We start from the raw sequence: 42,703 nt of genomic DNA, 5'->3' as shown, positions 1-42,703 counted from the left end.
CCACATCTTTTTTATCAATTGTACATTGAATATTTTGAGCTGGCCATTGATTTTTAGGAAACCCGATAGAAAGATTATATGTACCATCTACCAATTTAGGAATAATTACATAGCCAGATGATGCTGAACTAAAGACCTTCTTATCTAACTTAACATAAAAAGGTTGTTTGTTTTCTGTTTGAATATAAATAAAACGATTTTGCTGAGAGAAGGCTATTTGACTAAAGATTAAAAGCAATAACGAGTATAGTAATTTTTGCATCCTCTATATTTTATTCACAAAAATACTTATTAAAATTTTTCTTTTACCATTTATACAAAAATTCGTTTTGCGTTAACAAGAGTACCCCTATTTTTACAACTCTAAAAACAGAAATATGAAGAAATTTTTCGCAATTGCAATCTGCATAATGATTGTAACTAGTGCATTTGCTCAGCAGGAAGAAGTAGCTGCTGACACCTCGTGGATGAATATATACAGAGCCTCTGCTACAAAAATCAACGATCTGGTTCACACTAAATTAGATGTGAAGTTTGATTACGACAAGTCTTACCTATATGGCAAAGCCTGGATAACCTTAAAACCTCATTTTTATGCGACAGATTCATTGACTTTGGACACTAAGGGGATGGATATTAAGGAAGTTGCCATTATGAAAGGCCTGATAAAATCTCCCTTAAAATACAGATATGATAGTCTACAACTCTTTATTCAGCTTGACAGAACCTACAAAGGAGGTGAAAATTATACCGTTTATATAAATTATACGGCCAAACCTAATGACTTAAAAGTAAAGGGAAGTGCTGCCATTACCGATGCTAAAGGGCTTTATTTTATAAACCCAAAAGGGGAAGATAAAAACAAGCCTATTCAAATCTGGACACAAGGTGAAACAGAAAGCAATAGTGTTTGGATGCCTACTATTGATAAACCCAACCAAAAAAGTACGGAAGAAATTTATATGACTGTTCCTTCAAAATATGTTACACTAAGCAACGGCTTACTGATCAGTCAGAAGAAAAATACCGACGGCACAAGAACAGATTACTGGAAAATGGATCTGCCGCATGCCCCTTATTTGTTTTTCATGGGTGTTGGCGATTTTGCAATTATAAAGGACAATTATAAAGGAAAAGAAGTTAGCTATTATGTAGAGAAAAAACAAGCCCCCTATGCAAGAGGTGTATTTGGTAATACTCCGGAAATGATAAAATTATACTCAGAAAAATTAGGTATTGATTATCCCTGGGCCAAATATGCTCAGATCGTAGGCAGAGATTACGTGAGTGGCGCAATGGAAAATACTACAGCAACTTTACACCAGGAAAGCGCTTACCAAAACAGCCGACAATTGACTGATGGTAATAGCTGGGAAGAAACCATTGCTCATGAATTATTTCATCAATGGTTTGGGGACCTGGTTACAGCAGAAAGCTGGAGTAACATTACCGTAAATGAAAGTTTCGCTAATTATAGTGAATGTATCTGGGACGAATATAAATATGGTAAGGACTTTGCTGATGCACATAAAATGGAAGATATGCAAGGATATCTCTTAAGTGGAAGTGAAGGAAAAGATCTTGTTCGTTTTATTTATCCTGATAAGGAAGCCATGTTTGACGCTGTTAGTTATAATAAAGGAGGACATATCTTACATATGCTTAGGAATTATGTTGGTGACGATGCTTTTTTCAAATCTTTAAATAATTATCTAACTACTAATAAATTTAAATCAGGTGAAGCCGGACAATTGCGTCTTGCTTTTGAAGAAGTAACCGGACAAGACATGAACTGGTTCTGGAATCAATGGTACTACGGTAGCGGACACCCGAAATTGGATATATCTTACAAATACGATGCCCCTACCGAAAAAGCATACGTATTTGTAAAGCAAACACAGGAAGGCAAAGCATTCAGGCTTCCTATAGCTATTGATGTGTATATTGGTAAAGATAAAGCCAGGCACAAGGTTTGGATTGAAAACAAAGCTGACACTTTTGTCTTTAGCTATGGCAGCAAACCAGATCTGATCAATGTTGATGCTGATAAAGTTTTGCTTTGCGAAAAAACGGACAACAAATCAGCCGAAGAGTTCATTGTTCAGTATGAGAGAGCTCCTAACTATTTAGATAGAAAAGAAGCACTGGATTATTTTGAAAAAAACGAAATGAAAGAATTGGCACTGGGATTACATGACAAGTTCAGTGGTTTAAGAAGATGGACAATCAATGCATTGGCAAAATCTAAAATAGCCGGCAACAAAGAAATTCTAGATGAGGTAGAAAAAATCGCATTAACTGAGAAAGACAAAAAAACTAAAGCTGCGGCAATCAGTTTCTTAGCTCAAACTGAAGACAAAAAATATGAATCTATTTACAGCAGTAATGTAAATGACTCTTCTTATTCCGTATCTGGTGCTGCATTAGATGGATTAAGTAAATTACAACCGAGTAAAGCTTATGAATTGGCAAAAAAATACACGAATGATGCCAAAGGGAATCTTGGAAAGATTGTTGGGGAAATCATGATGACAAATGGCACTGAAGCTGACTTTGATTTTGTAGCCAGTAACTATAATGACTCTCCTCCTAATCAGGATAAGTTAGGTGCAACCGGTGTATTTGCAAAATATTTGTTGAAAATTAATGATGTTGCAAAAGTTAAAAGAGGAATAGACCATATTATTACCTTTAGAAAAGCAATACCAGAACAATACTGGATCTATACTGACCCATTATTTAAAGGAAGCCTGGATAAAATAAGTAAAGCTAAAGGCGGTGAAATTGCAGAATATATCAAGACCGTTTTTAAATAGAGTTAGAACCATGCAACTTTTTTTGATGTTTGACAGTCTTAAGCAGAGTTGAGTACAGATGGACTTTTAACCAATAAGTGAAAAATTTAACCTATCACATTTAGAATGTTTTCGGTTAACTTCGTATTCAATCAACAAAAAACAAACACATTATAAACGAAAATTAAAACAAATGAAAAAAATTGGAATCCTGGTATTATCTCTAACATTAGTGGTTGCAGCTGCAAATGCTCAAAACAGAACTGCCAAAAGTTTATCTTACAAAACCGCTGCAGGTATCAAGATATGGAATGGTGCAGGTTTAACACTTAAAACATTCCTGGATACCAAAAATGCACTTGAGTTCATCGGCTTTTTTAACAGCGCAGGTACACGTATTTCAGGATTATATGAAATACACGGAGACCTAAATACAGAGTCTAACCTGAAATGGTATATTGGACCTGGTGCTCACGTAGGACTTTACAAAGGCAATAATACTGTTGTTGGTATTGATGGCGTTATTGGTATCGATTATAAATTTAAGGATCTGCCGCTTAATCTTTCTCTTGACTGGCAGCCTACTTTTGAATTCGGAAGTGGATATGGATTTGGTGGAAACTTAGGCGGATTAGGTGTTAGATATACTTTTTAACTGATCTACAATATGTATAAAAAAAGCTAACTCATTTTGAGTTAGCTTTTTTTATACGATTTTATTAAACAATAATCATAATTATCTACCTTAGAAAAATGAATTCATTACTACATAAAAATATTTTAATTACAGGTGCAAGCAAGGGCATTGGCAAAGCCACTGCACTTTTATTTGCCTCTTATAAAGTAAATATTGGATTGATCGCAAGAAGTGAGGCTGAATTACTTGCTGTACAATCTGAGATAATTGCGAAAGGTAGTAACTGCAGTATCTATGTTGGCAATATTGGAGATGAAGCATTTGTAAATAGTACCGTGCAGTCTTTTATACAAGCTTTTGGAAGTGTCGATATAATGATCAACAATGCAGGCTTTGGCATTTTTAAACCTGCTGAAGAGATCACCGTACAAGACTGGGATGATGTATTTGCAACCAATACAAAAGGCACATTTCTTTTTTGCAAAGCAGTTATTCCTATCATGAAAGAGAACAAAAAAGGACATATCATTAATCTTGCCAGTGATGTTGCCAAAAGAACCTTTGCCAATGGTTCATTATACTGTGCTAGTAAATATGCTCAGGATGCTTTCAGCATGGCAATCAGAAAAGAGTTACGCCCTCATGCAATCAAAGTGACTGTTGTATACAGCGGATTAGTAGATTCTTACTTTCATGCAGAACCTGAAGGTGACACCTCTCATAAAAACTGGCTAAAAAATGAAGATATGGCGAATGCAATCGTTTATATTGCATCGCAACCAAAGCATGTGGTGATTGATGAATTAATGATTCATCCATTAGAGCAGGAGTATTAAACCTGGTAGTTACCAGTTTCCGCTTGCACCGCCACCACCAAAACTACCGCCGCCGAAACCACCAAAACCGCCGGAACTACCGCCACTACTACTTCCACCACCACCCCAGCCGCCGGGAAAAAATACAGGACCATTAAAGCCTCTGTACCCTCTTCTGCTCATAAAGGAGCCTCCGCTACCTCCTCCTACAGAAGATAACAACACCAAGATGATGATAATAATAAGTATAATTTTGAATGGAGAGATTCCTTTAGATCTGTGATAACCTTCCGGTGCAGCATATTCGCCCTTTACGGCACGTATGATAGCATCAGTCCCTTGATTGATACCTCCATAAAAATCATTGCCTTTGAAATTTGGAACGATGACCTCATCAATAATATGTTTACAGGTAACATCCGGTAAAGCCCCTTCTACCCCATAACCGGTAGCTATATTCAGTTTTCTGTCTTCTTTGGAAATCAATAAAACAACTCCATTATTGAATTCTTTACCGCCAACACCCCAGGCTCTTCCTAATTGTACATTATAATCAGCTACATCATATCCATCCAGATTCGGAACAATTACTACAGCAATTTGTGTAGAAGTGCTATCATCAAAAGCAACCAATTTATTTTCAAGTGCCTGCTGCTGATCGGCAGTAAGTATCCCGGCAAAATCATTTACCAACTGTTGTTTGCCTGTACGTGGCTGCAGTAAAGCTTTTGCATCAAATTTTGTTTGCGCAAAAATTGTTACGGACACGAACAAAAAAAATATGGATAGAAGTTTTTTCATGTTTATCTCCCACAGGAGAAATTAAATCTTTTATTTACCGAAAACAATATCATCTGGCAATTCATTTTTATCGGCAGAGGCTTCGTAGGGAAATTTTTCTTTTAAGGTTTCGCCAATTTGTTTGATGCACTGTTCAATTCCATTGCTAATATTTTCTTTTGTAAAAGCTGCAATCATATTTTTTACGGCATTATCCCAATATTCTGCTCCAACTTTTTGATAAATCCCTTCATCGGCAAATAACGCCAATTGTTTATGCCCCATGGCAATATATAAGAGCACCGCATTGCGATGCTCTGTTTCCTGCATTTTTAATTCAAAAAAGATCTCCGCTGCTCTATCTATCGGATCCATAAAAGGATTTTTGCTTTCAACATATACCCTTATTTCACCGCTTGTTTGCTTCTCAGATAAGCGTATAGCTTCCACTATCTGCTCTTTGTCCTGAGCAGAAAAAAAATCTTTTTTCTTAAATAATGGAAATAGTCCCAAAATATTTTGTTGATTATTTTGATTCGAAATCTACTTTGGCATCTTTAGCGCCTTCATCAGCTTTGTAATTAGCTTTTTGTGTATATCCAAATAAGCCGGCTACCAGATTAGCAGGAAACCTTACCAATTTGGTGTTATAATCTGTTATAGCCTGGTTCCAATCCCTGATAGCAACAGCCACTCTGTTTTCAGTACCTTCAATTTGCGTTTGAAAATCACGAAAAGCCTGTGTGGTTTGAATAGTAGGATATGCTTCTACGCTGATGTTAATAGCAGAGCGCATCTGATCTAACTGACGATTGGCATCAGTTAATGTTTGTGGATTATTGGGATCAAGTGTTGGGATTTTGGCCCTCATCTGGGTGATCTTGATCAATGTAGTATCTTCATTTTTTGCAGAACCTTTGATTGTTGCAACTACATTTTCATACAATTTCATTTTGCGTTGAAATTGAGTTTCTACTTCCCCCCATTTACCATTAATACCGGTAGAAGCTGTAGCTAAACCATTTCGTACACTAATTGCCCATAATATTAATACGGCAACAACACCTAAAATTATAAGACCTGAACGTTTCATGTTATTTTGTTTTTATTATTAAGTAGATAAAAATAATATTTTCTTTCTGTTTTAAAAGATTAATTACACAAATGGCAAAACGTAATCCTAAGAAACTGTTAAGGATTTAATATAGCAGAAGGTTAAAAATGAAAGTTAGTCAATTATTTTATAACGCAAAACAGAAAATGAAACATCTTTTCATTATACTAAATCAAAAAAAATCCCTCTTTAAAAGAGGGATTGAATATTGTATTATTTAATGGCTGCTATACCGGGCAATACCTTTCCTTCGAAATATTCTAACATTGCACCGCCACCGGTACTTACATAACTAACCTGATCGGCTAGGTTAAATTTATTCACTGCAGCAACGCTATCACCACCACCTACTAAACTAAATGCCCCATTTTTAGTAGATGCGGCAACGGCCAACGCCACTGATTTTGTTCCATTCTGGAATTTTTCCATTTCAAAAACACCCATTGGCCCATTCCATAAAATGGTTTTTGATTTGCCTATTATTTCGCTAAAGATACCTACCGCTTTCGGACCAATGTCTAATCCCATCCACCCATCAGGAATTGCATCACTTGGAGCTGTTTGAGTATTTGCATTTGCATCAAATTTATCTGCCAATACAGAATCTTCCGGCAAATGAATGCTTACATTTTTCTGTTTAGCTTTTTCTAAAATATCCAGCGCTGTTTGTAAACGATCATCTTCACAAAGAGAATTACCGATCTTTCCGCCTCTGGCCTTAATAAAGGTATATGCCATACCGCCGCCAATGATTATATCTGTTGCTCTTTCTAATAAATTTTCGATGATCAAAATTTTATCAGACACTTTTGCGCCACCAATGATTGCAACAAAAGGTTTTTCGGAATGATGTAACACCTTTTCTGCACTAATCACTTCTCCTTCCATCAACAAACCAAATAATTTTTTATCCGCAGCAAAATATTTTGCAATAACCGCAGTACTTGCGTGTGCTCTGTGGGCTGTACCAAAAGCATCATTCACATATACATCACCCAGCTTGCTCAATTTTTCTGCAAAAGCCTCATCTCCTTTTTCTTCTTCTTTATAAAAACGAAGATTTTCCAGTAGCAATACTTCGCCTGGTTTCAACATACTTGCAGTCAATGCAGCCTGCTCGCCAATACAATCATCAGCAAAAAATACACGAACGATCGGTGCTGTGGTACTGTTTTTAGACTCGGTATTCAACAGATCCGATAAATGTTTTACCAAATGTTTTAAAGAATATTTATCTGTAGGCCCATCTTTCGGACGACCGAAATGGCTCATTAAAATTGCACTACCGCCATCTGCCAATATTTTTTTTATTGTCGGAATGGTTGCAGTCATTCTTGTATCATCAGTAATATTGAACTCAGCATCTAATGGCACGTTGAAATCTACACGAACCAATGCTTTTAATCCTTTAAAATTGTAAGAAGAAAATTTAGACATGACATTAATATTTTATAATAAAAAATGCCGGATCAGCGTCCGGCATTTTTTGATTGAAATTATTTTATTAAACCGGCAAAGTGATGAACGGTACGTACCAGTTGAGATACATAGCTCATTTCATTATCATACCAGCTAACTGTTTTTACTAATTGTTTATCACCTACAGTCATTACTTTAGTTTGAGTTGCATCAAACAAAGAACCGAATGTAGTACCGATGATATCGCTACTAACAATTTCATCTTCATTGTAACCAAAACTTTCGTTAGATGCAGCTTTCATTGCAGCATTGATCTCTTCTGCAGTTACTTTTTTACTTAAGATAGTGTTCAGTTCAGTCAAAGAACCAGTGATTACCGGAACTCTTTGTGCACCACCATCTAATTTACCTTTTAATTCAGGCAACACTAAACCAATCGCTTTTGCAGCACCTGTACTGTTAGGCACAATATTTTGAGCTGCAGCTCTTGCACGGCGAAGATCACCTTTTGCATGAGGAGCATCCAAAGTATTCTGATCGTTCGTATAAGCATGGATGGTTGTCATGAAACCAGCTTCGATACCATAATTATCGCTTAATACTTTAGCCATTGGAGCTAAACAGTTTGTTGTACAACTTGCACAGCTGATGATCGTTTCGCTACCATCCAAGATTGCATGGTTAACGTTAAAAACAACAGTTTTCAAATCGCCTGTTGCCGGAGCAGAGATAACTACTCTTTTTGCACCTGCAGTAATGTGTGCTTCTGCTTTTGCTTTATCTGTAAAGAAACCTGTGCTTTCGATCACCACATCAACCCCGTGGCTACCCCAAGGAATTTGAGCAGGATCTTTTTGAGCATAAATCTTTACTTCGTGACCATCAACTATTATTGAATTTTCTGTAGAAGTTACTTTTTGATCGAAACGACCTTGTGCACTATCATATTTTAATAAATGTGCCAACACTGCAGGACTTGTTAAATCATTGATGGCTACTACATCAATACCTTGCATGTTATAAATCTGACGAAATACCAAACGGCCAATACGTCCGAAACCATTAATAGCTACTTTAACTGTACTCATTTCTGTATATTTTGAATGATTAATTTTTTGAATTCGTGTGCGAATGTACGAAGATTACAGCAGAAAAAAGGTGATTTTTGTCTTAATAAATCAAATTGCGTAAAAAATACACGAAAATTGACTATTTCAACCGATACAGGTTAGGTGTAATTGGCTACTTTGGTTTGTGTTTATAAAAAAAAATTTGCATTGTCGAATTTAATGCCTCTGTCAGTTCAATATACTTCTATAGTTAATGTAAACGGAAGAGCCTCATCAACAAAACGATAATTTTTATATTGAATATATCTTCCGTATCAAATTAAGCCAACTCATTTTTTACGGTATATATCCTAATGCTTCGGCTAATATCAGATTCTTCTCTGCTTCCTTTTTCGATATATTTAATGACCTCATCAGCAGGTTGGGGTTTTGAAAAATAATCAAAAAGGATAGTTCATAAAAGCAGTACTGTTTGAAATATTTTTTTCGTTTTCATTTTTGGGCTATCTTGAATGATTGATCCTTTAAAGTTTAAAATAAATTAATATGTTTAAAGTAAGCGGAAACATTGTGGATATTTTCAATAAAGAAATTTTTTACGGTGAAGTTGTAATTGAAGACGGAAAAATACAATCAATAGACAATAAACAAAAAGCGATAGACAATGAGCCCTTCATTCTTCCGGGTTTTGTGGATAGTCATGTTCATGTGGAAAGCAGCATGTTGGTGCCGAGCGAATTTGCTAAACTCGCTGTGGTACATGGCACGGTAGGCACTATCAGTGATCCACATGAAATAGCCAATGTATGTGGTATGGAGGGTGTTGAATATATGATCGAGAACGGAAAGACGGTGCCCTTTAAATTCCATTTTGGCGCCCCGAGTTGTGTGCCTGCCACTATTTTTGAAACGGCCGGTGCTACACTTACTTCAGAGGATGTAGACAAACTATTGCAAAAAGATGAAATCGTTTATTTGAGTGAGATGATGAATTTTCCTGGTGTATTATTTAATGATGAAGAAGTGATGAAGAAAATTGCTTCCGCTAAAAAATATAATAAACCAGTGGATGGGCATGCACCGGGATTGAGAGGTGCAGATGCAAAAAAATATATTGATGCTGGTATCAGTACCGATCATGAATGTTTTACTGCAGAAGAAGCGTTAGATAAATTAGGATATGGCATGAAAATTCTGATCAGGGAAGGAAGTGCCGCTAAAAATTTTGAGGCCCTAATCGACCTGATGAATGACCACCATGAAATGATGATGTTTTGCAGTGATGACAAGCATCCTGATAGCCTGGTAGAAAATCATATCAATAAATTGTGCGCAAGAGCTGTGGCAAAAGGAATTGATATTTTTAAAATATTACAAGCTGCTTGTATTAACCCTGTGCTACATTATAAAATGAATGTAGGTTTATTAAGAGTGGGTGATGCGGCAGATTTTATTGTTGCAGAAGACCTGACAAATTTTAAAATTTCTCAAACATATATCGACGGTAATTTAGTTGCAGAAAACGGGCAATCAAAGATCACGACAAAAAAAGGTGGTATTATCAATCAATTCAATTGTAAAGAAACCAAACCTGCCGATTTTATCATTGTTTATAATAATGAAAGAGAAATTCCTGTAATAGAGGCATTGGAAGGGCAATTGATCACCAATAAATTATTGGTTTCGCCCAAGGTTGCTGAAGGTGCCATTGTTAGCGATGTTGACAATGATATTTTAAAGATCGTTGTGGTTAACCGTTATAAACAAGCGATCGTTGCAAAATCATTCGTGAAAAATTTCGGTTTAAAGGAAGGTGCCATTGCTTCTACGGTGGCACATGATAGCCATAATATTATTGCCGTAGGTGTGGATGATACAAGCATCTGCAAAGCAGTTAATTTAGTAATTAAAGAACAAGGAGGTGTGAGTAGCGTAAGTGATGAAAACGCAATGGTATTAGGCTTACCTGTTGCAGGATTGATGAGCAATGAAGATGGCTTCAAAGTGGCAGATGCGTATACTGCTATTGACAAAATGGTTAAAGAAGAATTAGGCAGTCATTTGAATGCTGCATTTATGACCTTATCATTTATGGCATTATTGGTGATACCTCATTTGAAATTGAGTGATAAGGGGTTGTTTGATGGGGATACATTTAGTTTTGTATAATTTATTTCATTCTTATTTACTTTTTTGTCTTGAAACAAGAGAGTAACAAAAAAATCAAGGCAGAAACGATTAGATCTCGTTTCTGCCATACAGCTATGTGCATCTTTTATGCTACTGTAGCTCGACATTAATTCTCTGTTCTTAATTTCAATGCAGTTCAATGAATAGATTAGCTACTATAAAATCATTTAAACAAAAAACTCTAATTCGTTTTTGCACTCACAATTTTCACTCCAACACTATCGGTTCCTTTAGGGGCAAAATATTTTGTTTTGAAATTGGCCGAGTTTCCAGGCGCAATTTCATCATACACCGTTTCATTATCTTTTTCGAGCAAAGTGCCTGTCTTGCTAAAAAAAGACAATTCTAATTCCACATCTTTATAAGTACATACTTTAGCGTTATTGGTAACTGTGCCTTTTATAACCGTTTGTCCGATAAGATTTCTCTTGTCATGAGCACTTGCTTTTAAAAAAGCTGTTGGATTTTTCTTTTCTTTTTCTTCTAATGTTTCTTTTGTTTTTTCGTAACTGTCCTTTTCTGCTTTTGCATCTGCATTTTTATTAGTGCAAGACGCTAATACAAGTGAAGCTGCGATTAATATGTTCAATACTTTTTTCATTCGATAAATTTTTACACAAGAAAATAATTAAAAAGAAAATAGTTTGTTAAAGTGACGACAGTTAACTGTCTAATCTGTATTCCCTATCCACAAAGCCCCGCCAATACTATTTTGCGAAGCGCCTGTTACAGAAGACAACACATTCACTTCTTCTCTCCAACGCAACACTCCTATCAAAGCCATAATCAGCGCTTCCTTATATTCAACTATCTTTTTTTCGGGTACAACAATTTCAACATGATCCAACATATAACTCAATCTTTCAATTAAAAAACTATTGAATGCACCACCGCCTGTTACAAGCAGTTTTAAGTTGGATGTTGAGTGTTGGATGTTTTGGAATGATCTACTAATTTGAATGGCTATATGTTCCACATAAGTTCTTAAAGCATCTTCGGTGCTGAGCGATGCATTTCTTATCATTGGTAAGATGATATCCATTCCAAAGCTATTCGGTAATGATTTGGGAAATGGTTGCATATAATATTCCAACTCATTTAATTGTTGCAATAATTTTTCATTCACATTTCCCATTGCTGCTATTTTTCCTTCATCATCGTACAACAATCCTTTTTCTGCTACTAACATATTTAATACCCTGTTTGCAGGACAAATATCGAAGGCGATATTTTTTTCATCTTGCTTTAAAGAAATATTAGCTATGCCCCCGATATTTAAAAAGCAATCGTATTCATTGAATAATAATTTATGCCCTATCGGAACTATCGGTGCCCCCTGTCCGCCGAAAGCAACATCTAAACTTCTCAGATCACTTATAACAGGTAATTGAGTTACTGCTGCAATTGCTGCGCCATCACCTAACTGCGCCGACATCTTTTTTTGTGGCAGATGAAAAGTAGTATGCCCGTGAGAGGCGATCAAATGTACTTTGTGTGCTAAATTATTTGCAGCGATAAACCTATTAATATTTTCACCAATATAATGACCATATTCTGTGTGCAATAACTGATAATCCAACGCAGAAAGTGCTGTAGCTCTGTACAGCTTTTCTGCCCAATCGGCTGAATAGGAGGCACATTCAGCCGTTATTATCTCATAATTCCACCTGCCTCCTGTTTCCTCAAAAACAACATACGCAATGTCTAAGCCATCTAATGAACTACCGCTCATGATACCAATTGCCCTGTAAATCATAATTAAATTTTAGTTTTTGGCTTGCAAAATATAGATTTGTAAATATAGATTGACGAAAACTACAAATTTTATGGTAATTAATCTCAGTAAAGAGCATTCTTTGGTAAGTAATTGGGTAAGCGAATTAAGAAATGTAGATATACAATCTGACAGAATGCGTTTCAGAAGAAACCTTGAACGTATTGGAGAAGTGGCTGCTTATGAAATAAGCAAGACGATGGAATGGGAAGAAAAAGAGATCCAAACGCCGCTTGGCACTGCCAATTGTAAAATGATCAAAACACAACCCATTCTTGCTACGATCCTGAGAGCCGGATTAGGAATGCATACCGGCCTGTTAAATTATTTTGACAAAGGAGAGAATGCATTTATCAGTGCATATAGAAAACATAAGCCCGATGGCAGTTTTGAGATCAATATTGAATATATGAGTTGCCCCGACGTTGAAGGCAAAATGATCATCATCAGTGACCCTATGATCGCCACAGGGGCATCTTTGGTAAAAGCGATTCAGTATTTAAAAGAGGAAGGAGATATTAAACAAATACATATTGTATGTGCTATTGCTTGTACGGTGGGTATAGAGTATGTTTTAAGAGCAGAGCCTAAAGCAACCATCTGGTGCGGTGATATTGATGATGAATTAACAGCCAAGGGGTATATCGTACCGGGCCTGGGTGATGCCGGAGACCTGGCTTTTGGAAGTAAAATGCAGAATTAACAAATTCAGTGCTGCGTTTTGCAACAAAATGTTATCTTTAAAATTCAGAATTTTTTTTCATGATACGGAAAAATACAATCTTAGCCTTATGTGCCCTTTTGTTTAGCGGACTTGTTAGTGCCCAAGACCCTCATTTTTCGCAGTTTTTTGCATCGCCGCTAACACTTAACCCTGCCTTTACCGGAAAATTTGATGGAATATTTCGTTTAGCTGCTAACCATAGAGACCAATGGCCTTCTATTCCAAAAGCATACGTAACAACCAGTGGTTCTGTTGATTTCAGTATCCTGAAAAATAAGATCAGTGAATATGATGTGCTGGGGATTGGTTTTTCAGGACTGAGTGACCAAAGTGCTGACAATGCATTAAAATTAAATTATGGTTCTGTTTCTTTAAGTTTTCATAAAGCAATGGACGAAGAAGGCTTTAATACGCTAGGAGCCGGACTTCAAGCCACATACAGCAGTATGAGTCTTGATATTACTAAGTTAAGATTTGAAGATCAGTTAACAGCTAATGGTTTTACCGGTGCTACTAATGAAGTCTTGACAAATGGCAAAACTCAGAATTATCTTGATCTGAATGCCGGATTATTATTTTCCGGTTCCAGTAACGGCGATAACAATTATTATCTGGGTGCATCTATGTATCATATCAATAAGCCAGCAGTTGGTTTTATTGATCAATTGTGGTTATTAACTCCACGTTTCACAATACATGGAGGATACTCTACTCCGCTTAGCGACAGGTTATCGGTGCATACATCAGCTATTTATCAAATGCAAAATCAGGCCAGCGAAATGGTTGCCGGTGCTGCTGTTTCATCGAACATTAACGGCTCTTTGGAAAACCCGACCAATGTTTATGCTGGCGCTTGGATCCGTCTTAATGACGCTATTATTCCATATGTTGGCTTAGAATTTAACAGCTTGAGAATTGGAGTGAGTTATGACGTAAATACATCTTCTTTAAAAGCAGCTACAGCAAGCAGAGGTGGCAGTGAAATTTCTCTGATATATATCCAACAAAAAGCAGAAAGAGGAAAAGGGATTCCTTGTCCGAGATTTTAATGATTATAATTTTTTAAGGTCTACATGCTGCAACTCGTTTAGTTGAAACAGCACTTCATCCAATCTGTTTACAGGTATTCCCATTTTTACTGAACAAAACAATTGCAATTCCTGACTGATGATCGTACAATTAAATTTTTTCAGGATCATCATTACTTCGTTCATTTGGGTATAATCAAACTGAAGAGAATAGGTTATTTCTATTTGTTTCTGCGTAACCGGCACTACTTGTAAAACCAACGATGCGGCTGTTTTATACGCATTGATCAATCCCGGCACTCCCAGCAAGGTTCCTCCCCAATAGCGTACTACAATAATTGCCACATTGGTTATTTCTTTGCTATCAATTTGTCCTAAGATAGGTTTCCCCGCTGTACCAGAAGGCTCGCCATCGTCACTACTTCTGAAAGTATTTCCATCTGTACCTATACGATAGGCAAAACAATGATGCACCGCTTTTGCATGTTCCTTTTTTAAATTTTGCAGATGCACTTTAAAATCTTCCACAGTCTCTATCGGAAAAGCGTAAGCAATAAATTTACTGCCTCTATCCTTAAATTCAGCAACAGAAGGTTTATCTATAGTAAAATAAAATGTTTTATCGTTGGTGCCTGTTATCAATTTGTTGGAGGATTGGGATTAAGATAAATATCGACATTATCAGTTGAGATCTGTTGAGTTGATAATAAATGATCTCCCAAAAAAACAGGAGCATTTATTCCATCACCAATCGTTAATTCTGTATTGGTAATTATTCTTCCTTCATCCCAGAAGTTTTGATCTATGAATGACTGCAACAATTTTGCGCCGCCTTCCACAATTACACTCTGGATCTTTAATTGATACAATGCTTGCAGTATCTGAGGAATGATGTTTTCCTTTTCTGAAATTTTTATATAAGATAGTAAACCAGCCTCTTCGTTTTTAATTGTATTAAATACGATCGTTTTTACTGTACCGTCAAACAAATGCAAGGATTTCGGCAGTTTCAACGCTTTGTCAATAACAATCCTCACAGGATTTTTTCCCGACCAATGTCTTGTAGTTAAAGAAGGATCGTCGTGCAAAGCAGTGTTAGTACCAACCATAATAGCCATTTCTTCACTGCGCCATTTGTGCACCAGTTTATTGGTTTGGGCATTGCTGATAGCCACACTTGAAAAATCAGCCAAAGCAATTTTCTTATCCTTACTCTGTGCCCATTTTAAAATAATATATGGTCGATGCTGGGCATGAAAAGTAAAAAAACGTTTGTTCAACGTTATTGCCTCTTTTTCTAAAATACCCACCTTTACATTTATCCCTGCGTTCATTAATTTTTGTATCCCTTTACCATCCACTTGAGCAAAGCTATCTCTACACGCAATCACCACATTCGGTATTTTTTTATCGACAATCAAATCAGCACAGGGAGGTGTTTTTCCAAAATGTGCACATGGCTCCAAAGAAACATACAACGTGCTTTTTCCAATCAATTTTTTATTTTCATCCGCAACACTGTTGATACAATTTACCTCGGCATGCGCTTCTCCGTACCGCTGATGATATCCTTCACCTATAAGGGTATCATTATACACCAATACCGCACCCACCATTGGATTGGGCGCCACATTCCCGAAGCCGAGTTTAGCCAGCTCCAGACAACGATGCATATATTTTTCGTGTACAGTCAAGCCTCAAAATTAAGCATACCGCAGCAATCAGCTAAAAAATAAACTAAGTTTGCCTGAATGACGACACAGGAACTGTATAAAAAACTTTTAAACAAGCTTCAAATTATTTACAATTTGAATGAAGCTGCTACATTGACTGATTGGCTTTTTGAAAGTATTGCCGGTGCTAAACGTGCGGATATAACCCTTCATCCTGACAAAGAATTGGAACCTGCTGTAACAAAAAGAATAACCAATTGCCTGGAAGAGTTATTGCAACACAAACCTATACAGTATGTGCTGGGAGAAGCATGGTTTTATAAAATGAAATTTAATGTGAACGAACATGTACTGATACCGAGGCCTGAGACGGAAGAATTAGTTCAGTTAATTACGAATGATGAAATACGAATTACGAATAATAAATCGTTGCGGATTGTAGATATTGGTACCGGCAGCGGTTGTATCGCTATAGCATTGAAAAAAGAAATACCCGGTGCTACTGTTACGGCAATAGATATAAGTGACAATGCTTTAGCTGTTGCCAAAGAGAATGCATTGATGAATAACACTGTTGTTAATTTCCAACAACTTAATTTTATAGATGAAAATTTATGGGGAGATATTCCCTCGTTTGATATAATTGTAAGTAATCCCCCCTACATACCAGTAACGGAAAAAGAACAATTAGACAAAAATGTAACCGGTTACGAACCTCATCTGGCCTTATTTGTGCCCGATAACACGCCTTTATTATTTTACGAAAAAATAGCTTTGTTTGGAAAAAGCCACTTACATAATAACGGAAAAATATTTGTAGAAACACACGAAAATTTTGCAAAAGAAACAGCCGCAATGTTTGCCCAATCGTATCAACAGGTTGAAATAATTAAAGATATTTTTGGCAAACAAAGAATGGTAACTGCTACTCAGTCCCGGTAACTGTTGCAGATGTAGTGGCACCTAAATGTCGGGCTACTTTCATTACTCTTACAATTTCACCCCAGGCAGAAGCAGAATCAGCATTGATAACAACAGCAGGTTTTATACTATCGCCTTCGTTGATATATTTTCTCAGCGCAGATTCTAAAGAGTCCATTACAATTCTTTTAGAACCAACATATACATTTTTATCTTTATCAACACTTACCACTACACTTTGCTTTGTCTTGGTGTCGCTCTTAGCTTTAGGCACACTCATCTTTATCACATTAGGATTAGCCAATGTAGATATCATTAAGAAAAACATTAATAGAATAAATAAGATATCATTCAGCGGACCTGCGTCTACTTCACTGTGATTGTCTCTTAGCTTGTTCTTCCGAAGACTCATTTTAATTAATTAAGAATTGCGAATTACGAATTAAAACCTTTATGCTTGAAAGAATTTTTAATTACTAATTATCTTGTTGGCTCCTGCAAAATATCTATAAACTCACTGCTTGCCGCTTCCATTCTGTTGGCAGTTCTGTTGATCTGTGTATCTAAATAACTATAGCCTAAATATGCCAACATACCAATGATCAATCCACTGGCAGAAGTAATTAATTTAATATACATCGCATCAGCAATCTGACTAACAGAAGGATTGCTGATCGTTGCAAATTCTTTCAACAATAATACCAGCCCTACAATAGTTCCTACGAAGCCAAACAATGGCGCTATACGGGAGATCACAGACAATATAGAAAGATTCTTTTCCATTTTATACATTTCCAGCTTACCCACATTATCCATACTTTTTTCAATCGCATCAATTGGTTTGCCAATTCTCTGTAACCCTTTATCGATCATTCTTGCAACAGGATTGTCTGTATTTTTAGCCAGGCTTCTTGCAGCTGTCACATTTCCGTTAATAATATTATCACGGATGATACTCATAAAACTATCTTCGATCTTACTCGCCTTCCTGATCGCTATCAGCCTTTCTATAAAAACAAAAACGGCCAGTGCAAATAAAATACCCAACGGTATCATCAACGGACCACCCTTGGTTAACAAACTCCAAACAGATTCAGTTTTTCCGGCTGTTGAAGCGGCTGTACTTAATGTATCTACTTGTAAAAATATATCGAACATGTATTAACTGATTTTGTGCAAATGTAATTGTTTCTGTTTTTGGTTGTACGATAATTGTGCCAACCGGTGTGTAATATGACTACACTAATCGTAAAGAGATACAATTTACTCTATAAAAAAATGTTAAAGAATATCACCCTACAAAAAAGCCCCGATAAATCGGGGCTTTAAGATATTATAAAAATTATTTTTTATTGTCTCCCATCTGCTGCATGGCCATTATCTGACGCATAGTTTTCTCCATTCCTTCACTGCTGCCATCTAAGAAGATCACATTGCCTTTGCCATATTCTGCAAAATTTTTGATGGCTTCTGTCCACATACTAAACAAAATTACATTAGTATCTAAATTAGCCTGTTTCATTTGCTCAGCAGCCTGACTCATACCTTTGGCCACCTCTTCTCTGAATAACGCAACACCTTGTCCACGTAACTGTGCCGCTTGTTTTTCAGCTTCTGCAGAAATTTTGATTGAGTTACCTTCCGCTTCCGCTGCTTTTGTTTTAGTGATCAATAAAGCCTGCCCTTCATTTTCAGCAGCAGCTTTTAAATTATTACTTGCCACCACTTTACTCATACTTTGTATGATCGCTTCATCAAAAGTGATATCATTGATCTGCAGATCCTGCAAATGATAGCCCCAACTTTCTAAAGTAATATCTACCTGTTCTTTTACATTCTCTACAATATCACGACGAACATTTAAAACTTCCGCCTGTTTTTTTGTAGATACAAATGCCCGGATACTTCCTTCAACAGTACGTATCAATGCCTGCATCAGATCTTTATCACTGATAAATTTGAAGGCAACATTCTTGATCGTTTCTTCATCCACATTTACAACAGAATACAACAACATCGATTTAAAATAAACATTCGCCTGATCGATGGTTACAGCCTGAAACTCCAACTCAACCGAACGGTTTTGAATGCTTACTCTTTTGTATATCTGTTCTAAAAAAGGGATCTTGAAGTTTAATCCCGGACGCATGATACGACGGTATTTACCAAACATGGTAACCACCCCGATCGTTCCCTGATTAATGGTTACAAAACATCCCAAGAAGGCAAAGATGACCAATGCCACCGGCAAGTACTTTATTAATTCCATGGTTTATTAATTTGTGATGAAGATAATATTTTTTTATGTACCGGTCATTAAATCTTTGTGATACTTCAGTGGCGTCGCACTCTTGTGCTGCATATCTTTATTGGGCTTTGATAAAAGTTCCACAACGGTATGCCGTACAAGTGAGTGACACAACGATGATGCCATGAAAAATAATGCCGGTTACAAAATCTTAACTTTTTTCTTCCCAGATCATAGAAAGATGTACAATTGTTTCGGCAGCTTTAGCCATATCTTTTGTACCGATCCACTCTAATTTGCTGTGCAGGTTTTGCATACCCGTAAAAATATTAGGACTTGGCAAACCCATAAAACTCAGTCTGCTACCATCTGTACCACCACGTATACTTTCTGTTTGCACTTTAAGTCCGGCTCTTTCAATGGCTTCCTTTGCATACGCAACTACCTGCGGATTTTTATCCAGCACTTCTTTCATATTGCGATATTGTTCTTTAGCCACATAGCTTATTGTTGCTCCGGGATATTTTGCCACTACCTCTTCTGCAATTTTTTTCAGCCTGTTATGATGCTGTTGCAAAGTAGCTGTATCAAAATCTCTTACAATAAATTCAATGGTAGCTTTTTCAGCGATACCATTTACTGCCACAGGATGCACAAAACCTTCTTTCTTCTCGGTGGTTTCAGGGCTCCACTCGTTTTTAGGTAATGCGTCTAAAATAGCCCCTGCTATTTTTAATGCGTTCACCAGTTTGTTTTTTGCTGCTCCGGGATGTACAATAATTCCTTCAACAGTAATGACGGCAGCATCTGCACTGAATGTTTCATCTTCCAGGCAACCGGCTTCGCCACCATCTAATGTGTAACCAAATTGAGCTCCCAATTTTTTCATATCTAATTTAGCAGTGCCTTGTCCAACTTCTTCATCAGGAGTAAATAGAATTTTTATATCTCCATGCTTTACAGCAGGGTTTTGCATAAAATACAATGCCATTTCCATAATAACTGCTACACCGCTTTTATCATCGGCTCCCAGTAATGTTGTTCCGCTTGCAGTAATTATACCATGGTTGATATGCTCTTGCAAATAGGGCGAATTAGCTTTGTTCAACACTTGAGTGGGATCATCGGGCAAAACAATATCATTACCATCATAATAACGGTGAAGGATAGGTTTTACATTGGTACCGCTGCAATCTGGTGCTGTATCTACATGTGAGCAAAAACAAATGACAGGAATATTTTTTTTATCACTGTTAGATGGAATGGTGGCATACACATATCCATACTCATCAGTAGACACATCTGTAATACCCATGCCTTGTAACTCTCTCCACAAAAGCCTGCTCAGGTCTTTTTGCTTTTCGGTAGTAGGATGAGTGCTACTATTTGGATCACTTTGTGTATCTATCTGCACATAACGCATAAAACGTTCGGCAACATTATCGGGACTGATATAAACAGGCATATTTATTTACGATTTACGAATGACGAATATAGAAGTACGAATATAAGCAGAATAGGCAATGGGCAGTTAGCAGTAGGCAAAAAAATGCAGCTTGAATGATCAAGCTGCATTTTGTCAATTGTTTATTGTCAATTGCTAATTCTTAATTGATAGTAACCAATTCAATATCAAAAACCAGATCTTGTCCGGCTAAATGATGGTTAGCATCTAATACGATCACTGTATCCTGTACTTCGATAACAACAACAGGTACCGGTTGTCCGTACTGGTTGCTTAAAGTAAGTTGCATACCTGGTTCCAATTTCATATCAGCAGGTACATTTTCTTTTGGAAACTGTATGATCGCTGCAGGATCTTTTTCACCATAAGCATCAGCTGCTGCAATGGTGATTGTTTTTTTATCGCCTATTGCCATTCCCGGAATAGCGGCATCAAAACCTTTGATCATTTGTCCGGCGCCAACTGTAAAAGCCAAAGGCTCTCTTCCTGCAGAAGAATCAAATTGTTCTCCGGTTACTAATCTACCTGTGTAATGCACTGATACTGCATCTCCGTTTTTTGCTTGCATAAAATTTAATTTTCCCAAACAGGCAAACCCTGTCTGGATATTGTTTATAAATACCTGCCTTTTTGAGACAGAAAATGCAAAGTAAATGATAAAACTCCAAGTAGTTTAAAAAGTTTTAAAGAACTTTACAACATGAAAAAGAATAGTATATTAATCATTGTTACTCTTTTATTTAGCCAGCTCTCATTTTCTCAGTTATTATATAAGCCATTTGAGCAGAACTCTATTATATCCGGTGCAGAAAGAATGGAAGCCTATTTACCTTATTTGAAAGGTAAGGCCGTAGCGATTTTTGCCAACCAAACCAGTATGGTAAAAAGTACTCACCTGGTAGATACTTTACTTAAAAAAGGTATTAAGATCGTAAAGATATTTGGCCCGGAACATGGCTTCAGAGGTGATGCAGATGCAGGCGCACATGTTGAAAATGCTGTCGATAAAAAGACCGGCATTCCTGTTATCAGCATGTATGGAGACCATAATAAACCTACGTCAAATGATCTTAAAGATGTTGACATCATGCTATTTGACATACAGGATGTTGGGGTAAGATTCTATACATTCATTTCATCATTACAGTATTATATTGAAGCTGCTTTAGAAAACCATAAACCTCTGTTGATATTAGATAGACCTAATCCTAACGGATTTTATGTAGATGGCCCTGTGCTAGATATGAAATTTAAAAGCTTTGTAGGAATGCAGCCTGTGCCAATAGTATATGGAATGACCATTGGTGAATATGCCATGATGCTGACAGGAGAAAAATGGCTATCTCCGCTAGCGAATAAGATCAACAGTTATAATATTACCACCAAACCTACAGCTGACACGCCGTTTCATATGCTGGTAATAAAATGTAAAGACTATACACATAGCTCCGTATTTAGTTTGCCGGTTAATCCATCTCCTAATCTGAGAGAGATACAAAGTATATACGCATACCCTTCTACGTGTTTTTTTGAAGGAACTGTTTTAAGCGAGGGTAGAGGAACAGATAAACCATTCCAAATTTTCGGACATCCTTCTTTACCCAAAACATTATTCAGCTTTACGCCAAAACCTAATGCAGGTGCTAAAAGCAGCAAATGTTTCAACCAGGTTTGTTATGGCTGGGATATAAGTGGCACACCGGAACAGCTACTGCAACGAGTGAATAAAAAAATTCAATTAAAATATTTGATAGATGCGTACAAATTATTTCCGGGTAAGGATAGTTTCTTTTTGAAAAATAATTTCATTAATAAACTGGCAGGAAATGATATTTTAGTTAAGCAGATAAAGCAAGGAAAAACAGAAGCTGAAATTAGGAAAAGCTGGGAACCTGCTTTGAGTAATTTTAAGAAGATAAGAAAGAAATATTTGCTATATAAAGATTTTTAACCCCCTCCGCCCCCTAAAGGGGGAACCTAGAGCCTTTTGATTTGTAATAGTAAAATGAATAGTAGAAATATAAAAGATATCAGGATAATTTTTATGGGTACGCCTGAGTTTGCCGTTGCATCGTTGGATGCATTGGTGAAAGCAGGTTGTAATATTATTGCTGTACTAACTGCTCCGGATAAACCTGCAGGCCGTGGAATGGAATTACAACAAAGTGCCGTAAAAAAATACGCTGTTGAAAAAGGCTTACCTGTCCTACAACCGGAAAAATTAAAGAACCCTGAGTTTTTAGCTCAATTAAGATCGTTGAATGCAGACCTGCAAATTGTAGTGGCATTTAGAATGCTACCCGAAGTTGTTTGGAACATGCCGCCAATGGGTACTATCAATGTGCATGGATCTTTGTTGCCTAAATACAGAGGGGCTGCACCAATCAACTGGGCCATCATCAATGGTGAAAAAGAAACTGGTGTAACCACTTTTAAATTAAAACATGAGATAGATACCGGAGATATTTTATTGCAGGAAAAAATTGCGATCAGAGATGATGAAACAGCAGGAGAATTACATGACGAGATGAAAGAGGTTGGTGCCGCTTTATTGGTTAAGACTGTACAAGGCTTATGCAACAAAACATTAGAAGAAAAACCACAGACCTCAGACGACGGACCACTATTGCATGCATCGAAGATCTTTACTGAGACTTGTAAAATTGATTGGAGTAAAACAGTTGATGAGCTATATAATCTGATCCGTGGGCTATCTCCTTACCCGGCTGCATTTACCTTTTTAGACAGTAAGAAATTGAAAATATTTTCTGCATCCAAAGAACAGTCAACACCTAAGGCAGCAGGCAGTTTTGAGACAGATAAAAAGACATTTTTAAAATTTGCTTGTGCGGATGGATATATTGCTGTAAAAGAGATTCAACTGGAAGGCAAAAAGAAAATGAATGTAGAAGATTTTTTGAGAGGATATAGATTTGTATAACTCCACAAATTACCTGATCCACTTTACTTTACTACCAATAGGAAATATTCTCCTGCCTGATGGTTTTTCATCAGCATACCCTAAAAATATCTGCCCCATTATAAGATCTTCGTTTCTAAGATGCAGATATTCTTTCATTGCATCATGATGTATCATACCTCCTGTCGACCATAAAGATGCAATCCCTAAAGCTTCGGCTCCCAGCAAGATATTTTGAATGGCTGCTGACACTGCGGCCATCTCCTCAATCACAGGCACTTTTGGTAAATTACCTCTCTGCATGATCGCAATGATAACATGAGAAACTTTCTCTCCGTTCTGAATGAGTTTATCGTAAGTGGCCTTTAAAAATTTTTCTGGTGATGTATATTGTTTGTATAACTCAGCATGATCAGCCGAAAATTTTTTCAGCCCATCGCCTGTATATACAATAAAACGCCAAGGCTCGGTACTGCCATGCGTAGGCGCCCAGTCAGCTAATTCCAACAACTGATCAATTCGTTCGTCAGGAATAATATCACCATTGAAATGAGCAGGCTTTATGCTCCTTCTCTCTTTAATAACTGTTGAAATATTTGCAAAAGTGGTATCCATATTTATATAACAGAAAAGGCAGAAGTATGGTTGATACCCTGCCCTATTGAATATCCAGAAATTTTATTTTACATAAGAAACACTACAGTCAAACTTAGCGTCCGATACGCCTAATTCTTCAGCCGCCGCATTACTTATTCTTAAAAGCAGGCCGGTATTTTGTTTAATATCAGGAATTACATCCAGCACTTTTGCATAAATACTTTTGCCCGTAGCCGGATTAGATATTTTTACAATGGTCCCTGCGTTGGCATCATTATGCAAACAATAATATTTTCCATCTTCCCAGCCACTGGTACTTTTAAAAACGCCAGCTACACCACTCTCTGTAGATACATTGGCATTCCTGGTTTGTGTCATATAGAGAGATTTAAAAAATCCTCCATTCAAATTTTTGCCTGTGTTTGCCGCCGGAGGAGGAGTATTGTCTTCTTTTACTACCGGATCAGGACGTTTAACTTCCTTCACCACTTTTACCTCTTCTTTAACGGCAGGCGGCGCTTCTTTCACTACATTTTTAACAACAGGTGTCGTTGTTTTTGTGGTATATCCAACAATCAACTGCATTCCTTCGTTTAAACCGTCTGCTGTAAGGTTATTCCATTTCTTAATATCAGCAATAGGCACCTTACCATACATTGTACTGATACCGTATAAAGTTTCCTTTTTGGCAACCGTATGATAGATCGGCGTACCTGCAACTTCATTATTTTTCACAACAGGTTTTGTTACAACCGGCTCTTTCTTAACAACAGGAGGTGCAACGACAGGTTTAGTTGTTGTTGCAGATGCAGGGATCTTTAATACCTGCCCTAAGGACAACCCTTTTTCATAATCAATATTATTGTACTTGGCCAACTCTCTTCCGTTGATATTGTATAAACGTCCGATGCTTGTCAAACTTTCTTTTGGACCAACTGTATGTGTAATTTCTTTTTGCGCCAAGGCGAACAAAGGCAAACAAAAAAGTATAATAAAAAGACGTTTCATATTTAATAATTTCAATTGCAAAGATGCAAAAATTAGTTGGTTAGTTGCATTATTTACTTGTTAAGAATCCGCCAGTCTTTAGGGTAGTAGTTATTAACCCGATTAGGCAAGAGTTTTACCCAACCCAGTGGCAATTGTTTATAGGTGAGTAACGACCAGCCTTTACGCTCAGTTTCCAGGTGAATTTCCTGTTTACGCAGATATTGCAGTGCTATATCCAATTCTACTTCCACCGAAGGCGTTTCTCTGTTAATTATCGAACTTATTGCCAACTCATGATGGGGAATTAATTCATTACGGATTATTGTGCCCAATTTTACACCAGCTTTTTTTATATATAAAGCCGATTGAATATTTGCCAAATCATTTTCAAGATGTAATGGCATCGCTATAACTTCATCTTTCTGTTTAATAAAGAAAAAATTATCGGGATCTTTTAAATATGATTGTACTACTTCAACTTCTTTAGCAGATAATTTTTCCGATCGACTCCTCGAATACCATTCTTTTGATTCTCCGTCATTGGTCGTTGGTTTCTTGAACGCAGCAATAAAAAAGCCCTCGCCTTTTACTTTATCGGGATAGAAACGATAACCGCAAGCATTACTAGCTGGCGATTTTGTTTCAACAATCCCCCAATCATCTTTAATTTCCAACCTCAAACTCTCAACTTCAAACTGTTCTGTAAGCCAGTCTGCAATTTCTTCATCTTCTTCCTCAGAATATGAACAGGTAGAGTAAATTAATATGCCTCCTCTTTTCAAACTTGGTAAAATATCCGCTAAAATCCTTTCCTGTCGCTGACTACAGAGCAATACATTTTGTTCACTCCATTCATTGATTGCATTCGTATCTTTTCTAAACAAACCACTTCCACTACATGGAGCGTCAATTACTATTACATCAAAATAATCGGGTAGTCGCTGAAAATCTTTCGGATCATTGTTAGTTACGATCACATTTGCTGCTCCCCATTTAGCAATATTTTCAGCCAAAACATTTACCCTCGTTTTTATCACTTCATTGCTAACTAACAAACTTTCGCCAGAGATCAGGGACTGGATCAATGTAGATTTTCCTCCTGGTGCTGCACAAAGATCTAATACCTTTATTGGCCGAGACAGATCAACTGTTTGTTTCAACGCCTGCTCCAAAAACATACTGCTGGCTTCCTGTACATAATATGCGCCGGCATGAAACAACGGATCCAGTGTAAATGATGGACGCTCGGCAAGATAGTAACCATTTAAATTCCAGGGAACTTCTGAAATATTGAAAGTTGAATGCAGAATGTCGAATGCCTTACAATTGTTAACTCGTATAGATGTGATTTGTTCACCCGATTGGTGCACATTTTCAAAAGCCTCCTGTTCGAAGCCCGGTGCCGCTTGTAAAGATTGAATAAATGCTGAAGGAAGTTGCAACTGTTTCATTTAAATATACCTCAAAAATATCGCAAATAAGTTGTTGAAAGAAAATTTGTAATTTGAATATGAAAATCATTGCATGAAAAAGATACTCATACTTGGCGGAACAACTTTTGATCATATTGTAACGCTGGATAAATTCCCCGACCCTATCCCTAAAACCATACATACTGCACCATTTCATGAAGCAGCCGGTTCTACCGGAGCTGGCAAAGCGCTATGCCTAACAAAGCTAGGTGTACCGAATGTGTTGCATTCGATAGTTGGAGATGATATATGGGGAAAGAAGATCATTTCATACCTGTCAGCACAAAAAGTAGATTTTATTTATGATATCGATCCAAAAGGAACTGAACGGCATTTTAATGTCATGAATGCTGCAGGTGAACGCATCTCAATGTTCATTACACAATCATCTGAAACCCTCTCCATCAATCTTGCATTGATAGAAGAGAAAATAAAGTGGGCAGATATAGTGGTACTGAACATCATCCCCTATTGCAAACTACTCATTCCGCTCTTAAAAAAATACGACAAACCCGTTTGGACCGACCTGCATGATTATGATGAAGGTAATCCTTACCACGATGCATTTATTGATGCTGCTCAGCACATTTTTCTTAGCTCAGACAATGTGAGAGATTACAAAAGTTTGATGCAACAATTTATACAGGATGGAAAAGAATTCGTTGTTTGCACTCATGGAAAAAATGGAGCAACGATTTTAACCAAAGATGGCTTAAACATTGACCAGCCTGCCATTACGACCCATAAACTAGTTGATGCGAACGGAGCAGGAGATAATTTTTTCGGAGGGTTTTTATATGCATTCATACAAAACAAATCAATAAGCGATTGCATGAAATATGCAACTATTTGCGGCAGCTATTGTATACAATCGAAAGAACTGGTGCATGAAAACTTATCCGCTGCTGCAATAGAAAAAGATCTGACCAACTGGAAATAACTTTTATCTATATAAACAGTAAAACTACATGCCCAGTTTATTACTGACACGTTTTAATTCTATCTCTGCAATCTTTGCGGCGTAACTCAGATTTACTAAACGGAAGCCCGCATCTTCAAAACTTTTTTGTGCCTCACGTACTTCAATGATCGTGGCAGCTGCTAACTGAAAACGTTGCAACGAAAGATCTACCAGTTGTTGAGATAATTGATAAGTATTTTGTTGTGTTTTTAACTGATCGATACTACTGGTATAAGATTGATAGGTTTTGATAGTTGCCGTTTTATATTCTGCTAAAACACTTTCTTTTTGCAGTTTTGCGTTCCTGGTATTGATACCTGCAGTTTGCTGTTGGCGTTTTACCGCACCGCCACTATAAATCGGCACAGATAAGCTTAATCCAACAAATGGACCATACGATTGATTTAGCAGCACCTGCCCTGCAGCACTTTGTGTTCTGCCAAAATTCAATCCAGTATTAGCTCTCAATGCCGGCTTACGAAGTGACGCTACTTCCTTTTCCAATAATTCGTTGATCTTTATTTGCTGATCTAAAGAAAGCAGTAATGGATTTTGATTGATGCTGCCGAGCACATCAACTAATTGAATGTTTTTATCAATGATGATCGAATCTTTGATCATAATGACCGAATCTTCTTTTATATTCAACAACCTGATCAAATCTGTCTTTGCCTGTGCCACAATCAACTGCTGCGTTTGCATATCTTGTTGCCTGGTATTTAAATCAATTTGAGATTGAAACAGGTCTGCATTATTTGCAAGCCCTACGTCTTTTTTTACCTGGATCAGTTCTAATTGCTTTTTTGACAAATCGATGCTCTGCTGCAAGGTCTTCATATAACTTTGTTGCCTTACAATATCATAATATTTCAGCATAACAGAAGCAATGGTATTTTGTATCTGTGCATTTAGTAATTGTTCACTTTGTTTTTGCAATTCTTCCAAACGCTTTTTTGTAGCAACAACCCTGTATCCGTTATACAATAACATACTTCCTGTAACATTTGCATTCAGTGCATTTGAAGCAGCTCCATTCCTGCTTATTTCTGTACCGGTATTTAATTTTTGATTGATATTGACAATACTCTCCTGATCTGTAGCGGTAGCAGCTACAGTAGGTAACCCTCCTGCCACGCCAATATTATTATTGATCTTATTGACCTCTGCAACATTCTTAGCGATCTGAATATCAAAATTATTTTTAAGAGAAATATTAATAGCATCATCCAATGTCAACTGTTGTGCATTTGCTTTTACTACAACCAATATTGAAAATAAAATCAGTATTCGCTTCATTCGTTTTGTTTAATCTGTTATGGATACTTTTTTAGGATCGTGTTTTCCGCTGATATATGTATACACTGCCGGTATCACAAACAATGTCAATATCAATGAAAAAAGAATACCACCAACTATAACAATACCTAAAGGTTCCCGACTGGTACTTGCTGCTCCTAAACTCAATGCAATAGGCAATGCACCGAGTGCTGTGGCAAGGCTTGTCATTAAAATAGGACGCAGCCTTTGCTGTGCAGCTTCCAACACAGCCTGCTTTTTCTCGATACCCTTTTCTCTTTTTTGGTTAGCAAATTCAACAATTAAAATACCATTTTTTGTTACTAAGCCAATCAACATTATCATACCGATCTGTGAAAATATATTAATGGTCTGATCAAAGATCCACAAACTTAATAATGCTCCAGCTAATGCCAGCGGAACGGTAAACATGATAGTAAACGGATCTCTGAAACTTTCGAACTGACCCGCTAAAACCAAATAGATCAATACCAGTGCCAATATAAAAGCAAAGTTTGTATTGCTGCTACTTTCAGCATAATCCCTCGACGGGCCATTCAATGCTGTTTGAAAAGATTCATCCAGTAATTTCTGTGCAATAGCCTGCATTGCTTTTACACCGTCTCCGATCGTCTTTCCCTCTGCTAATCCAGCCTGTATAGTAGCTGCTTTAAAACGGTTAAAATGATACAATGTTGGAGGATTTGAATTTTCCTGCATTTTAACAACCGCCGTTAAAGGAATATTATCGCCCCGGTTATTACGAACATATAAATTAGAAATATCTTTAGGTGCCTGCCTGTCTTTATATTCGACTTGCGATATTACCTGGTATTGTTTTCCATTCATGATAAAATATGCCAATCTTCTACCGCTGAATGCACTTTGCACTACATCCGCCACATCACTGATACTCAGCCCCAGATCTTTTGCTTTTATTCTATCTATTGTAAGTTGTAATTCGGGCTTGTTGAATTTTAAATTTACATCAACGGTTTGTGGGATAAAGGTGGGATCCTTTCTTGCTTCTTCTAAAAATTTAGGAATAATAGCTTTCAGCTTTTCAAAATCCAAATTTTGTAAAATGAATTGTACCGGCAATGCTCCTCTAGATCCAAGCCCTACAGAAATAGTTTGCTCCTGTACTGCTGCAATTCTTATCTGATTAAAACGGGAGAATTTTTTTGACAGATCTTTTGCAATATCAAACTGGCTTCTTTCTCTTTTATCAGGGTCAACCATTTTTAATCTTGATGTACCCGTATTCACACCGCCATTTCCTCCGAAGCCAGGCACAGCAATAAACACAAAATCTTTTTCCGGAATTGAGTCACTTAAATAGTTCACCACATTATCTGCTGCATCTACCATATAACCATAACTGGCTCCCTCCGGACCGGTCAATTGAAAACGAATGGTACTTCTGTCTTCCATAGGAGCCAATTCACTTTGCAGGTTACTCATAAAATAAAATAACATACCGAGGCAAACTGCGATAATAACCCAAGCTATCCAACGTACTTTTATAAATCCATTCAATAATTTCCTGTAACCATTTTCCATGCCTTTGAAGAAAGGCTCCGTCTTATCATAAAATTTTCCATGTCCTCCCTTCTTCCTGTTTAATACAACATTCAATACAGGTGTAATGGTTAACGACACAAATGCAGAAATCAATACTGCCGCTGCTACAACGATACCAAATTCACGAAACAGACTTCCTACAAATCCCTGTAAGAAGATCACCGGCAAAAACACCACTGCTAGAGTGATAGAAGTAGATATTACCGCAAAGAAAATTTCTTTACTCCCTTCCAGTGCAGCTTTCCGGATAGGCAAGCCTTGCTCTAATTTCCGGAAAATATTTTCAGTTACCACAATACCATCATCTACCACCAGCCCTGTTGCTAACACAATTGCTAATAAGGTTAAGATATTAATACTAAAGCCACAGAAATACATGATAAAGAAAGTGGCAATCAATGAAATCGGAATATCAATCAATGGCCGAATAGCAATTAAAAAATTTCTGAAGAAAAAGAAAATAACCAGCACTACCAGGCTGAACGAGATCAATAATGTTTCTGCAACTTCATGAATACTTTTCCGAACATTTTGTGTATTGTCGATCAGCGTAGTTAATTCAAAGTCTCCCTTTTGTGTTTTTTTTATTTCTTCAATTCGTTTGTAAAACTCATCAGCGATCCTGATATAGTTAGCCCCCGGTTGCGGTGTAATAGCCAGCCCTACTGCATTTACTCCATTCAACCTCCAGCTAAACTCTTCCGTTTCCGGGCCAATTTCTACCTTAGCAACATCTTTTAATCTTACTATACCACTTGCATCCTCACGCAACAGTAAATTATTAAAATCATCTTCTGTAACTAATTTTCCTAATGCTCTTATTGTTAGCTCTGTTGTTTTCCCGTATAATTTCCCCGAAGGTATTTCAACATTCTCTTTATCGAGAGAAGTCCGAATATCACTAAAAGAAATATTATACGCATTCATTTTATCGGGATTTACCCAAATACGCATGGAAGGTTTTTTCTGACCAAGAATATTTACTGCACTTACTTCCGGAATAGTTTGTAGTTTTTCCTGTAATACATTTTCTGCATAATCACTTAACTCCATCAAGCTTTTATCATGACTTTGTACAGACATTAAAATTATGAAGTCACTATTTGCATCACTTTTAGTAACAACCGGAGGTGCATCAATATCCTGGGGAAGATTTCGGACCGCCTGACCGACCTTATCTCTAACATCATTTGCAGAAGCTTCTAGATTTTCTCCTACATTAAATTCTACCGTTATATTACTTTGGCCAACTGTACTTGAAGAATTGATAGAACGAATACCGGGTATTCCATTGATCACTTTTTCCAGAGGCTCCGTTATCTGACTTTCGATAATATCTGAATTAGCTCCGGCGTAAGCTGTTCTAACATTTATTGTTGGAGGATCAATAGCAGGATAATCCCTTACTGCTAAAAAAGTATACCCGACAATACCGAAGAGAACAATTAAAATGTTCAGCACGGTTGCCAGTATGGGCCTTCGAAGTGATAATTCTGAAATATTCATATTTGCTTATAGATGCACTGATAAAACAGATCGCTAAAGATTTATGCTGATCACATCTGTTTGTACCAGCTAAGATCAATCTAATTCATGTTTCTATTTTTATTACTGTTCTTTTGTTAGCTCCGTTAAGTTCTTTACGCTCTTTATTTTTACGGGTGCATTTGGTTTAACAAATAATACCCCTGTTACAACCACAGAGTCTCCAACAGCTATACCTTTTGTAATTTCTACGCCACTTGATGTACGCAGCCCGGTTTCTACATTTACAAAAGTCCCTTTACCATTTTTTACCACTATCAGTTTTTTAGATGTAGCATCCGGTATGATGGCATTAGTAGGGATAACAATACTATTAATTTGTTTACCGGCATCAATCAGTACTTTCACAAAAGCCCCCGGATTAATGGGAACTCCACCCAATAATGCTCTCACTTTCAGGTTACGTGTTGTTGTATTGATCTCAGTTTCTGTAGCCACTATTACAGCCGTTCGTTTAGGCTCGTTATTATTTATGATTGAAACAGTAGCTCCACGTTTTATCAGGTCAGCATAAATCGCAGGTACTGTAAAATCAATTTTTACTTTATTTGTTTCCTGTAAGGTAGCCAGTATAGTTTGTGGGGTAATATAAGCCCCGGGACTAACCATCCTTAGTCCTAATACTCCGGCAAATGGAGCTTTTACCACTGTTTTATCAATTTGCGCTTTTAACAATTGAATATCAGCTTTGATATTATTCACAGAATTTAACGCTGCATCATAATCAGCTTGATTGATCCCGTTTACCGCCAATAATTTACGTAAACGTTCCTCTGTTTTTTCGGCTAACGATAATTGACTTTTGCTTTTTGATAATTGTGCCTGTAGATCGGCATCATTAATTTTTGCCAATATAGTGCCTGCACTAACACTTGCTCCATCGGGTACATTAAGGTAAGTAAGCCGACCGCTCACTTCCGGATGAATTTCCAGGCTTTCGTTTGCAACGACATTACCATTGGCTTCGATGGTGTTACTTAGCTGTTGTGTACCAGCAATTATTACATCCACCAATGTTGCCTGTTGAGTTGTATTCTGTTTTGTAGCCTCTTCTTTTTTGCTTTTGCAGGATAAGGCAAAAATGCAGATAGAAGCAAAAAGAATCTTTTTGTACACTGATACCATAAAATCAATGAATAAATGTTTGAACTACAAAAGTAAACATGTTTACCACTTAAATGTTCAAACATTGGGATGAAAGGCCAGGCAAGAAGTTATTAGGCAATTATTGTATGATCTGCTTGCAGGGCTGGACTGACTTTAACGATAGATTAACTTGCCTTTGCTATATCATTTCTGGAGGGAATCACCTGATTATTGAAATTTACTACTAATTCACACCCCTTACCTAATTTTGAATTAATCGTAACATTCCCATTGTATAATTCTGCTCTGCTGGCGATATTTTGTAACCCAACTCCATTCCGTTTTTTTGCAGTATTAAATCCAACTCCATCATCTTTGATGATCAGTTGCAGATAATTTTCCCGTTGTTTGAGGCTGATAATAACGGTATTTGCTTTAGCATGTTTAAGAATATTGGTTATTTGTTCCTGTGCTATCCTAAAAATGGTCAATTTTTGTTTATCACTTATCGAGCTTTCATCAAATCCTTCGCTATTTACAATAAAATGCAGATCATTTACCCTGCTGATATTTTCTATCATATCTGTCAAAGATTCTAATAGACTAACCTCTCCTAAAGACGGTGGCAAAAGTGATTTAGACAATTTTCTGATATCATCCATTGCCATAGTGATAAACTCTTTTGTACTCTTAATAAGATCAATGCGAATGTCTGCATTTTCCAATGCACTATCCATGTATAATTTGGCAGTAGCCAAAACCGGATTAATATTATCATGCAATTCCTCTCCTAAAAAAGACCGTTCCTGTTCTTGTGCATTAATAACAGCTGCGGTTATCTCTTTTTGTTTACAACTCCTTTCTTCTGCCAAACTTTGTTCCAGCATCACTTTTTCAGTAATATCCTGTTTAAAGCCTGCAACACGTATCGGTTCACCATCAACATTTCTTTCAATCATTAATTCAGCATACAAATATTTCGTTTGCCCTTTTCTGTCAATGATCCTGAAATTTAGTTTTTCCGAATCCAAATGTAAGTAAGCATGCTCCATCGTTGCTTTAACATATTCCAGATCTTCGGGATGCACATGATTTAAAAAGAACTCATACGAAGGTTCATGCTCAGTTGAACCATACCCATATATCCTGAATGCTTCATCCGACCATTTAACGATCTCATCTTGTATATCTATTTGCCAGCTACCAAAACGGGCCAACCGTTCAGTAGTTTTCATTAATAGTTTTTGTGCAACTATTTTCTTATAGCTCTCTTGTAATGCAGCTTCAGACTTTCTTCTTTCTGTAACATCCTTAACTATACTATCTAATCTTATTAATTCTCCTTTGACATCCAGTGTGGGAATAATTTTCACTTCCATCCAACGTAAACCTCCGTTTTTATGAATAATGCGACATGTACATGCAATCGTTTTCCCCTCTATTAATTTTAATTTCTTTTCATTCATATGCAAAAGATCATCAGGATGTATGAGTTTGATCCACAAATTAATATCAGCCATAAACTCAGTTCTTGTCCAGCCTGTCACTTTTTCGCAAGTAGACGACAATTGTATAATGCGGTTGTTCACCAGATCAATTGAAAACAGTACTTCATCAATTGCGTTAAATATGGTTCTTAACTCTTTATTTGCTTCCTGCAGCTTCTCATTATTTATTCTCAGATTATCACTCATTGCAATAAGCACCTCTTTCTGTTTATTAGCTTCCTGCAATTTCCCCAATTCTATACTCTGTATGATATGATCATCACTGGCTTTTTTAATATTATATGACCATAACCCACAAAGAGATAAAATTGACATTGTAAGCGTACTGTGTATTATAGTGGTTTTTAAAGAGGTGTAATCCAATTGAATAAAGTAGACCTTATCAGGACTAACAACCTGAAGATATCCGAAAAAAAAGTGATGAAGTAGTAATACAGCAGCCAGCGGAAGCTGTAGTTTCCAGTTTCGGTAAGTAATGAGAATCGCACTTCCTATAAAAGCAAAAAAATGCATCTCGAACATACCATGCAACTGAAAAATAAATTGCGACATAAAAATGCCAATCACAGCACTTAGTACATATTGATAAAAAGTTGAGTGGAAAGAATAATGTTTTGATAAATAATATGCAATGACAGCACTACCCCCAACACCAATTGCAATATCCCAGGTATTATAAAAAAATGAAAATAACAGCCCAATCAAAAAATAGGCCATCAGGAAATAGTTTATGAGCCGATCAGATCGTTTTTTCATCTGCTCTTCAAACTCTTCGATTTGAATAGGTTTCATAGGATTTTATTTTTTACTGCCGGTAATTAACATGGTTAATTACCGGCAGATAAACATTCGAAATTTTATAACATTACTTTTCAGTATATTATACTTTAAAAAATATATACTTACTGATCAATATGCTAGAAATTTCGTGCAGGCTGGCTTCACAAAGCCTACACAAAATTATTTTCCGGCAGGTTTTTCATTAAAGGCAATTACAAAACAACTTTTTTTGCCTTTGATAAAGATCATAAAACGGGTTCTAACTTTTGTTTATTTCAGATATTGATTAGAATAGCAAATCTCCGAAAAAGTTTATTGAATGAATTAGTTGAAAAGGTTGGTTTTGTGTAGAAAAACTTCTACTTTTAATGTGACCTAAAACCGTAGTACTTTATATGAAAAGATTTTTATTGGTTGATGACCATATTGTAGTCCGTTCCGGCATTAAAGGATTGCTTTCAGAAATATACAAGCCGGCCGAAATTGATGAGGCCGGAGATGGCGATAGTGCAGTGGAAAAATTAAAGCATGCGACATATGATTTGATGATGATGGATATTCAAATGCCTAATACAGATACGCTTGGATTGATGGAATTCATTCATATCAAGTACCCTTCCATAAAAGTTCTTATTTTTTCCATGAGTTCGGAGAAGATATATGCCAAACGGTTTATGAAGGCCGGAGCTAAAGGTTTTATTTCTAAAGAAGCACCATTAGAAGAAATAAAAAAGGCGATCAATCTCATATTAAATGAAAGAATGTATATAAGTGAGTCTCTTGCAAGCGCTCTTGCAGAAGAATCATTTTCTAATGTAAGTTCAAATCCGTTTGATAAACTTTCGGCAAGAGAATTTGAAATCGTTTCTTTATTGTTGTTAGGTCATACCGTAAGCGATATCTCAAAGTCATTAAATCTTCAGGTTTCTACAGTAGGCACACATAAAGCCAGGTTGTTAGAAAAATTAGGTGTTACCAATATTTTAGAATTAAAAGAGCTGGCAGTTTCATTTAATTTGTAATAACAAAATTAATCATCAATAAATTATAGCTATTAACCAGAATTTATTGATGACTAATTTAAATACTGAATTTTACAGTTAGTACGCATCCAGCTCCTGGGGCTGAAACAATGGTTACTTCTCCATTAAACAAACTTGCTCTGTTTGAAATATTTTTAAGTCCTATTCCTTTACGTTTGGCAGATGTATCGAATCCCACACCATCATCCTTAATAATTAAGATCAATCTGGTGTTCATTTGTTTTAGCTGAATAGATGCCTTTTTAGCCTGAGCATGTTTGGATATATTATTCAACTGCTCCTGGATAATTCTAAATACTGCTAATTTTATTTTTTCATTTAAAGTTTTTTCATCCACATTTTCCCATTCGTAAATAATATCCAATTTATTCAATTGTTTTATGTTTCCAAGCATTTCATTCACAGCACTCTGAAGGCTTGTTTCTCCTAATGATGGAGGCTGTAAAGACTTAGACAACTTCCTTATTTCCTCCATCGCATCAGCTAAATAATTGCGACTACTTGTCATCAGGTCTTTTCGCAAAATATCAGAATTGATCGAAACATCCATATACAACTTGGAAGTAGCCAGTATCTGGTTAATATTATCGTGCAACTCTTCCCCAAGAAACGAACGTTCAAATTCCTGTGCTGTTATAATGGCCTCCGTTATTTCTTTTTGATTTTTTATTTTCTCTTCCAATAATTTTCGTTCCAACTGAACTCTTTCAGTAATATCCAACACACTCGCCCTTATCATAGGATTGCCAGCATTTGCAATCACATTCAACCTTATTTCGCAAAAAATATCATTCCCTTCAAAATCCCGAATTATCCAATCAAATATGGGTCGTTCTCCCTGCATAGTACGAATGATATATTCCTTTATTCTTTCATCCAGCCCATCTCCCTGCGATTGAAATGGAGCAGTAATATCTCGAGGACCTTTTTTAAGCAATGCTTCGCCAGAACATTTAAGCAATCGCAATGCATTATCGTTATAATCCACAAACCTGGCAGTAGCAGGATCTACTACCAAAATTGCCTCAGGTGCCGTTTCAAAAAATTCCCTGAAACGAAGTTCCTTTTCAACAAGTGCCTCTTCTGCTTTCTTTCGTTCGGTAACATCCTGCACTAAAGACATGATCGTAACAACTTTTCCATTTTCATTTTTAAGCGTAGAATTAAACCACTCACACCAAATAACATTCCCATCTTTGGTGTAGTTTCTGTTTAGTGTATTATCTCTTTCTAATGTACCATTCGCTAATTTTTCTGCAATTGCGTACACCTTTTCTCTGTCTTCTACATACACATGACTATGTTTATTTTTTGGGATCTGATTAAACTCTTCTTTAGTCCACCCAAAAATTTCCTGTGTACGTTTCGACCATGTTTTTACATTCAACGCATCATCCCATTCTATATACCCTAATGGCGAATTTTCAAGATGAAACATTAATCTTTCATGGGCTGCAAGCAAACGAGCCTCAGCCTGTTTTTTTGCCAGGTTTGATTCATACTTCTCCATCACATGAGCAATTGCTGATGGCAGCCTCCCCATTTTGTCTTTAAGAATATAATCATCAGCTCCTTCCTGCATAACGCTTACTGCAAATTCTTCCGAAACCGTTGCTGTAATGAGAATGAATGGAATATTTAATCCTGCACGTTTTACAATTTTCAAAGCTTGTATTGAATTAAAAGAAGGTAGAGAATGATCAGACAAGATGATATCCGGAGAAAATTGTGCCAATGCATTCTCAAAATCGTCTCTGGTATCTACTACCAATTTATCAAACAAGATATTGCCCTTCTTCAATTCACGTTCCACCAATTCTGCATCCGAATCAAGATCTTCGAGGTGTAATATTTTTAATTTTCTATTCAATGTTTAATATTTTGTTTAGATAGGATTTTGATTCAATAACATCCAATAAAAACCGAGGTCTGAAATTCCTTTCATAAAGCCGTCGAAATCTACCGGTTTAACAATATAGCTGTTAGCTCCTAACTGATAAGCTTTTTCAATATCCGGACTCTCCTTTGAAGAAGTAAGTATCACAATCGGAATCCTTTTTGTTGAATCATTCAACTTTATATTCCTTAACACCTCAAGGCCATCAATTTTCGGCATTTTAAGGTCCAGCAAAATAACCTTAGGCATATTATTTATATTCCTTCCTTCAAACTCTCCTTTGCCAAAAAGAAAATCAATAGCGCTTGCTCCATCTTTTAAATGAATAAGATTATTGGCAAGTTTGTTTTTTCGAAGTGCACGAATAGTTAATTCTGCATCATTCATATTGTCTTCTACAAGCAATATCTCCACTTCTGAATTTTCTGCTAACATGGTGTTTGTTTTAGTGTGATTAATTTTCGGGGAGACTGAAATAAAAAACAGCCCCCTTTCCAACCTTTCCTTCAGCCCAAACTCTTCCTTTATGTTTATGTATTATACGCTGTACTATTGCAAGCCCCACTCCGGTTCCCGGAAATTCGTCGGCAGAATGTAAGCGTTGAAACACGCCGAAAAGTTTCCCGATATACTCCATATCAAAACCTACGCCATTATCGCTAACAGAATAAACTAAATCGTCTTTCTCTCTTTTACATCGTATTTCGACAATTGGATTTTTATTTTTTGCTGAATACTTTAAAGCATTAGAAATTAAATTAATCATAACATGTAACATCAATGTATAATCTGCCTTTACAGATATGAGATTATTATATTTTATTTGTGCCTGAATCTCTCCTGTTTGCTGAATCTCTTTGATCGCAGCTGTCACAAGGTCATTCATTTCAATAACAGACTTATTGATCTCTTTTCTGCCCAGCCTTGAAAAACTAAGCAGATCATCTATCAACACTCCCATCTTTTTTGCATTCCGCTGAACTTCCCCCAACAATCGCTTTCCTTCTTCATCAAATAAATGTTTATAATCTTCTTCTAGCATTCTTGCATAGCCATTCACTGCTCTTAAGGGAGCCCTCAAATCATGTGATACAGAGTAGGAAAAGGATTCAAGTTCTTCTGTTCGTTCTTTTACACGTGTTTCCAACTCTTCATTCAAAACCTTAATTTCTTCTTCAGCTTGTTTACGCTGTGTAATATCGGCACGTATTGCTACATATTGATAAGGCCTTCCTGCTTCATTTAAAAAAGGAACAATGGTTGTATCCACCCAATAAAAAGTTCCATCTTTAGCTTTATTCTTCAATTCTCCTCTCCATATTTTGCCATTGGCAATGGTCACCCATAAGTTGCGGATAAAGTCTTTGGGATGGTATCCGGAATTGATGATCCGATGATCCTGGCCAATCAATTCTTCATAGCTGAACTTGGATATTTTGCAGAAATTATAATTGGCGTATTTGATAATGCCTTTTTGATCTGTAATCGCTACTATCGATGATTCATTAAGTGCATATTTATAATCTGATATTTCTCTCAGACTTTTTTCCAAATTTTCCTCCGTCAATTTTCTCGATGTTATATCTGCCCTGATGGCAACATATTGATACGGTTTTTTTTGTTCATTCAAAAAAGGAATAATAGTTGTATCTACCCAGTAAAAACTACCATCTTTAGCTTTGTTTTTCAGTTCTCCTCTCCATATATTTCCATTCGCTATTGTTACCCATATCGTACGAATAAATTCTTTTGAGTGAAAACCGGAATTAATGATCCGATGATCCTGCCCAATCAGTTCTTCTCTGCTATATTGTGAAATTTTGCAAAAATTATCATTTACGTGATTGATGATCCCTTTATGATCGGTGATAGCTACGATAGAAGATTCATCCAGTGCATATTTGTAATCAGATATTTCTTTATAGGCGATGTTAAGTTCAGTGGTTCGTCTATCCTTTTCCTCATTTTGAATGAGGAGCACTTTATTTTCGTTATCAAGATCTTCCCTTGCATTTTGAAGACGCATCAGATCTGTTACATCCTGAACATTATGTATAATATAAATAACCTCACGTTTTTCATTAAAAACCGGCTTGTTATAAGGGCTCCAATACCGCTCTTCAAAAACTCCATCTGGTTTTCTGATATCATATTTTTGTACAGACATTGCATGTGGAATATGATTCTTTAAAACATAGTTCAACGAATTACGAAGATTAGATACACCGTCCGCAGTGGCATCATCCGGATTATCAGGAAAAACTTCAAATAGGTCTCTACCAATTATTTCCATGCGATCAGTCATCGTAGCAATAAGGTAAGCATTACTTGCCTCCACTATTCTTAGTTCCGGATTTAAAATCAAGTATAATCCTGGTGCTTCTTCAAAAAGTTTTTTAAAATCAATCATATCTATAAATTGATCTTGTTAAAAGGAAAGAAGGTACAAAAAAGAACTGTCTGATGAAATATAAAACAACAAAATCTGTGAAAAAACGCGGATTTATGAAAAAACAAATATTACTTATCAATAAAGGTCGTTTCATTTTCAGATAAGGTTTAAAGGTTAGGGTCTTTATTTGCTAAGATTAAAAAAGTACATTTTAGCCACTTTGTTTAACTTTAATAATAAGTATTAACGAAATTATTAAGCAAAAGTTGCAATAAAACACAACACTACGAAATTTATTTTCAATTCGGGTGATACTCATTCTGAGTCAACGAACTTATAGATGATAAGAATCAGTCATTGGTATGACAATTGTCCTTTATGACAACCTAGATTTAATATAGCTTGCCGATATTTAGCGTTATGAATCACATTGAATTACAGAAAAGATTAGGGAGTAAAATAAAGGCTTTAAGGAGCAAAAAGAACATGACCCAAAATGAGCTGGCAATCGAATGCGATTTTGAAAAAGCAAGTATGTCGAGAATAGAGTCGGGACAAACTAATCCAACCATCCGAACACTATATAAGATAAGTAAAGCACTTGATATCCCAATTACAGAATTTTTCAAGGATTAATGCTTACGATTGTTTTGCCAAAGTAGAAAGCGTACTACAAGCTTTAAAGCATTTCTTCGATACCCGATCATTTTTCTTTGTTTGACCTTTGTCAAGATACAATTGTTTCCAATCATTGAAACACATAATTTTCTATGGATGATCGTCTCATACTAATAAAGCTTGGTGAAAGAGTTAAAGAACTCAGGCAACTTAATAATATGACGCAGGCTGAACTGGCAATCAAATCTAATCTTGAAAAATCCAGAATATCGAGAATAGAGTCTGGTCAAATGAATTCAACCGTTTTCACCGTACACAAACTGAGTACCGCACTTGATGTGCATATAGCTGAATTATTTAAATGATCTCAGCTCCAGTTATTCCACCTTTATAAACACGATTATCTGCTTAGCAAAAAGACTTCTCAACTTTTAATCATGCACTATCTTGTCGTTTGATTAAATAATTGACTGCCGATACATTACACTTGCAATTTTATTTGTAGAAAGAGTTGTACACAAACATGCTTTTTTCTTCTACAAAAAAATATCTTTTGTATAAAGACTTTTGTAGTTCCAAGATAAAACCTTACCCTATGAACTGCATACTCTCATCTGTCGATATTGACAGTAATAAAAAGATACAACAAAATATCTTCCTCCCCCCTGTAAATACAAGTATTCAGGGCAATGCAATTGTTCCTTCATCATTAGGGTCTAAAGTGAAACTTAAAACTATTTTCTTTTGCCTAACAATACTTTGTCTATCGATAAAAATAGTAGCACAACCTATCGCTAATTTTTCGGCTAACGTTATAAGCGGTTGTGTACCGGTACTTGTGAAGTTTACAGATCAATCAACCGGTAATCCAAAAGAGTGGAAATGGAATTTGGGAAATGGTACACATTCGAATTTGCAAAATCCCTCTGCCACTTATTTTAACCCTGGAAAGTATACAGTTAAGCTAACTGTAAAAACAGGTAATAATATAGATTCTATTGTTAAACTACAATACATTACAGTTTATGGTGCTCCGCTTGTTAATTTCAATGCTGCCGCTACTGTAGGATGCTCTCCTTTCACTGTTAATTTTTCTGATGCGTCTATTGCCGGACCAGAAAGCATAAGTACCAGAGAGTGGGACTTTGGCGACGGAACTTTATCCTCACAACAAAACCCATCTCATACGTATACTTTAAAGGGTAATTACAATGTAACACTTAAAATAACAAATATAAACGGATGTATCGCCACATCAAGCAAAACCAATTTTATTAAAACACATACAGTAAAAGCAGATTTTTCAACTAAAACTCTTGCAACCTGTACGCCGAATAAAATTTTGTTTCAAAACCTTTCCA

39 protein-coding genes (2 of these 39 only partly in view) are annotated in these 42,703 nt (G+C 36.4%); 14 read left to right on the top strand and 25 right to left on the bottom strand.

Translation table 11 applies throughout. The annotated features are described in order from the left end of the window. Positions 1-262, bottom strand: the start of a protein-coding gene (locus LK994_RS07225; RefSeq protein ID WP_229762227.1) for a DUF4476 domain-containing protein. Its footprint begins 944 nt before the window's first position; only the first 262 of its 1,206 coding nucleotides appear in the window; the start codon lies at positions 260-262; its stop codon lies off the left edge, out of view. 115 nt (positions 263-377) lie between these two features. Here LK994_RS07225 and LK994_RS07220 point away from each other — a divergent pair, with 115 nt between their 5' ends. The 3 genes from LK994_RS07220 to LK994_RS07210 all read left to right on the top strand — a co-directional run bounded on the left by LK994_RS07220 (position 378) and on the right by LK994_RS07210 (position 4,268). Beyond that, a complete protein-coding gene (locus LK994_RS07220; RefSeq protein ID WP_229762226.1) occupies positions 378-2,816 on the top strand; it encodes a M1 family metallopeptidase in 2,439 nt (812 codons plus the stop codon). A 172-nt stretch (positions 2,817-2,988) separates the two neighbouring features. After that, entirely contained in the window at positions 2,989-3,450 is a 462-nt protein-coding gene (locus tag LK994_RS07215; RefSeq protein ID WP_229762225.1) for a hypothetical protein, read from the top strand. 98 nt (positions 3,451-3,548) lie between these two features. Then, positions 3,549-4,268: an SDR family oxidoreductase gene (locus tag LK994_RS07210; RefSeq protein ID WP_229762224.1), complete on the top strand. Its 720-nt coding sequence runs from the start codon at positions 3,549-3,551 to the stop codon at positions 4,266-4,268. 9 nt (positions 4,269-4,277) lie between these two features. On the opposite strand, the gene LK994_RS07205 is transcribed toward LK994_RS07210, so the two are convergent. The 5 genes from LK994_RS07205 to gap form a co-directional block, all read right to left on the bottom strand. Continuing rightward, the gene (locus tag LK994_RS07205) at positions 4,278-5,048 is read right to left on the bottom strand and encodes a TPM domain-containing protein (RefSeq protein ID WP_229762223.1); all 771 of its coding nucleotides are present in this window, start codon (positions 5,046-5,048) and stop codon (positions 4,278-4,280) included. Between the two features lie 30 nt (positions 5,049-5,078). After that, positions 5,079-5,540: a TPM domain-containing protein gene (locus LK994_RS07200; protein WP_229762222.1), complete on the bottom strand. Its 462-nt coding sequence runs from the start codon at positions 5,538-5,540 to the stop codon at positions 5,079-5,081. 13 nt (positions 5,541-5,553) lie between these two features. Further along, a complete protein-coding gene (locus LK994_RS07195) occupies positions 5,554-6,120 on the bottom strand; it encodes a LemA family protein (RefSeq protein WP_229762221.1) in 567 nt (188 codons plus the stop codon). Positions 6,121-6,354: 234 nt separating this feature from the next. Further along, positions 6,355-7,578: a phosphoglycerate kinase gene (locus LK994_RS07190; protein ID WP_229762220.1), complete on the bottom strand. Its 1,224-nt coding sequence runs from the start codon at positions 7,576-7,578 to the stop codon at positions 6,355-6,357. Between the two features lie 59 nt (positions 7,579-7,637). Continuing rightward, on the bottom strand, positions 7,638-8,648 hold the full coding sequence (gene gap / locus LK994_RS07185; protein WP_229762219.1) for a type I glyceraldehyde-3-phosphate dehydrogenase: 1,011 nt from the start codon (positions 8,646-8,648) through the stop codon (positions 7,638-7,640). Between the two features lie 528 nt (positions 8,649-9,176). On the opposite strand from gap, the gene ade reads away from it, so the two are divergent. Then, positions 9,177-10,799 carry an adenine deaminase gene (ade, locus tag LK994_RS07180; RefSeq protein WP_229762218.1) on the top strand — a complete coding sequence of 541 codons (1,623 nt, stop codon included), beginning with the start codon at positions 9,177-9,179 and terminating at the stop codon, positions 10,797-10,799. Between the two features lie 202 nt (positions 10,800-11,001). On the opposite strand, the gene LK994_RS07175 is transcribed toward ade, so the two are convergent. After that, positions 11,002-11,421 carry an FxLYD domain-containing protein gene (locus tag LK994_RS07175; RefSeq protein WP_229762217.1) on the bottom strand — a complete coding sequence of 140 codons (420 nt, stop codon included), beginning with the start codon at positions 11,419-11,421 and terminating at the stop codon, positions 11,002-11,004. A 69-nt stretch (positions 11,422-11,490) separates the two neighbouring features. Beyond that, entirely contained in the window at positions 11,491-12,576 is a 1,086-nt protein-coding gene (locus LK994_RS07170; RefSeq protein ID WP_229762216.1) for an anhydro-N-acetylmuramic acid kinase, read from the bottom strand. A 70-nt stretch (positions 12,577-12,646) separates the two neighbouring features. Between LK994_RS07170 and upp the strand changes: the two genes are divergently transcribed. Together upp and LK994_RS07160 are read left to right on the top strand one after the other, a co-directional pair. Continuing rightward, positions 12,647-13,297 carry a uracil phosphoribosyltransferase gene (upp, locus tag LK994_RS07165; protein WP_229762215.1) on the top strand — a complete coding sequence of 217 codons (651 nt, stop codon included), beginning with the start codon at positions 12,647-12,649 and terminating at the stop codon, positions 13,295-13,297. A gap of 59 nt (positions 13,298-13,356) precedes the next feature. After that, positions 13,357-14,367 carry a PorP/SprF family type IX secretion system membrane protein gene (locus tag LK994_RS07160; RefSeq protein ID WP_229762214.1) on the top strand — a complete coding sequence of 337 codons (1,011 nt, stop codon included), beginning with the start codon at positions 13,357-13,359 and terminating at the stop codon, positions 14,365-14,367. Between the two features lie 3 nt (positions 14,368-14,370). On the opposite strand, the gene LK994_RS07155 is transcribed toward LK994_RS07160, so the two are convergent. Then, positions 14,371-14,988 (bottom strand): YigZ family protein, encoded by a 618-nt coding sequence (locus LK994_RS07155; RefSeq protein WP_229762213.1) that lies wholly within the window; start codon positions 14,986-14,988, stop codon positions 14,371-14,373. Continuing rightward, the gene (gene ribD, locus LK994_RS07150; protein WP_229762212.1) at positions 14,985-16,040 is read right to left on the bottom strand and encodes a bifunctional diaminohydroxyphosphoribosylaminopyrimidine deaminase/5-amino-6-(5-phosphoribosylamino)uracil reductase RibD; all 1,056 of its coding nucleotides are present in this window, start codon (positions 16,038-16,040) and stop codon (positions 14,985-14,987) included. The genes LK994_RS07155 and ribD overlap by 4 nt, the downstream gene beginning before the upstream one ends. 57 nt (positions 16,041-16,097) lie before the next feature. On the opposite strand from ribD, the gene prmC reads away from it, so the two are divergent. After that, positions 16,098-16,961: a peptide chain release factor N(5)-glutamine methyltransferase gene (prmC, locus tag LK994_RS07145; protein WP_229762211.1), complete on the top strand. Its 864-nt coding sequence runs from the start codon at positions 16,098-16,100 to the stop codon at positions 16,959-16,961. Here prmC and LK994_RS07140 read toward each other — a convergent pair. From LK994_RS07140 to LK994_RS07120, 5 genes are all read right to left on the bottom strand, one after another. Further along, entirely contained in the window at positions 16,945-17,352 is a 408-nt protein-coding gene (locus tag LK994_RS07140) for an ExbD/TolR family protein (protein ID WP_229762210.1), read from the bottom strand. The two genes, prmC and LK994_RS07140, sit on opposite strands and share 17 nt — an antisense overlap. Positions 17,353-17,420: 68 nt before the next feature. After that, positions 17,421-18,098 (bottom strand): MotA/TolQ/ExbB proton channel family protein, encoded by a 678-nt coding sequence (locus tag LK994_RS07135; protein ID WP_229762209.1) that lies wholly within the window; start codon positions 18,096-18,098, stop codon positions 17,421-17,423. A gap of 184 nt (positions 18,099-18,282) precedes the next feature. After that, positions 18,283-19,209: an SPFH domain-containing protein gene (locus tag LK994_RS07130; RefSeq protein WP_229762208.1), complete on the bottom strand. Its 927-nt coding sequence runs from the start codon at positions 19,207-19,209 to the stop codon at positions 18,283-18,285. 190 nt (positions 19,210-19,399) lie between these two features. Continuing rightward, a complete protein-coding gene (gene pepT, locus LK994_RS07125) occupies positions 19,400-20,653 on the bottom strand; it encodes a peptidase T (protein WP_229762207.1) in 1,254 nt (417 codons plus the stop codon). Positions 20,654-20,795: 142 nt separating this feature from the next. Next, a complete protein-coding gene (locus LK994_RS07120) occupies positions 20,796-21,221 on the bottom strand; it encodes an FKBP-type peptidyl-prolyl cis-trans isomerase (RefSeq protein WP_229762206.1) in 426 nt (141 codons plus the stop codon). Between the two features lie 132 nt (positions 21,222-21,353). Here LK994_RS07120 and LK994_RS07115 point away from each other — a divergent pair, with 132 nt between their 5' ends. Together LK994_RS07115 and fmt are read left to right on the top strand one after the other, a co-directional pair. Beyond that, positions 21,354-22,604: an exo-beta-N-acetylmuramidase NamZ family protein gene (locus LK994_RS07115; protein WP_229762205.1), complete on the top strand. Its 1,251-nt coding sequence runs from the start codon at positions 21,354-21,356 to the stop codon at positions 22,602-22,604. A gap of 54 nt (positions 22,605-22,658) precedes the next feature. Further along, positions 22,659-23,594, top strand: coding sequence for a methionyl-tRNA formyltransferase (gene fmt, locus LK994_RS07110; RefSeq protein WP_229762204.1), 936 nt, complete (start codon positions 22,659-22,661; stop codon positions 23,592-23,594). A gap of 9 nt (positions 23,595-23,603) precedes the next feature. Here the strand turns inward: fmt and LK994_RS07105 are convergent, their stop codons facing one another. The 3 genes from LK994_RS07105 to LK994_RS07095 form a co-directional block, all read right to left on the bottom strand. Further along, positions 23,604-24,188: a nitroreductase family protein gene (locus LK994_RS07105; protein ID WP_229762203.1), complete on the bottom strand. Its 585-nt coding sequence runs from the start codon at positions 24,186-24,188 to the stop codon at positions 23,604-23,606. 63 nt (positions 24,189-24,251) lie between these two features. Continuing rightward, positions 24,252-25,178 carry a LysM peptidoglycan-binding domain-containing protein gene (locus LK994_RS07100; protein ID WP_229762202.1) on the bottom strand — a complete coding sequence of 309 codons (927 nt, stop codon included), beginning with the start codon at positions 25,176-25,178 and terminating at the stop codon, positions 24,252-24,254. Positions 25,179-25,231: 53 nt separating this feature from the next. Beyond that, entirely contained in the window at positions 25,232-26,611 is a 1,380-nt protein-coding gene (locus LK994_RS07095; protein WP_229762201.1) for a methyltransferase RsmF C-terminal domain-like protein, read from the bottom strand. A 73-nt stretch (positions 26,612-26,684) separates the two neighbouring features. Between LK994_RS07095 and LK994_RS07090 the strand changes: the two genes are divergently transcribed. Beyond that, on the top strand, positions 26,685-27,572 hold the full coding sequence (locus LK994_RS07090; protein ID WP_229762200.1) for a carbohydrate kinase family protein: 888 nt from the start codon (positions 26,685-26,687) through the stop codon (positions 27,570-27,572). Positions 27,573-27,596: 24 nt separating this feature from the next. Here LK994_RS07090 and LK994_RS07085 read toward each other — a convergent pair whose 3' ends face one another. From LK994_RS07085 to LK994_RS07070, 4 genes are all read right to left on the bottom strand, one after another. Beyond that, positions 27,597-28,889, bottom strand: a complete 1,293-nt coding sequence (locus LK994_RS07085; RefSeq protein WP_229762199.1) for a TolC family protein — start codon at positions 28,887-28,889, stop codon at positions 27,597-27,599. Between the two features lie 9 nt (positions 28,890-28,898). Beyond that, positions 28,899-31,979: an efflux RND transporter permease subunit gene (locus tag LK994_RS07080; protein WP_229762198.1), complete on the bottom strand. Its 3,081-nt coding sequence runs from the start codon at positions 31,977-31,979 to the stop codon at positions 28,899-28,901. A 102-nt stretch (positions 31,980-32,081) separates the two neighbouring features. Then, entirely contained in the window at positions 32,082-33,143 is a 1,062-nt protein-coding gene (locus LK994_RS07075) for an efflux RND transporter periplasmic adaptor subunit (RefSeq protein ID WP_229762197.1), read from the bottom strand. A 146-nt stretch (positions 33,144-33,289) separates the two neighbouring features. After that, positions 33,290-35,404 (bottom strand): PAS domain-containing sensor histidine kinase, encoded by a 2,115-nt coding sequence (locus LK994_RS07070; protein WP_229762196.1) that lies wholly within the window; start codon positions 35,402-35,404, stop codon positions 33,290-33,292. Between the two features lie 383 nt (positions 35,405-35,787). Between LK994_RS07070 and LK994_RS07065 the strand changes: the two genes are divergently transcribed. Continuing rightward, the gene (locus LK994_RS07065; RefSeq protein WP_229762195.1) at positions 35,788-36,414 is read left to right on the top strand and encodes a response regulator; all 627 of its coding nucleotides are present in this window, start codon (positions 35,788-35,790) and stop codon (positions 36,412-36,414) included. Between the two features lie 58 nt (positions 36,415-36,472). On the opposite strand, the gene LK994_RS07060 is transcribed toward LK994_RS07065, so the two are convergent. From LK994_RS07060 to LK994_RS07050, 3 genes are read right to left on the bottom strand one after another with little or no spacing between them, the layout of a single operon-like run. Then, on the bottom strand, positions 36,473-38,305 hold the full coding sequence (locus tag LK994_RS07060; RefSeq protein WP_229762194.1) for a hybrid sensor histidine kinase/response regulator: 1,833 nt from the start codon (positions 38,303-38,305) through the stop codon (positions 36,473-36,475). Positions 38,306-38,320: 15 nt separating this feature from the next. Next, positions 38,321-38,767 carry a response regulator gene (locus tag LK994_RS07055; protein ID WP_229762193.1) on the bottom strand — a complete coding sequence of 149 codons (447 nt, stop codon included), beginning with the start codon at positions 38,765-38,767 and terminating at the stop codon, positions 38,321-38,323. Between the two features lie 19 nt (positions 38,768-38,786). Then, the gene (locus LK994_RS07050) at positions 38,787-40,742 is read right to left on the bottom strand and encodes a PAS domain-containing sensor histidine kinase (RefSeq protein WP_229762192.1); all 1,956 of its coding nucleotides are present in this window, start codon (positions 40,740-40,742) and stop codon (positions 38,787-38,789) included. A gap of 402 nt (positions 40,743-41,144) precedes the next feature. On the opposite strand from LK994_RS07050, the gene LK994_RS07045 reads away from it, so the two are divergent. From LK994_RS07045 to LK994_RS07035, 3 genes are all read left to right on the top strand, one after another. Continuing rightward, positions 41,145-41,360, top strand: coding sequence for a helix-turn-helix domain-containing protein (locus LK994_RS07045; RefSeq protein ID WP_229762191.1), 216 nt, complete (start codon positions 41,145-41,147; stop codon positions 41,358-41,360). 134 nt (positions 41,361-41,494) lie between these two features. After that, complete coding sequence (locus tag LK994_RS07040; protein ID WP_229762190.1) at positions 41,495-41,707, top strand: helix-turn-helix domain-containing protein; 213 nt, start codon at positions 41,495-41,497, stop codon at positions 41,705-41,707. 230 nt (positions 41,708-41,937) lie between these two features. After that, positions 41,938-42,703: the 5' portion of a PKD domain-containing protein gene (locus LK994_RS07035; RefSeq protein ID WP_229762189.1), read on the top strand. 3,914 nt of this gene lie beyond the right edge of the window; only the first 766 of its 4,680 coding nucleotides appear in the window; it begins with the start codon at positions 41,938-41,940; the stop codon falls past the right edge of the window.

This window comes from Ferruginibacter lapsinanis (assembly GCF_020783315.1).
GTDB classification, from domain to species: Bacteria; Bacteroidota; Bacteroidia; order Chitinophagales; family Chitinophagaceae; genus Ferruginibacter; species Ferruginibacter lapsinanis.
The sequence above is the reverse complement of the archived record's forward strand: the minus strand, read 5'-3'. Positions and strand labels throughout refer to the sequence as shown.

Bases quoted from the DNA above. Each gene is read 5' to 3' on its own strand.
- LK994_RS07220 (WP_229762226.1), top strand. From the start codon at position 378: ATGAAGAAATTTTTCGCAATTGCAATCTGCATAATGATTGTAACTAGT.
- LK994_RS07215 (WP_229762225.1), top strand. From the start codon at position 2,989: ATGAAAAAAATTGGAATCCTGGTATTATCTCTAACATTAGTGGTTGCA.
- LK994_RS07210 (WP_229762224.1), top strand. From the start codon at position 3,549: ATGAATTCATTACTACATAAAAATATTTTAATTACAGGTGCAAGCAAG.
- LK994_RS07205 (WP_229762223.1), bottom strand. From the start codon at position 5,048: ATGAAAAAACTTCTATCCATATTTTTTTTGTTCGTGTCCGTAACAATT.
- LK994_RS07195 (WP_229762221.1), bottom strand. From the start codon at position 6,120: ATGAAACGTTCAGGTCTTATAATTTTAGGTGTTGTTGCCGTATTAATA.
- LK994_RS07190 (WP_229762220.1), bottom strand. From the start codon at position 7,578: ATGTCTAAATTTTCTTCTTACAATTTTAAAGGATTAAAAGCATTGGTT.
- gap (WP_229762219.1), bottom strand. From the start codon at position 8,648: ATGAGTACAGTTAAAGTAGCTATTAATGGTTTCGGACGTATTGGCCGT.
- ade (WP_229762218.1), top strand. From the start codon at position 9,177: ATGTTTAAAGTAAGCGGAAACATTGTGGATATTTTCAATAAAGAAATT.
- LK994_RS07175 (WP_229762217.1), bottom strand. From the start codon at position 11,421: ATGAAAAAAGTATTGAACATATTAATCGCAGCTTCACTTGTATTAGCG.
- LK994_RS07170 (WP_229762216.1), bottom strand. From the start codon at position 12,576: ATGATTTACAGGGCAATTGGTATCATGAGCGGTAGTTCATTAGATGGC.
- upp (WP_229762215.1), top strand. From the start codon at position 12,647: ATGGTAATTAATCTCAGTAAAGAGCATTCTTTGGTAAGTAATTGGGTA.
- LK994_RS07160 (WP_229762214.1), top strand. From the start codon at position 13,357: ATGATACGGAAAAATACAATCTTAGCCTTATGTGCCCTTTTGTTTAGC.
- prmC (WP_229762211.1), top strand. From the start codon at position 16,098: ATGACGACACAGGAACTGTATAAAAAACTTTTAAACAAGCTTCAAATT.
- LK994_RS07140 (WP_229762210.1), bottom strand. From the start codon at position 17,352: ATGAGTCTTCGGAAGAACAAGCTAAGAGACAATCACAGTGAAGTAGAC.
- LK994_RS07135 (WP_229762209.1), bottom strand. From the start codon at position 18,098: ATGTTCGATATATTTTTACAAGTAGATACATTAAGTACAGCCGCTTCA.
- LK994_RS07130 (WP_229762208.1), bottom strand. From the start codon at position 19,209: ATGGAATTAATAAAGTACTTGCCGGTGGCATTGGTCATCTTTGCCTTC.
- pepT (WP_229762207.1), bottom strand. From the start codon at position 20,653: ATGCCTGTTTATATCAGTCCCGATAATGTTGCCGAACGTTTTATGCGT.
- LK994_RS07120 (WP_229762206.1), bottom strand. From the start codon at position 21,221: ATGCAAGCAAAAAACGGAGATGCAGTATCAGTGCATTACACAGGTAGA.
- LK994_RS07115 (WP_229762205.1), top strand. From the start codon at position 21,354: ATGAAAAAGAATAGTATATTAATCATTGTTACTCTTTTATTTAGCCAG.
- fmt (WP_229762204.1), top strand. From the start codon at position 22,659: ATGAATAGTAGAAATATAAAAGATATCAGGATAATTTTTATGGGTACG.
- LK994_RS07105 (WP_229762203.1), bottom strand. From the start codon at position 24,188: ATGGATACCACTTTTGCAAATATTTCAACAGTTATTAAAGAGAGAAGG.
- LK994_RS07100 (WP_229762202.1), bottom strand. From the start codon at position 25,178: ATGAAACGTCTTTTTATTATACTTTTTTGTTTGCCTTTGTTCGCCTTG.
- LK994_RS07095 (WP_229762201.1), bottom strand. From the start codon at position 26,611: ATGAAACAGTTGCAACTTCCTTCAGCATTTATTCAATCTTTACAAGCG.
- LK994_RS07090 (WP_229762200.1), top strand. From the start codon at position 26,685: ATGAAAAAGATACTCATACTTGGCGGAACAACTTTTGATCATATTGTA.
- LK994_RS07085 (WP_229762199.1), bottom strand. From the start codon at position 28,889: ATGAAGCGAATACTGATTTTATTTTCAATATTGGTTGTAGTAAAAGCA.
- LK994_RS07080 (WP_229762198.1), bottom strand. From the start codon at position 31,979: ATGAATATTTCAGAATTATCACTTCGAAGGCCCATACTGGCAACCGTG.
- LK994_RS07075 (WP_229762197.1), bottom strand. From the start codon at position 33,143: ATGGTATCAGTGTACAAAAAGATTCTTTTTGCTTCTATCTGCATTTTT.
- LK994_RS07070 (WP_229762196.1), bottom strand. From the start codon at position 35,404: ATGAAACCTATTCAAATCGAAGAGTTTGAAGAGCAGATGAAAAAACGA.
- LK994_RS07065 (WP_229762195.1), top strand. From the start codon at position 35,788: ATGAAAAGATTTTTATTGGTTGATGACCATATTGTAGTCCGTTCCGGC.
- LK994_RS07055 (WP_229762193.1), bottom strand. From the start codon at position 38,767: ATGTTAGCAGAAAATTCAGAAGTGGAGATATTGCTTGTAGAAGACAAT.
- LK994_RS07050 (WP_229762192.1), bottom strand. From the start codon at position 40,742: ATGATTGATTTTAAAAAACTTTTTGAAGAAGCACCAGGATTATACTTG.
- LK994_RS07045 (WP_229762191.1), top strand. From the start codon at position 41,145: ATGAATCACATTGAATTACAGAAAAGATTAGGGAGTAAAATAAAGGCT.
- LK994_RS07040 (WP_229762190.1), top strand. From the start codon at position 41,495: ATGGATGATCGTCTCATACTAATAAAGCTTGGTGAAAGAGTTAAAGAA.